The organism is Sphingomonas sp. IC-56 (assembly GCF_021043375.1).
GTDB lineage: Bacteria > Pseudomonadota > Alphaproteobacteria > Sphingomonadales > Sphingomonadaceae > Sphingomonas.
This window is the reverse complement of the sequence record NZ_JAJNDV010000002.1, coordinates 114154-171302: the sequence shown is the minus strand read 5'-3', so window position 1 is coordinate 171302 and position 57149 is coordinate 114154. Positions and strand designations below refer to the sequence as shown.

General features: G+C 66.1%; 50 protein-coding genes (2 of these 50 only partly in view). 23 read left to right on the top strand and 27 right to left on the bottom strand.

All coding sequences use genetic code 11. The annotated features are described in order from the left end of the window. The 4 genes from LQ953_RS03980 to LQ953_RS03965 all read left to right on the top strand — a co-directional run. Positions 1 to 526, top strand: the 3' portion of a protein-coding gene (locus LQ953_RS03980; protein ID WP_231029376.1) for a cytochrome b/b6 domain-containing protein. 191 nt of this gene lie to the left of the window's left edge; 526 of the gene's 717 nt are visible here — the last part of the coding sequence; its start codon lies beyond the left edge, outside the window; it ends in the stop codon at positions 524 to 526. Positions 527 to 564: 38 nt separating this feature from the next. Further along, complete coding sequence (locus tag LQ953_RS03975) at positions 565 to 1254, top strand: molybdopterin-dependent oxidoreductase (protein WP_231029550.1); 690 nt, start codon at positions 565 to 567, stop codon at positions 1252 to 1254. 77 nt (positions 1255 to 1331) lie between these two features. Beyond that, positions 1332 to 2582 (top strand): SAM-dependent methyltransferase, encoded by a 1251-nt coding sequence (locus tag LQ953_RS03970; RefSeq protein WP_231029375.1) that lies wholly within the window; start codon positions 1332 to 1334, stop codon positions 2580 to 2582. Between the two features lie 67 nt (positions 2583 to 2649). Next, positions 2650 to 3867, top strand: coding sequence for an argininosuccinate synthase (locus tag LQ953_RS03965; RefSeq protein WP_231029374.1), 1218 nt, complete (start codon positions 2650 to 2652; stop codon positions 3865 to 3867). Positions 3868 to 3891: 24 nt separating this feature from the next. Here the strand turns inward: LQ953_RS03965 and LQ953_RS03960 are convergent, their stop codons facing one another. Further along, positions 3892 to 5199 carry a glycosyltransferase family 2 protein gene (locus tag LQ953_RS03960; protein ID WP_231029549.1) on the bottom strand — a complete coding sequence of 436 codons (1308 nt, stop codon included), beginning with the start codon at positions 5197 to 5199 and terminating at the stop codon, positions 3892 to 3894. Between the two features lie 46 nt (positions 5200 to 5245). Between LQ953_RS03960 and LQ953_RS03955 the strand changes: the two genes are divergently transcribed. The 3 genes from LQ953_RS03955 to LQ953_RS03945 all read left to right on the top strand — a co-directional run bounded on the left by LQ953_RS03955 (position 5246) and on the right by LQ953_RS03945 (position 9396). Then, a complete protein-coding gene (locus LQ953_RS03955; protein ID WP_231029373.1) occupies positions 5246 to 5836 on the top strand; it encodes a class I SAM-dependent methyltransferase in 591 nt (196 codons plus the stop codon). A 110-nt stretch (positions 5837 to 5946) separates the two neighbouring features. Further along, entirely contained in the window at positions 5947 to 7632 is a 1686-nt protein-coding gene (locus tag LQ953_RS03950; RefSeq protein ID WP_231029372.1) for a hypothetical protein, read from the top strand. A 90-nt stretch (positions 7633 to 7722) separates the two neighbouring features. Beyond that, entirely contained in the window at positions 7723 to 9396 is a 1674-nt protein-coding gene (locus LQ953_RS03945) for a hypothetical protein (protein ID WP_231029371.1), read from the top strand. Here the strand turns inward: LQ953_RS03945 and LQ953_RS03940 are convergent. Continuing rightward, positions 9393 to 10493, bottom strand: a complete 1101-nt coding sequence (locus tag LQ953_RS03940) for a GNAT family N-acetyltransferase (protein ID WP_443026538.1) — start codon at positions 10491 to 10493, stop codon at positions 9393 to 9395. The genes LQ953_RS03945 and LQ953_RS03940 overlap by 4 nt on opposite strands. A 157-nt stretch (positions 10494 to 10650) precedes the next feature. Between LQ953_RS03940 and LQ953_RS03935 the strand changes: the two genes are divergently transcribed. Both LQ953_RS03935 and LQ953_RS03930 read left to right on the top strand, forming a co-directional pair. Next, entirely contained in the window at positions 10651 to 11568 is a 918-nt protein-coding gene (locus LQ953_RS03935) for an ABC transporter ATP-binding protein (protein WP_231029369.1), read from the top strand. Further along, positions 11565 to 13055 carry an ABC transporter permease gene (locus LQ953_RS03930; RefSeq protein ID WP_231029368.1) on the top strand — a complete coding sequence of 497 codons (1491 nt, stop codon included), beginning with the start codon at positions 11565 to 11567 and terminating at the stop codon, positions 13053 to 13055. The genes LQ953_RS03935 and LQ953_RS03930 overlap by 4 nt, the downstream gene beginning before the upstream one ends. A 107-nt stretch (positions 13056 to 13162) precedes the next feature. On the opposite strand, the gene LQ953_RS03925 is transcribed toward LQ953_RS03930, so the two are convergent. The 3 genes from LQ953_RS03925 to LQ953_RS03915 are packed head-to-tail and all read right to left on the bottom strand — an operon-like array spanning position 13163 to position 16466. Further along, the gene (locus LQ953_RS03925) at positions 13163 to 14449 is read right to left on the bottom strand and encodes a mechanosensitive ion channel family protein (protein WP_231029367.1); all 1287 of its coding nucleotides are present in this window, start codon (positions 14447 to 14449) and stop codon (positions 13163 to 13165) included. Next, positions 14449 to 15627, bottom strand: coding sequence for a cystathionine beta-lyase (gene metC, locus LQ953_RS03920; protein ID WP_231029366.1), 1179 nt, complete (start codon positions 15625 to 15627; stop codon positions 14449 to 14451). Before metC ends, LQ953_RS03925 begins: the two co-directional genes overlap by 1 nt. Continuing rightward, positions 15624 to 16466 (bottom strand): sulfurtransferase, encoded by an 843-nt coding sequence (locus LQ953_RS03915; RefSeq protein WP_231029365.1) that lies wholly within the window; start codon positions 16464 to 16466, stop codon positions 15624 to 15626. Before LQ953_RS03915 ends, metC begins: the two co-directional genes overlap by 4 nt. Positions 16467 to 16519: 53 nt before the next feature. Between LQ953_RS03915 and queF the strand changes: the two genes are divergently transcribed. The 5 genes from queF to LQ953_RS03890 all read left to right on the top strand — a co-directional run bounded on the left by queF (position 16520) and on the right by LQ953_RS03890 (position 21938). Beyond that, positions 16520 to 16966 (top strand): preQ(1) synthase, encoded by a 447-nt coding sequence (gene queF / locus LQ953_RS03910; RefSeq protein WP_231029548.1) that lies wholly within the window; start codon positions 16520 to 16522, stop codon positions 16964 to 16966. 112 nt (positions 16967 to 17078) lie between these two features. After that, entirely contained in the window at positions 17079 to 19352 is a 2274-nt protein-coding gene (locus tag LQ953_RS03905; RefSeq protein ID WP_231029364.1) for a glycosyltransferase family 4 protein, read from the top strand. Between the two features lie 39 nt (positions 19353 to 19391). Further along, entirely contained in the window at positions 19392 to 20678 is a 1287-nt protein-coding gene (locus tag LQ953_RS03900; RefSeq protein WP_231029363.1) for a glycoside hydrolase family 130 protein, read from the top strand. A gap of 577 nt (positions 20679 to 21255) precedes the next feature. Continuing rightward, on the top strand, positions 21256 to 21429 hold the full coding sequence (locus LQ953_RS03895; protein ID WP_231029362.1) for a DUF465 domain-containing protein: 174 nt from the start codon (positions 21256 to 21258) through the stop codon (positions 21427 to 21429). A gap of 74 nt (positions 21430 to 21503) precedes the next feature. Further along, complete coding sequence (locus LQ953_RS03890; RefSeq protein ID WP_231029361.1) at positions 21504 to 21938, top strand: hypothetical protein; 435 nt, start codon at positions 21504 to 21506, stop codon at positions 21936 to 21938. Between the two features lie 49 nt (positions 21939 to 21987). On the opposite strand, the gene LQ953_RS03885 is transcribed toward LQ953_RS03890, so the two are convergent. From LQ953_RS03885 to hflK, 5 genes are all read right to left on the bottom strand, one after another. After that, positions 21988 to 23940 (bottom strand): OPT family oligopeptide transporter, encoded by a 1953-nt coding sequence (locus LQ953_RS03885; RefSeq protein WP_231029360.1) that lies wholly within the window; start codon positions 23938 to 23940, stop codon positions 21988 to 21990. A gap of 44 nt (positions 23941 to 23984) precedes the next feature. After that, positions 23985 to 25583: a helicase HerA-like domain-containing protein gene (locus tag LQ953_RS03880; protein WP_231029359.1), complete on the bottom strand. Its 1599-nt coding sequence runs from the start codon at positions 25581 to 25583 to the stop codon at positions 23985 to 23987. Positions 25584 to 25657: 74 nt separating this feature from the next. Further along, the gene (locus tag LQ953_RS03875) at positions 25658 to 27178 is read right to left on the bottom strand and encodes a Do family serine endopeptidase (RefSeq protein ID WP_231029358.1); all 1521 of its coding nucleotides are present in this window, start codon (positions 27176 to 27178) and stop codon (positions 25658 to 25660) included. A gap of 94 nt (positions 27179 to 27272) precedes the next feature. Next, complete coding sequence (hflC, locus tag LQ953_RS03870) at positions 27273 to 28115, bottom strand: protease modulator HflC (protein WP_269141306.1); 843 nt, start codon at positions 28113 to 28115, stop codon at positions 27273 to 27275. Positions 28116 to 28126: 11 nt separating this feature from the next. Next, entirely contained in the window at positions 28127 to 29248 is a 1122-nt protein-coding gene (gene hflK, locus LQ953_RS03865) for a protease modulator HflK (protein ID WP_231029356.1), read from the bottom strand. Positions 29249 to 29318: 70 nt separating this feature from the next. On the opposite strand from hflK, the gene LQ953_RS03860 reads away from it, so the two are divergent. Together LQ953_RS03860 and LQ953_RS03855 are read left to right on the top strand one after the other, a co-directional pair. Then, the gene (locus tag LQ953_RS03860; protein ID WP_231029355.1) at positions 29319 to 30275 is read left to right on the top strand and encodes an Mrp/NBP35 family ATP-binding protein; all 957 of its coding nucleotides are present in this window, start codon (positions 29319 to 29321) and stop codon (positions 30273 to 30275) included. A gap of 12 nt (positions 30276 to 30287) precedes the next feature. Further along, positions 30288 to 30719 (top strand): CoA-binding protein, encoded by a 432-nt coding sequence (locus tag LQ953_RS03855; RefSeq protein ID WP_231029354.1) that lies wholly within the window; start codon positions 30288 to 30290, stop codon positions 30717 to 30719. 108 nt (positions 30720 to 30827) lie between these two features. Here LQ953_RS03855 and LQ953_RS03850 read toward each other — a convergent pair whose 3' ends face one another. The 4 genes from LQ953_RS03850 to LQ953_RS03835 all read right to left on the bottom strand — a co-directional run bounded on the left by LQ953_RS03850 (position 30828) and on the right by LQ953_RS03835 (position 34342). Next, a complete protein-coding gene (locus tag LQ953_RS03850; protein WP_231029353.1) occupies positions 30828 to 31943 on the bottom strand; it encodes an aminotransferase class V-fold PLP-dependent enzyme in 1116 nt (371 codons plus the stop codon). Beyond that, positions 31940 to 32704, bottom strand: coding sequence for a tryptophan 2,3-dioxygenase (locus LQ953_RS03845; RefSeq protein ID WP_231029352.1), 765 nt, complete (start codon positions 32702 to 32704; stop codon positions 31940 to 31942). Before LQ953_RS03845 ends, LQ953_RS03850 begins: the two co-directional genes overlap by 4 nt. 166 nt (positions 32705 to 32870) lie before the next feature. Next, positions 32871 to 33677 (bottom strand): 2,3,4,5-tetrahydropyridine-2,6-dicarboxylate N-succinyltransferase, encoded by an 807-nt coding sequence (gene dapD, locus LQ953_RS03840; protein ID WP_231029351.1) that lies wholly within the window; start codon positions 33675 to 33677, stop codon positions 32871 to 32873. Beyond that, positions 33674 to 34342 (bottom strand): pyrimidine 5'-nucleotidase, encoded by a 669-nt coding sequence (locus LQ953_RS03835; RefSeq protein ID WP_231029350.1) that lies wholly within the window; start codon positions 34340 to 34342, stop codon positions 33674 to 33676. The genes dapD and LQ953_RS03835 overlap by 4 nt, the downstream gene beginning before the upstream one ends. 140 nt (positions 34343 to 34482) lie before the next feature. Between LQ953_RS03835 and LQ953_RS03830 the strand changes: the two genes are divergently transcribed. Continuing rightward, positions 34483 to 35469: an LLM class flavin-dependent oxidoreductase gene (locus LQ953_RS03830; protein WP_231029349.1), complete on the top strand. Its 987-nt coding sequence runs from the start codon at positions 34483 to 34485 to the stop codon at positions 35467 to 35469. Here LQ953_RS03830 and LQ953_RS03825 read toward each other — a convergent pair. The 3 genes from LQ953_RS03825 to LQ953_RS03815 all read right to left on the bottom strand — a co-directional run bounded on the left by LQ953_RS03825 (position 35466) and on the right by LQ953_RS03815 (position 37933). Further along, positions 35466 to 36776 (bottom strand): sensor histidine kinase, encoded by a 1311-nt coding sequence (locus LQ953_RS03825; RefSeq protein ID WP_231029547.1) that lies wholly within the window; start codon positions 36774 to 36776, stop codon positions 35466 to 35468. The two genes, LQ953_RS03830 and LQ953_RS03825, sit on opposite strands and share 4 nt — an antisense overlap. 118 nt (positions 36777 to 36894) lie before the next feature. After that, positions 36895 to 37557 carry a response regulator transcription factor gene (locus LQ953_RS03820; RefSeq protein WP_231029348.1) on the bottom strand — a complete coding sequence of 221 codons (663 nt, stop codon included), beginning with the start codon at positions 37555 to 37557 and terminating at the stop codon, positions 36895 to 36897. Positions 37558 to 37588: 31 nt separating this feature from the next. Next, on the bottom strand, positions 37589 to 37933 hold the full coding sequence (locus tag LQ953_RS03815; RefSeq protein WP_231029347.1) for a PepSY domain-containing protein: 345 nt from the start codon (positions 37931 to 37933) through the stop codon (positions 37589 to 37591). A 168-nt stretch (positions 37934 to 38101) separates the two neighbouring features. Here LQ953_RS03815 and LQ953_RS03810 point away from each other — a divergent pair, with 168 nt between their 5' ends. Both LQ953_RS03810 and LQ953_RS03805 read left to right on the top strand, forming a co-directional pair. Then, positions 38102 to 38605, top strand: a complete 504-nt coding sequence (locus LQ953_RS03810; RefSeq protein WP_231029346.1) for a cupin domain-containing protein — start codon at positions 38102 to 38104, stop codon at positions 38603 to 38605. Positions 38606 to 38793: 188 nt separating this feature from the next. Next, positions 38794 to 40572, top strand: a complete 1779-nt coding sequence (locus tag LQ953_RS03805; RefSeq protein ID WP_231029345.1) for an ABC-F family ATP-binding cassette domain-containing protein — start codon at positions 38794 to 38796, stop codon at positions 40570 to 40572. A gap of 110 nt (positions 40573 to 40682) precedes the next feature. Here LQ953_RS03805 and LQ953_RS03800 read toward each other — a convergent pair whose 3' ends face one another. From LQ953_RS03800 to LQ953_RS03775, 6 genes are all read right to left on the bottom strand, one after another. Then, positions 40683 to 41636, bottom strand: coding sequence for a sensor histidine kinase (locus tag LQ953_RS03800; protein ID WP_231029344.1), 954 nt, complete (start codon positions 41634 to 41636; stop codon positions 40683 to 40685). A gap of 93 nt (positions 41637 to 41729) precedes the next feature. After that, on the bottom strand, positions 41730 to 42545 hold the full coding sequence (locus LQ953_RS03795; protein ID WP_231029343.1) for an ATP-binding protein: 816 nt from the start codon (positions 42543 to 42545) through the stop codon (positions 41730 to 41732). 43 nt (positions 42546 to 42588) lie between these two features. Beyond that, positions 42589 to 44625: a tetratricopeptide repeat protein gene (locus LQ953_RS03790; RefSeq protein WP_231029342.1), complete on the bottom strand. Its 2037-nt coding sequence runs from the start codon at positions 44623 to 44625 to the stop codon at positions 42589 to 42591. A gap of 25 nt (positions 44626 to 44650) precedes the next feature. Then, the gene (gene prsR / locus LQ953_RS03785) at positions 44651 to 46000 is read right to left on the bottom strand and encodes a PEP-CTERM-box response regulator transcription factor (RefSeq protein ID WP_231029341.1); all 1350 of its coding nucleotides are present in this window, start codon (positions 45998 to 46000) and stop codon (positions 44651 to 44653) included. Beyond that, positions 45997 to 48036 carry an XrtA/PEP-CTERM system histidine kinase PrsK gene (prsK, locus tag LQ953_RS03780; RefSeq protein ID WP_231029340.1) on the bottom strand — a complete coding sequence of 680 codons (2040 nt, stop codon included), beginning with the start codon at positions 48034 to 48036 and terminating at the stop codon, positions 45997 to 45999. Before prsK ends, prsR begins: the two co-directional genes overlap by 4 nt. A gap of 11 nt (positions 48037 to 48047) precedes the next feature. Continuing rightward, complete coding sequence (locus LQ953_RS03775) at positions 48048 to 49436, bottom strand: TIGR03013 family XrtA/PEP-CTERM system glycosyltransferase (protein ID WP_231029339.1); 1389 nt, start codon at positions 49434 to 49436, stop codon at positions 48048 to 48050. A 163-nt stretch (positions 49437 to 49599) separates the two neighbouring features. Between LQ953_RS03775 and LQ953_RS03770 the strand changes: the two genes are divergently transcribed. After that, complete coding sequence (locus LQ953_RS03770) at positions 49600 to 50655, top strand: mannose-1-phosphate guanylyltransferase/mannose-6-phosphate isomerase (protein WP_269141284.1); 1056 nt, start codon at positions 49600 to 49602, stop codon at positions 50653 to 50655. After that, entirely contained in the window at positions 50655 to 50993 is a 339-nt protein-coding gene (locus tag LQ953_RS03765; RefSeq protein WP_231029338.1) for an HNH endonuclease, read from the top strand. Before LQ953_RS03770 ends, LQ953_RS03765 begins: the two co-directional genes overlap by 1 nt. 67 nt (positions 50994 to 51060) lie before the next feature. Here LQ953_RS03765 and groL read toward each other — a convergent pair whose 3' ends face one another. Both groL and groES read right to left on the bottom strand, forming a co-directional pair. Further along, on the bottom strand, positions 51061 to 52698 hold the full coding sequence (groL, locus tag LQ953_RS03760; RefSeq protein ID WP_231029337.1) for a chaperonin GroEL: 1638 nt from the start codon (positions 52696 to 52698) through the stop codon (positions 51061 to 51063). A 61-nt stretch (positions 52699 to 52759) separates the two neighbouring features. Beyond that, complete coding sequence (groES, locus tag LQ953_RS03755) at positions 52760 to 53047, bottom strand: co-chaperone GroES (protein ID WP_231029336.1); 288 nt, start codon at positions 53045 to 53047, stop codon at positions 52760 to 52762. Between the two features lie 207 nt (positions 53048 to 53254). Between groES and sppA the strand changes: the two genes are divergently transcribed. Next, positions 53255 to 55144, top strand: coding sequence for a signal peptide peptidase SppA (gene sppA, locus LQ953_RS03750; protein WP_231029335.1), 1890 nt, complete (start codon positions 53255 to 53257; stop codon positions 55142 to 55144). Then, a complete protein-coding gene (locus LQ953_RS03745) occupies positions 55141 to 55701 on the top strand; it encodes a GNAT family N-acetyltransferase (protein ID WP_231029334.1) in 561 nt (186 codons plus the stop codon). The genes sppA and LQ953_RS03745 overlap by 4 nt, the downstream gene beginning before the upstream one ends. A 155-nt stretch (positions 55702 to 55856) precedes the next feature. On the opposite strand, the gene LQ953_RS03740 is transcribed toward LQ953_RS03745, so the two are convergent. Both LQ953_RS03740 and LQ953_RS03735 read right to left on the bottom strand, forming a co-directional pair. Beyond that, the gene (locus LQ953_RS03740) at positions 55857 to 56858 is read right to left on the bottom strand and encodes a sigma factor-like helix-turn-helix DNA-binding protein (protein WP_231029333.1); all 1002 of its coding nucleotides are present in this window, start codon (positions 56856 to 56858) and stop codon (positions 55857 to 55859) included. Positions 56859 to 57017: 159 nt separating this feature from the next. Further along, on the bottom strand, positions 57018 to 57149 hold the final stretch of the coding sequence (locus LQ953_RS03735) for a trimeric intracellular cation channel family protein (RefSeq protein WP_231029332.1). It continues 501 nt past the right edge of the window; 132 of the gene's 633 nt are visible here — the last part of the coding sequence; the start codon falls outside the window, past its right edge — the gene reads right to left on this strand; it ends in the stop codon at positions 57018 to 57020.

The window sequence follows — 57149 nt, the reverse complement described above, 5'->3', positions numbered from 1 at the left end:
GCCGCGCTGGCCGGGCTGGGTGACGCTGCCGTCGCGCTATAGCCTGTCGGGCGCCCGGCACTGGCATCTGTTCTTCGCGCTCGTGCTCGCGTTTGGCCTGCTGCTCTACATGGTGTGGAGCCTGGTCAACCGGCACATCCAGCGCGATCTGCGCATCCGGTCGCGTGACCTGACGGCCCGCGCCTTGTGCACCGACCTGAAGGCGCACTGGGCGCTGCGCTTCCATGATCCGCACGATCCACGCGCGTACAACGTCTTTCAGAAGCTCTCCTATGTCGGCGTCATTTTCGTGCTGATGCCGCTGCTGGTGCTGAGTGGGCTCGCACTGGCGCCGGGCATGTGGGCATGGCTGCCCGACCTGTTCGGCGGGCGGCAATCGGCGCGCTCGGTGCACTTCATCGCGATGGGCGCGATGACGCTGTTCGTCATCGTCCACCTGACGCTGGTGATCCTGGCCGGGGCAGCGAATGAAGTGCGCTCGATGATCACCGGCTGGTGGCGCGCGCCCGAGGAGGACCATTCGTGATCACGCGGCGCAACTTGCTCGTCAGCACCGGGGCAGTGATGCTCGCCGGGTGCGACCGGTGGAGCGACCACCCCGCGCTGCTGAGCGCCGAGGATGCACACCGCTTCCTGCAACGCTCAGTCACCGGGCGGGCGGCGTTGGCGCGCGAATACCGCACCGATCAGATGAGCCCGGTGTTCCGCACCAACGGCACCCGCAGCCCGGGCACGCCTGAGTATAACGCGCTGGCGGCTAACCGCTTCGCCGACTGGCGGCTTCCGGTGACCGGCCTGGTGCGGCGGCCGCTCAACGTGAGCCTCGCCCAGCTGCAATCGCTGCCGCAGCGCGCGCAGATCACCCGGCACGACTGTGTCGAAGGGTGGAGTGCGATCGGCAAGTGGCAGGGCCCGCGGCTGGAAACGGTGCTGCGACTCGCCGGCATCCGCGACGATGCACGCTATGTGGTGTTCCATTGCGCCGATCGTTTTGGCGGAGACGCCTTTTACGAATCGATCGACCTGATCGACGCCTTTCACCCACAGACGCTGCTCGCCTGGGCGATGAACGACCGGTATCTCGATGTCGGCCATGGCGCGCCGGTGCGGCTGCGCGTCGAGCGGCAACTCGGCTACAAGCAGGCCAAGTACATCATGGGCGTGGAGGTGGTTGCCTCGCTCGCGGGAATCGGCGGCGGCAAGGGCGGCTATTGGGAGGATTCGAACGGCTATGAATGGTACGCCGGCATCTGATTGGACGCGAGTTGTTGCGCCGCGGAAGATCGTTGCGGATAAAGCCAGGACATAAAAACCTGCTTCGGGTCCGTGCCATGGCTTTGATCGACCGCTTTTTCGCCCGTGCCGTCAAGCGCGGCCAGCTCACTGTCCTCCGGGACGGCGGCTCCCGCACCTTCGGTACGCCGGATCCCGATCTCAAGCCGGTGGCGATCCGCTTCGGCCCCGGTGCCGAGCGGCAAATCCTGCGCGACCCCAGCCTGGGCGCGGCCGAAGCGTTCATGGACGGCAAGCTCATCATGGAAGAGGGCGATATCCTCGACCTGCTGATGCTGATGACTGAGAATAACCGCTGGGAGGAGAGTCGGACCGTACTCGACCCAAAGCCGATGCAGCGGCTGGTCGGCAAGGCGGCGCACTGGCTTGGGCGGCGCAACATGGCGCGCTCTGCCAAGCGCAACGTGGCGCATCACTATGATCTCTCGGCGACGCTGTACGATCTGTTCCTCGACAAGGACCGGCAATATAGCTGCGCCTACTTCACCGATCCGTCGAACGGATTGGAACAAGCCCAGGCCGATAAGAAGGCGCATATCGTCGCCAAGCTGGCGATCGAACCCGGCATGCGCGTGCTCGACATTGGCTGTGGCTGGGGCGGGATGGCGCTCTATATCCACCAGAAGACCGGTGCCGAGGTGCTGGGCATCACCTTGTCCGAAGAACAGCTCAAGGTCGCTCGTGAGCGCGCCGAAGCGGCGGGGGTCGCGGACAAGGTCAAGTTCGAGCTGATCGACTATCGCGCGCTTACCGGTCAGTTTGACCGCATCGTGTCGGTCGGCATGTTCGAGCATGTCGGCACGCCGCAATACCGTACCTTCTTCGCCAAGGTACGCGAGCTGCTGACGCCTGAAGGCGTGATGCTGCTTCACACGATTGGGCGCGCGGGCGGGCCGGGCTATACCGACGCGTTCACGCTCAAATACATCTTCCCCGGCGGCTATATCCCCGCCCTGTCGGAGATCGCGCAGGGCTATGAGGGCCTCAAGATGTTCGTGACCGACATCGAGGTGCTGCGGCTGCATTACGCTTATACGCTCAAGGCCTGGTACGAGCGGACGGTGGCCGCGCGGGACGAGATCGTCGCGTTGTACGACGAGCGCTTCTATCGCATGTGGACCTTCTATCTCGCCGGTTGCTTCGTCAGTTTCTGGAATGGCGGGCTGGTCAATTATCAGCTGCAATTCTCGCGCTCGCGCCATACGCTGCCGATTACCCGCGACTATATGGCTCAGGCTGAGCTGGCGCTGCGCGAGGAGGTCGACGCCGCGCCACCGCTCCGCGCCTGATGGTTGCATGCAGGGGCACGGGACCCTAGAGCGCGCCGATTCATAATCACCCCGGAGTCGCTGCCCCATGTCCGACAAGATCAACCGCGTTGTCCTCGCCTATTCGGGCGGGCTGGACACCAGCGTGATCCTGAAATGGCTGCAGCAGGAATATCAATGCGAGGTGGTGACCTTCACCGCCGATCTCGGCCAGGGCGAGGAGCTGGAGCCCGCGCGCAAGAAGGCGGAGATGGCCGGCGTGAAGCCCGAGCACATCTTCATCGACGATCTGCGCGAGGAGTTCGTCCGCGATTTCGTGTTCCCGATGATGCGCGCCAATGCGCTGTATGAGGGCACCTATCTGCTCGGCACGTCGATCGCGCGGCCGCTGATCGCCAAGCGCCAGATCGAGATCGCGCGCATGGTCAATGCCGACGCGGTCAGCCACGGCGCGACCGGCAAGGGCAACGACCAGGTCCGCTTTGAGCTCGGCTATTACGCGCTCAACCCCGACATCAAGGTGATCGCGCCGTGGCGCGAGTGGGACCTGACCAGCCGCACCCGCCTCATCGAGTTCGCTGAGGCGCACCAGATCCCGGTCGCCAAGGACAAGCGCGGCGAATCGCCCTTTTCCACCGACGCGAACCTCCTGCACACCTCGTCCGAGGGCAAGGTGCTCGAGGACCCGTGGCAGGAAGTGCCCGATTACGTCTATTCGCGCACGGTGAACCCCGAGGACGCGCCTGACGCGCCGGAGACGATCACCATCGATTTCGAGCGCGGCGACGGCGTTTCGCTGAACGGCGAGGCGATGAGCCCGGCTACCCTGCTGACCGCACTCAACGAACTCGGCCGCAAGCACGGCATCGGCCGTCTCGACCTGGTCGAGAACCGCTTCGTCGGCATGAAGAGCCGCGGCATGTACGAGACGCCCGGCGGCACGATCTATTCGATCGCGCATCGCGGCATCGAGCAGATCACGCTGGATCGCGGCGCCGCGCACCTGAAGGACGAGCTTGCCCCGCGCTATGCCGAGCTGATCTACAACGGCTTCTGGTTCGCGCCCGAGCGCGAAATGCTCCAGGCCGCGATCGACCACAGCCAGGAAAAGGTGACCGGCACCGTGCGGCTGAAGCTCTACAAGGGCCAGGCAACCGTCACCGGCCGCAAGTCGCCCTACAGCCTGTATTCGGAAAAGGTCGTGACCTTTGAAGACGACCAGGGCGCCTATGACCAGCGCGACGCGGCTGGGTTCATCAAGCTGAACGCGCTGCGCCTGCGATTGCTGGGGCGGCGCGAGAGCTGAGCGGAGGCAAGCCGCGCGACGTGTTCAGCGTCCGCGCGGCTGGTCCAGCAAGCCGATGAAGAAGGCGGTTACCACCATCTGAAGCCCGATGCAGCCGAGCAGCATCGATGGAATGGTGAGGCGCATGAGTTCGGAAGGGTCAAGCCCTCCAAAGCCGGTCGACGCCCAGATCGAGGTGGCGGTTACGGCGCCGCCAATTCCCAAGGCAAGCATCACTCCGCCTGCGACACAGGCGCGCTCGACGGTGAACGCGCTGCGAACGTGCCGCATCAACCCGCTTTCGGGCCACATGCCGGCAATTGCGCCATAGCGCCGGGCCATGATGCTCAAGCCGATCAACTGAGATCCCATCAGCACCGCCATCGCGGCGAAGATCATGGTGTGGACGCCGAACTCGACAGCGCCCACTCGGATGTCACCCTGAGCGAGACCGAGCACGCCGACCATCCCAATAAGGGCCAGCGCCAAGCCGGGGTAGAGGAACAGGAAGCGCGGTGCGTAGATCAGCAGGAACCGCAAGTGCCGCCAGCCGTCGCGCCAGGTCCGCAGATGGGGGGCACGGCTGCGTCCGTCGGGAGCGAGCGTGGTCGGCACCTCGCGTATGTCGAGCTTCCCGATCGCCGCTCGGACGACCATTTCGCTGGCGAATTCCATGCCTGACGTCTTCAGTTCGAGTGCCTGGATGCTTTCGCGGCGAAAGGCCCGCAACCCGCAATGAAAGTCGCCGACGGAGATGCGGAAAAACGCCCTGCCCAGGAAGCTGAGCACTGGATTGCCGAGCCAGCGGTGCAAGGGGGGCATGGCCCCAGGCTGAATCCCGCCCCTGAACCGATTACCCATCACCAGATCCGCACCATTGCGCAGTTCGCTGATGAACGGGGCAAGGCTGCCGAAATCATAAGAATTATCTGCATCGCCGATGGCGACAAACCGTCCGCGTGCTGCTTCGATACCGCCTATCAGCGCAGCGCCATAGCCACGCGCCGGCACGTGCACGATTCGCGCGCCCAATGCATTTGCGATTTGCTGTGATCCGTCGGTCGATCCGTTGTCGGCGACGACGACTTCACCAGAGATGCTCTGCTCGGCAAGAAAAGCGTTCGCCTTCTTGATGCAAATGGCGAGCGTCTCCGCCTCGTTGAGGCATGGCATGACAATCGAGAGTTCCACTTCGCGTGCAGGTGCACGCGGCGGCAACTTCGGTGGGTGCTTCAGCAGTGCGGCGACGGACATTGCATCTCCTGGGTCCATGCCTTTTTGGGGGAGCGAGTAGAATTTTTGGTTAACGCTGAGGCGGGGCGGTGACTGAGGTGCCGCCGTTAACCATTTCACACGGATCAACTGCTACCGCTTCCCCGTCGAAGCCGGGGAGAGAGCGATGCTAGGGTCTGTTCACAACAAGCTGGTTTTCGGCCGCCGTGTGCGGACGCTAGCGGCTGCCATTGCCGGGCGGTTGCCTTGGGGCGCGCGAGTCTTGGATGTTGGCTGCGGAAGCGGCGACCTCGCGGTGCTGATCATGCAGTTGCGCCCCGATGTTTCCATCGAGGGAATCGATGTTCTCGTCCGGCCCAATACGGCCATACCTGTGCATGCGTATGACGGCGCGCATATCCCCTTTCCAGACAACGCGTTCGATGCAGCCATGGTCGTCGATGTGCTTCACCACACGGATGATCCCGAGGCGGTGCTGGCTGAGATCGCGAGGATAGCGCCCTTGATCGTGATCAAAGACCATCTTCGGGACGGCTTTGCCGCGGGCGCAACGCTGCGCTTCATGGACTGGGTCGGCAACGCCGCGCATGGCGTACGGCTGCCGTACAACTACCTGTCCCGGCGCGAATGGAATGCGATATGGTCGCGGCTCCATCTTAGGACCAGCAGCTTCGCGGCGAGACTGGCCATCTATCCTAGACCGTTTTCGTGGATTTTCGATCGCGGCTTACATTTCGTGACCGTCCTCACGCGCTGAGTTTAGGTCTCGTGCTGACATTGAGGCATGGTTCAGACGCGGTCGGCGGGCGACGTCAGGATCTGATCGTCGCAGCACTGCTCGCGTCCATACTTTCCCTCTGCTGGGCAGTGACCGACTGGCAACGTGTCGGGCATCTTCTGCTTCCGGATCCCGATGACATCATGCGGCTTGCGCAGGTGCGCGACTGGATCGGGGGTCAAGGGCTCAACGATTGGACGCAGCATCGCATGGGTCCGCCGACAGGCGCTGCGATGCATTGGTCGCGCATAAACGACGTCGGAGTTGCAGCAATCATCCTAGCGGTGACTCCTATATTGGGGCGTTTCCATGCCGAGCTCGCGGCGGTCCTTTTGTATCCGGCCCTGTTGTTCGCCTGCGCCATCTACCTATCCGCCCGCATTGGCCGACTGCTATGGGGCGGGGAGGCAGGGCTCGTGGCGGCGGTGCTGACCGCGCTGGCGTACCCCGGTACTACCGTCTTCATTCCCGGCCGGATCGACCATCACGCGCTTCAGGTGGTGCTGATTCAAATCGCGGTATTCTCGTCGATGCGACCGGCTCGAGGTAGTACAGGCGCTATTATCGGGCTGGCCGCGGCCCTCAGCCTGATTGTTGGCCTTGAAACCACGCCGCAGGTGGCAGCGCTGGTCGCGTTTCTCGCGCTCGCCTGGGTGATCCGCGGGGAGGAAGAGCGTCTACGCCTCTTCGGCTTCGGTGTGGCGCTCGGTGGGACAACCCTGTTTTTCCTGCTGTTCTTGCGCCCGGAATATTGGAGCGCAGCGCTGTGCGACGCATTTACGCCAGCATCCTCCACCGGCACGTTGGCAGTTGCGGCGTGTCTCATGACGCTGGCCCTGTTGACGCGACACCTCCACGGCTGGCGCGCGCGGCTTATGGTCGGCGCGGTGCTGGGCGGCTGCGCGTTGATTGGGACGTTGCTGGTGTACCCAGCGTGTGTCGCTGGACCCTATGGGTCAGTTGATCCGTTTCTCCGTGAGAATTTTCTGCCGAACATCGACGAAGCGGCAGGCATCTTTCGGCAAAGGCCGGTGAGGATTGTCGCCTTTGGCGGTTTGATGGCCACCGCTTGTCTCGTGTCGATTTGGATCATGGTGGCGAAGCACCGTCGCTGGATGGTGATCGCGCCTTTGGCGGCGGTCATCATCCTCTCAGGGCTGACAATGCTGGCGCAGGTGCGGGGCGTGTATATCGGTGCGCCGCTGGCTGCCCCTATGCTCGCCACGTTGATTCTGGGCGCGCGTCGCGGCACCGGCGGGCGGTCCCTTCTCACGATGTTAGCCTGGTTGTCGGGCGCCGGAATGGCCTATGCGGCCGGGGCCGAGCAAGTTGAAGCAATTCTGACTTCCCGAACGGCCGCAGGAACTCCCGGACACAGCAGGGTTCTTCCGCCGCAGGTGCTCTGTTCGCGAGGTGAAGCTTGGAGGCAGGTAGATAAGCTTCCGCCGAGCAAAATCATGGCAGGAACCGCCGTTGCCGCTTTTGTGGTGGGCGCAACGCACCACTCGACCGTCGGTGCCGGGTACCACCGTAACGATGCGGGCAACATGGCGGTCTACCGGTTCTTCCTCGGTTCGAACGGTCAGGCGCGCCGGATCGCGTCTGACTGGCGAACAGAGTATGTCTTGTACTGTCCAGGCGACTTCGGAGAGTTGAACCCCGATCAAAGGTATCCACAGAGCGTGGTCGCGGCGCTTCGGGCCGGGCGCACGCCCGATTGGTTGGAGCCGATACCCCTGCACGGCACGCCCATGCGCCTATACCGTGTGCGCTAATGGGCTAAGGCGGAGATCGATCTTCAGCCGATTTCCGTCCCCCGCCGAGTCCGCTTGAAAGGTTCGCCCCTGCTCCCCTAAAGCGGCGCGATGGACAGGGGCGACAAGTTGCATTGGTGGCAGACACGGTGGTTCGTGGCGCTGTGCACGCTGATGGCGGTCGTGCCGCTGCTATGGCCGCAGATTCCACCACTGGTCGACCTGCCTGGCCATATGGGGCGCTATCGCGTCCAACTCGATTACGACACCGTGCCGTGGCTGCGCGAATGGTATGATTTCCAGTGGAGCCTGATGGGCAATCTGGGGGTCGACCTGCTCATCATCCCGCTGAACAAGCTCTTCGGGCTCGAACTGGCGGTCAAGCTTGTCATCATCACCATTCCGGCGATGACGGTGGCCGGGCTGCTGATGATCGCGCGCGAGGTGCATGGCCGCATTCCGGCCACGGCGCTGTTCGCGCTGCCTTTGGCCTATTCCTTCCCGTTCCACTTCGGCTTCGTCAATTTCGCGTTGTCGATGGCGTTTGCGCTGATCGCGTTCGGCTGGTGGCTGCGCCTTGCGAGGCTGGGACGCCTGAAGCTTCGTGCGGTGCTGTTCGTGCCGATCTCGGCGCTGATCTGGGTTTGCCACACCTATGGCTGGGGTCTGTTGGGACTGCTCGCCTTCTCGGCCGAGCTGGTGCGCCAGCATGACATGGCAAAGGATCAGGGCTTTGCCCGGCGCTGGGTGCATCCCTGGTTCTGGGCGGGGCTGCACTGCCTGGTGCTGGCCCCGCCGGCGCTGCTGATGGTCTTGTGGCGCAGCGGCGGCCATGTGACGGGCCAGACCGGTAATTGGTTCAATTGGCGCGCCAAGACTCTGTGGGTGGTCCAGGTGTTCCGCGACCGCTGGCAGCTGTTCGACCTCGCGTCGCTCGGCGTGCTGTTCCTATTGATGTTCAAGGCGATCCGCGACCCGAACATCCAATATTCGCGCAATCTGACGCTGTCGGCGCTGTTCCTGCTGGCGGTTTACCTGCTGCTGCCGCGGATCGTGTTCGGGTCGGCCTATGCCGATATGCGGCTGGTGCCGTTCATGCTCGCCATCGCGATCATCGGCATCCGGCCCAAGCCAGGCCTGTCGATGCGCGGCGCTGCGGTGGTGGCGGCGCTCGGCATGGCGTTCTTCACGGCGCGTATCGGCGCCACGGCGTACAGCTTCTACCTGTACGACAAGAGCTATGACCGCGAGTTGAAGGCGCTGGACCATCTGCCGCGCGGCGCCCGGCTGGTCACGTTCGTGGGCGAGACCTGTTACAACGAATGGCGGATGACGCGGCTTCAGCACGTCCCCGGCCTCGCGCTGGAGCGCAAGCTTGCCTATGCCAACGACCAGTGGTCGATGGCCGGCGGCCAGCTGCTGACGGTACGCTATGCTGCGGCCGAGCGCTTCGCGCACGACCCCTCCGAACTGGTGACCGACGTGCAGTGCCCGCGCGAGTGGTGGCGGCCGATCCCCTGGGCGCTGTCCCGCTTTCCGCGCGATGCATTCGATTATGTATGGCTGATCCGTCCGCCTGCCTATGACCCGCGCTTCGAGCAGGGGCTGGTGCCGGTATGGCGCGACGGCAGCAGCGCGCTGTTCCGGGTCGACCACAGCGTGCCTGCCCCGGTAGTGCGCGCGGGCGAACTGCCGGTGCCGCGCTGGGAGCGTGACATCATCCTGAGCGACGGGCGCGCGCACGGCAGCGGCATCCCGGCACCCAAGCCAAGCTCGAACCCCTAACCGCCTCGGCGGAAGGGCGTCAGCTCGCCAAGATATTCCTGCTCGTCCGCGATCGCCAGCTTCTCGCGTTCCAGATACCCGGCCACGGCCCGCCGGAACGAGGGGTCAGGGATGTAGTGCGCCGACCAAGTGGTGACCGGGACATAACCGCGCGCCAGCTTGTGCTCGCCCTGGGCCCCAGCCTCTACCCGCGCCAGCCCGCGTGCGATGGCGGCGTCGATCGCCTGGTAGTAGCACAGCTCGAAATGCAGGAACGGCACCTGCTCGACCGCGCCCCAATAGCGGCCATACAGCGCATCGCTGCCGATCAGGTTTAGCGCCCCAGCGATAGGAACGCCGTCCCGCTCGGCCAGCACCAGCAGCACCTTGTCCCCCATCGCCTCGCCCAGCATGGAGAAAAAGGCGCGGGTGAGGTATGGCCTGCCCCATTTGCGCGAGCCGGTGTCTTGGTAGAACGCCCAGAACGCATCCCAGTGCGCTTCGGTGATTTCCGCTCCCACCAGATGGCGGATGGTTAGCCCTTCCACCGCCTGTGCGCGTTCCTTGCGGATCGCCTTGCGCTTGCGGCTGGCCAGCGCGGCGAGAAAGTCGTCGAAGCTCCCATAGCCGTCATTCTGCCAATGGAACTGCGTTCCCGCGCGCAGCAGCCAACCGGCCCGCTCGAACTGCGCTAGCTGGTCCTCGGCGATGAAGGTGACGTGGGCGGACGACAGCTTGTTCTGGTCGGTCACTGCCTCGATCGCGGCAATCAGCGCGGGCGCGAGGGTATGGTCGCGCAGCAGCAGCCGCGGCCCCGGCACCGGCGTGAACGGCACCGCAACCTGCAGCTTGGGATAATATTCTCCACCCGCCCGCTCCCAGGCGTCGGCCCAGCCATGGTCGAAGACATACTCTCCCTGGCTGTGCGCCTTCACATAGGCTGGGGCGATCGCCGCGGGCACGCCGCCGGCATCGTCGATCACGATCGGCAGCGGCTGCCACCCCGCGCGCGCAGTTGCCGAGCCCGACCGCTCCAGCGCCGACAGGAAGGCATGCGACACGAACGGGTTGTCCGCGCCCGCGCAGGCGTCCCACTGCGCTTGCAAGAAGGACTGCACGCCAGGAGCGATGCGGGCGGTGATCGGCTGCGAATTCACTGCGCCACAGATAGGGGCGGGAGGCGCACACCGCGAGGGGCAATCCGCCGAACCCGGTGCGAACTGCTGTTGTAGTTCGATGCGACACTTGGCACAGTTCGGCGAGGGGGAGACTCGCATGGACGCGTTGCGGCTGGACGCAGTGGAGAAGCGCTTTGGCGACTTCACGGCGGTGGAGGATCTGAGTTTCACCGTCGCAGCGGGCGAGGTGTTCGGCTTTCTGGGCGGCAATGGCGCGGGCAAAACCACTTCGCTGCGCATGGTGCTCGACATCCTGCGCCCCGACACCGGCAGCATTGCGGTGCTGGGCCGGGCGCCCGGGCGCGGAAACAGCGCACAGCTGGGCTTCCTTCCCGAAGAGCGCGGGCTGTATCGCCAGATGACGGCGATCGACACCATCGTGTATTTCGGCCGGCTGAAGGGCATGTCCGCTTCTGACGCCCGACGCGAAGGGCTGGAATTGCTCGCGCGCTTCGGCCTTCCCGAATTCGCCCGCACCACCGTGGACAAGCTGTCCAAGGGCATGGCGCAGAAGGTGCAGCTGGCGACCGCAGTGGTGAATCGTCCTGCGCTGCTGATACTCGACGAGCCTTTCTCCGGCCTCGATCCGCTCAACCAGGGACTCTTGGAGGACGAAATCGTCCGCGCCGCCAGGAACGGCGCGGCGGTGGTCTTCTCCACCCACGTCATGCAGCATGCGGAGCGGCTGTGCGACCGCTTGTTGCTGCTCGCCAAGGGCCGCAAACTGTTCGAAGGAACTCAGGATCAGGCCCGCGCCACCTTGCCGGCTCGACTGAACCTGGTCTCACGCAAAGCGCCGATGTCGCTGGATGGTGTGTCGGAAGCGCATGAAGCCGGCGCGCTCGGCGATGGCTGGAGCAGCTGGGACGTGCGGCTGGAGCCTGGACGCGATCCCGGCGACCTGCTGGAGCGCTGCACCGCGCAAGGCTTCGCGCTACGCCAGTTCGAGCAGCGGCGCCCCAGCCTGCACGACGTCTTCCTTCACATCGTCGGCGGCGCGGAGGGCCGGTCATGATCCAGAACATCCTGCTGGTCGCGGCGCGCGAGTTCCGCCAGATCGCCATGACGCGCAGCTTCTGGCTGACGCTGCTGATCCTGCCGTTGGCCTTTGCCGTCGGCCCGATCGCCTCGCGCTTCATGGACAAGTCTGACACACAGACAGTGATGCTGGTCGACAAGGCGGGCGGCCGCACCGCAGCGGCCATTCGCCAGCGAATCGAGCTCGATCAACAGCGGGCGACACTGGACAAGCTCGCCCGCTATGTGCGGCGGCACGACCTGCAGCGTGCGGCCCCCGCCGCGCTGTGGGCGCAAAAGGAGCGCTGGTACAGCGATGCCGATGTTGCCGGCTTCATGCGCGATGGCGGGCTGAACGCAGCGCTCGCGAAGATCCGCGCCGTCTCCGCAAAGGACGCTGAAGCGTTCGAAACGCCGCCGATCGACTATCGCGTCATCCCGACTCCGGCGAACGTCGCCACCGCCGCGCCCGGTGCCATCGAGAAGGCGCTGGAGCCGCATCTGCGCCCTGGGGAGGGCGCAAAAGCCAAGCCGGTCGACTATGTCGTGCTGATCCCTGCAGCGTTCGGTGCCACCCCGAACGTGCGCATCTGGACCAATGGGCGGCCGCGTCCGGAATTCGTCCAGACGTTGCAGGGGGTGCTGACGCAGGAGCTGCGCATGCGCTTCCTTCAGGTGAACGGCGTGGCGCCGGCCACTGCTGCCGCGGCCGGTGTGATCGCGCCGGCGATCCAGGTGACTGCGCCGCCAACAGGTGACGGGCGCGAGCGGGTGATGATCCGCTCCATCCTGCCGCTGGCCTGTGTGTACCTGCTGCTGATGTCCTTGCTGCTGTCGGGCAGCTGGCTGTTGCAAAGCACGGTGGAGGAGCGGAGCAACAAGCTGCTGGAAACGGTGATCGCCTGTGTCAGCCCCAACGAGCTCATGTACGGCAAGCTGCTCGGCACCGTGGCGGTGGGTCTGTCGATGGTCGCGACCTGGATTGCGTGTGCGCTGTTCGCCGCCTTCTTCACCCAGGGCACGATCGCGGAGATCATCCGGCCGGCACTGGAGCCTGTCTCTTCAATCGGCAGCATCGCCACGATCCTGTTCTTCTTCATCGCCGGCTATCTGGTGGTCTCGATGCTGTTCCTGGTGATCGGCGTGATGAGCGACTCCATGCGCGAGGCGCAGGGCTATCTCACGCCGGTGCTGCTGGTGATCATGATGCCGCTCACCGTGCTGATGCCGGAGGTGCTGCGCGGCGGATCGGGTATCGGCGTACAGGTAATGACCTGGATCCCGCTCTACACGCCCTTCGCAGTCCTCGCCCGGCTGGGCAGCGGGATTCCATCCTGGGAAGTGATCGGCGCCGGCCTTATGCTGGTGCTGTTCATGGTTGCCGAGTTGCTCCTGCTCGGCCGAGTGTTCCGCGCGAGCCTTTTGAACGGCGGGCGCCGTCCGGGACTGGGCGAGATCGTGCGGCTGATGGGCAAACCGGGCTGAATGGGAGAGGGGTCACGATCGACCACTCCCGTCATCCCGGCCTTGAGCCGGGATCCCGCTTTTTTCTTCTGCGCCTAGATCAGGCGTAGTGAACAGCGGGCCGCAACCTAAGCCTGGCCCGGCGAGGCCACCGCACCTGGCCATTCCTTCACCCGCACATCCCGTACCGGATACGGAATCTCGATCCCATGGTCCTTGAACAGCACCCATAGCCGATTGAGCACGTCGCTGCGCACATTGCCCACGCCGCTCTGGGGATCGCTGATCCAGCACAATATCTCATGCTCTACGCCCTTGTCGCCGAACGCCATCAGCCAGACATTGGTGCGCGGCGTGTCGAGCACGCGCGGGCTTTCCTTGGCCGCGCGGAGCATCAGCTCCTGCGCCAGCTTCAAGTCGCAGGTGTAGGAAACCGTCACGGGGATGCGCACGCGGACGTTCCGGTCGGTATAGGACCAGTTCTCCACTTCCTGCGTCATCAGGTTTTCGTTGGGGATCAGGTGCTCCTTGCCGTCGCGGGTGATGACGCTGACCGCGCGCACGCCGATCTTGTTCACCCAGCCAAAGCTGTCGCCGACCACGATCACGTCGCCCGGCTTGATCGACCGGTCCATCAGCAGGATGATGCCGGCGATCAGGTTGCCGATCGTCTTCTGCATGCCGAAACCGACCGCGAGGCCGAAGGCACCGGAAAAGACCGTGAAGGCGGTCAGGTCGATCTGGAGCAGGTCGACGCCGACGAAGAAGGCGGCGACCACCACGGCGATGGCAGCCAGCTTCTGGAATAGCAGCTTCTGCGTCGCATCGAACCCGCGCGCCTGCGCGATCGAATGCGTCAGCACCCGGTTCACCAGCCGCACCGCCGCGAACAGCAGCAGCACGGTGATTCCAAAGGTCAGCACCGAAAGCAGCGTGATACGGCGCCGCCCGACCTGCACGCCGACGCGGTCGAAGGTGGTCTCGATCATCGCCAGCCCGCCGATCGCGTGCGACAGGATCGCCAGGAAGGCGAGCGCGGCAAGGCTCCACGCCGCCCAGCGCGGCAGGTTCAGGCCGCGCAACACCCCAACTGCCAGCATCGCTACGGCTGTCGCCTGCGCAAGGCCGACCACCAGCGCGGCCAGAGGCGACCATGGCCATGACGCGGCAATCAGCGACAGGACAATGGATGCAGTGCCCCAGCGGGCAATTTCGCACACGCGCAGTTGGAGCGTCTCCACCGGCTGATGGAGCCGCTCGGCCCAACCATGCGCGATCTGCGGACCCACTCGCCGCCCGGCGAGCCAGCCGATCACTAGCCCGAGCGCTGCAAGTCCGGCGGCGATCAGCGCCTCGGTCAGCGCGGCTGTGTCCGGCAGGTCATGGCCAGCCAGCCAGGCGCCTAGCTGATCCATCAACCGCGCACGGTCGCGAAGCGGGCGAGGCCGGCGTCCAAATCGGCGATCAGATCATCTGGATCTTCCAACCCGATCTGGAGCCGGACCAGCGGTCCCTCTGCCTGCCAGCGTGTCGCCGTGCGGTGGCGCTGCGGATCAACCGGGATCGCCAGGCTCTCAAACCCGCCCCAGCTATAGCCGATGCCGAAATGCTCCAGCCCGTCGATCAGCGCGCTTCGCGCTGCATCACTGCCGCCGTTCAGCACGAACGAGAACAGCCCCGAGGCACCCTTGAAGTCGCGCGCGAAGATTTCGTGGCCGGGGCAATCTGGCAGGGCGGGATGCAGCACGCGGGCGACCTCGCTGCGGGTCTTGAGCCACTGCGCGATCTGCAGCGCCGCGCGGCCATGCTGGTCCAGCCGCACCGCCATGGTGCGCAATCCGCGTGCTCCAAGCCACGCATCGTCGGGGCTCGCGGTCTGGCCCAGTTCATAGGTCGCGGCGCGCAGCCGCTGATACTGGCCCGGTGCAGCGGTGACCGATCCCAGCATCACGTCGGAATGGCCGACGACATACTTGGTGCAGGCCAGGATGGTGTAGTCGACGCCCAGCCCGATCACCGGGAACAGCAGCGGCGTCGCCCAGGTGTTGTCAATCAGCGTGGTGATCCCGCGCGCCTTGGCAACGGCGACGATCGCCGGCACGTCCTGCACCTCAAAGGTCAGGCTGCCGGGGCTTTCCATCAGGATCGCCTTGGTGCGATCGGTGCAGAGTTCGGCGATGCCGGCGCCGATCAGCGGGTCGTAGAAAATCGTCTCCACGCCGATGCGCCGCAGCATGCCCGTCGCGAAGTTGCGCGTGGGGTCATAGGCGCTGTCGGGCATCAGCAACTCGTCGCCGGGCTCCAGCACCGCCAGCAGCGCGGTGGTCAGCGCGGCGACGCCCGAGGGGTAGAGCAGGGTGGCTTCGGCACCGGGTTCGAGCTCGGTGAGTGCATCGGCGAGCGACCATTGGGTCGGCGTACCGCGGCGCCCGTAGAACAGCTTGTGGTGCGTGTCGGCGGCACCCCGGTCGCGCAGCTCTGCGACCGAGTCATAGAGGATCGTGGAGGCGCGCCACACCGGCGGGTTGACGATGCCTTGCGTCCATTCGGACTTGCGGCCGCCCGCGACGACGCGGGTCTTGTCCTTCTTCATGCGGGGCCCAGTGCCTTGGGGGTGGAGGGATCGGCGCCCCATTCCGACCAGCTGCCGTCATACAGCGCCGCGTCGTGGCCGAGCAGGTGGGCGGCGAAGACGATCACTGCGGCGGTGATGCCGGAGCCGCAGGTCGCGACGAGCGGGCGGGCGGGATCGATGCCGGCGTCTGCGAAGACCTGGGCGATGGCCGGGCGGGACTTCCAGGTGCCGTCGGGCTGAAAGAAGCTGCCATAAGGGATGTTCTTCGATCCCGGGATGTGGCCCGAGGCGCTGTTGGGGCGGGGGTCGGGTTCTTCGCCGGTGAAGCGTGCTTTGGAGCGGGCGTCGGCGACTTGGTGGGTAGTGTTGGCCAGCATCTGGTCGACGCGGAAAACGACTGCTTTGGGTGTGGCCGGGTGGAAGTTGCCAGGCGTGGCCGAGGTGGCAACTTCCGCTGCTTCGAGGGGGCGGCCCTCGCGCTTCCACTTGGCGAGCGCGCCATCGAGCAGTGCGGCGTCCAAGCCGGCGCTACGCAGCACCCACCAGGCGCGGCAGGCGGTGTGGTGCGGGCCGTCTTCGTAGAGGACGATGCGAGTGTCCGCGTTCACGCCGAGCGCGCGCAGCCGCTCAGCGACCTGTTCGGCGGGCGGCAGCATGGAGGGGAGCGGGTTGCTCTGATCGACCAGGCTGTCGAGGTCGAGGAAGCGGGCGCCGGGGATGTGCGCCGCAGCAAAGTTCGCCTGTGGATCGCTGGGCGGCGCGCCGGGAATCTTGGAGGTATAGCTCGCATCGAGCACGAGAAGGTCGGGATCGCCCAGTCTTTCGGCGAGCCAATCGGTCGTTACCAGCGCATCCATGCATGCCGGTCTAGGAGGATGCAAAGCGCGCGGCAAACCCCTACATGGCCGCGATGGACGCAAAGCATCTCGGCAAGACCTCGACCCTCCCCGATTCGCCCGAAGCGGCGGAGCTCGATTACGTGCCCAATCCCCGCCCCGGCAGCCGCTACATGATCCGCTTCGCCGCGCCGGAATTCACCTCGCTGTGCCCGATTACCGGCCAGCCCGACTTCGCGCACCTGGTGATCGACTATGTGCCGGGCGACACAATCGTCGAATCCAAGTCCTTGAAGCTGTTCCTGGGCAGCTTCCGCAACCATGGCGCCTTTCACGAGGATTGCACGGTGGGCATCGGCGAGCGGCTGTTCGCCGAGATGAAGCCGATCTGGCTGCGCATCGGCGGTTACTGGTACCCGCGCGGCGGCATTCCGATCGACGTTTTTTGGCAGTCGGGCGATGCGCCGGAAGGCGTGTGGATCCCGGGGCAGGACGTACCGGGCTATCGCGGCCGCGGTTAACCTGAGTCATGTTGCACCGCACCATCTTTGCAACCATATTGCTCATGCAGAGTTGAGAAGGTTGTAACGGGCGCAGAACGCTCGGTGTGTTTGCAACAGCGAAGGAACGGGGATGTTGCCGTCGATGAACGGGCCGCAAATCAAGCATCTTGCGCTGATCGGAAACTTTCTGCCGCGCAAGTGCGGGCTGGCCACCTATACGACGGACACCTACCACGCGCTGAAGCAGCGGTTTCCGCAGCTTGCCGTCGACGTCTATGCGATGGACGACCATCCCGGGCGCTATGACTATCCGTCCGCGGTGACGCGCGCGATCCCGCAGCACGACCGCGCCGCCTATGTCGATGCCGCCCGCGCGATCGAGGCGAGCGGCGCGCAGGCGCTGTGGATCCAGCACGAATATGGCATCTATGGCGGCGCGGCGGGCGAGTTCCTGCTGGCGCTGACCGACCGGCTGTCGATTCCCGTGATCACCACGCTGCACACCGTGCTCGAGCGCCCGAGCGCCGACGAGCGCCGGGTGATGGAAGCGCTGCTGCGCCGTTCAGAGCGCGTGATCGTCATGGCCGAGAAGGGCCGAGACATCCTGAAGCGCGTGCACGGGACCGATGACAAGAAGATCGTCATGATTCCGCACGGTGTGCCCGATCGCGCCTTTGCCGATCCCGACGCGCTCAAGCCCAGCTTTGGCTGGGAGGGCCGCGAAGTCATCCTGACCTTTGGCCTGCTGGCGCCGAACAAGGGGCTGGAGACAGTGATCTCCGCGCTGCCGGAGGTGGTCGCGAACCATCCGCGCGCGCTGTATGTGATCTTGGGCGCGACGCATCCCAATCTGTTGGCGCATGAGGGCGAGGCCTATCGCGACCGGCTGAAGGCGCTCGCCGAGGAAAAGGGCGTGGCCGAGCATGTCCAGTTCATCGACGCCTTCGTCGAGCATGACGAGCTGATCGACTATCTTCAGACCGCCGATCTCTACGTCACACCCTATACCAATCCCGCGCAGATCACGTCGGGCACGCTGTCCTACGCCGTGGGCGTCGGCAAGCCGGTGATCTCCACCCCCTATGTCCACGCGACCGAGATCCTGGACCAGGATCACGGCGTGCTGGTCGACTTCGGCGACAGCGCCGCCTTCGCGCGCGAGATCGGTCGGCTGCTCACCGACAACCAGGCCCGCCACGACCTCGCCGCACGCGCCTATGCCCGCGGCCGCACGATGATCTGGCCGCGGCTGGCCGAGACCGCGCTGGGGGAGTTGAACGCCATGTTAGGAAAGGCCCCGCGCCAGCTTGGCCGCGCAACGACGGAGCTGGCGCCGCTCAAGCCTGACCTCGCCGCCGTCGAGCGGATGAGCGATTCGACCGGCATGCTCCAGCATTCGATCTATTCGGTGCCCGATCGGCGCCACGGCTATTGCATCGACGACAATGCCCGCGCGCTGATCCTGATGTCGAAGATCGACGACGTGGACGAGTCGGTGCGCGACAAGTGGACCAGCATCTACGCGTCGTTCGTGCAATATGCCTGGAATCCGGACGCGCGCCGTTTCCGCAACTTCATGAATTTCGACCGTACCTGGTGCGAGGATGTGGGGTCGGAGGATTCCAATGGCCGCGCGATCTGGGCGCTGGGCGTCACTGCCCGCGATGCGCGTGCGCAGAAGCACCGCGACTGGGCGTCGATGCTGTTCGACACCACCGCTGCGATCGCGCTGGAATTGCAGGCGCCGCGTGCGCACGCATTTGCCATGCTGGGCGCCGCGGCGATGATGGAGGCCCACCCCGGCCATTCGCTGTCGCGCGACATCCTCACCCGTTATGGCGAGGAGCTGATCGCACTGCTCGACCAGGCTCGGCGCCCCGAGTGGAAGTGGTTCGAGATCGTGCTGGCCTATGACAATGCGCGGCTTCCCGAGGCATTGCTGCGCGCGGGCAAGGTGCTGGGGCGCCAGGACTTCATCAATGTCGGCCTGGAAACGCTCGATTGGATCGTCGGCCGCCAGACCTCGCCCGAGGGCCGCTTCCGCGCTGTCGGCAGCGAGAGCTTTGGCCGGCCCTATGCCGAGCCGCTCCAGTTCGACCAGCAGCCGCTGGAAGCGCAGGCGACGGTGGACGCATGCGTCGCCGCGCATGAGGCGAGTGGCGACGAGCGCTGGATGGCAGAGGCGATGAAGGCCTATCGCTGGTATCTGGGCGCCAACGACCTGGAGCTGCCGCTGGCGACGGCGCAGGATGGCGGCTGTTTCGACGGGCTGATGCCCACCGGGCTTAACCGCAATCAGGGTGCGGAATCGATCCTGGCGCTTCAGCTGGCCAATTGCGCGATTTCTGCCCTTGGAAAACAAGCGGAAAACGTGCCAACAACCCGGCGGACTGCCGTCGCGTAATCCCGCGGCGTCGGTTGCGTACTAGTCCCCGGGGGGTCAATGTTGGATTTGTTCAACCACTCGCTGCGTCTGCGTGCCGATCCGTCGCGCGTGGTGGTCCGCCCGTTTCACATCGCCTGGCAGTCGAGCAATGGCGCGCCTAGCCGCACCGAGCGGCTGGTGCGCGAAGTGCTGGCCATGTCGCCGGGGGAAGCGCGCGCGCAGCTTGAGCTGGTGCTGAAGGATTTCGAGGCGCGGCATTGGCAGACGCGGCGCGTGTTCATGACGCGCTACGACCAGATCGAGGCGCTGTTGAAGCTTGATGGCAGCCAGATCAGCGATGAGAAGCGTCAGCTGATCGGCGCCTATTTCTGCCACGAATACAGCTATGCCGCCGCCGCGCTGATGAACCCCAGCGCGGTGCCGCATTACGACCAGTCGGGCATGCCCGCTGGCAGCATGCGCATCCTGATGTCGCTGCGCTCGGTAGGGGAGGGGCACATCTCCTCCGTCGCCTTCCGCGAAGGCATCATCACCGAAGACAATGAGATGATGCTCGCGCCCGAGCCGCCCTTTGCCACGGCAGCCGACGCGCAGGGCGAGGACGAGATGCGCGTGCCCGAAGGTCCGGTCACCGTCTATCGCCACCGCGATTCCACGCTGTCGGGCACGGTGATCTTCCCGATCACCCGGGCCCAGTCCAAGGGGCTGGAGGATCTGCGCATCTGCCACTTCCACCATGAGGATGGCAGCGAGGAGTGGATCGGCACCTACACCGCCTATAACGGGTCGGAGATCCAGTCCGAACTGATGCGCACCCGCGACTTCCGCGCCTTCGACCTGGTGCCGATGACCGGCAGCGCCGCGCGCAACAAGGGCATGGCGCTGTTCCCGCGCAAGGTGAACGGCCGCTACATGATGATCGGGCGGCAGGACGGCGAGAACATCTTCCTCCATGCCTCCGACGACCTCACCCATTGGGAGGGCGGCGAGCTGTTGATGACGCCCCAATACCCCTGGGAGCTGGTGCAGATGGGCAATTGCGGCCCGCCCATCGAGCTGGACGAGGGCTGGCTGATGCTGACCCACGGCGTCGGCGCGATGCGCAAATATTCGATCGCCGCTGCGCTGCTCGACAAGAACGATCCGTCGAGGGTGCTGGCACGCTCGCGCGAGCCGCTGCTCGCCGCCGCCGATCAGGACCGCGAGGGTTATGTGCCTAACGTGGTCTATACCTGCGGCGCGATCCGCCATGGCGACAAGCTGTTCATCCCGTACGGCGTGGCCGACAGCTCGGTCGCGTTCGCGTTTGTGGGTATCCGCTCGCTGCTGGAGAACATGGCCTGAGGGTGGGCGGCACCGAGGGAGCAACCTAGGCATACCTCCCTGGTCACCCCGGCCTTGAGCCGGGGTCCCGCTTCTGCTGGCGGGCAGAAGAAGAAGCGGGATCCCGGCTCAAGGCCGGGATGACGCAAAAGTTAGCACCGAACGCCGTTTCCTGTAGCCGAACCGGCACCCGCGGCTGTTCCCCGGCGAAGGCCGGGGCCCAGCTGCCATGCCGTGGCGACGGCGGGCTGCCGTCTCAAGCTTCATTGCAGCTGGGCCCCGGCCTTCGCCGGGGAACACGTGATGCTACCACTGCTCCGGCCGGAGACCGCGTTTCGTTCGCTTCAGCGCGCACCCTCCCTTGCAATGATGCTACCATCGTTCCGCCCTTAACCGCGTTTCGCTCGCCCCGGCGCTCGCCCGCACTTGCAATCGCGGGCCGCTCCCCATAGCTTGTTGGTGCGGGCCGGGCCCCTCTGGCGCTCGTCTTTGGACGAACGTGATGTCGGACCGCATCGGGTTAGCTCGATGCAGGCCTATGCTTTGCCAGTGTCTTCATCGCTGACCCGATCGATTCAATTTCGATTGGAGAGAGGCAGTGAACCCTTTTACCTACAACCTGATCCGCCTGCACGGGCAGCTCGACGAGCAGATTCGCCGCGAGCTGAAGCAGCGTATGCCCGATGGCTTCAAGCTGCTGCGGCTCAAGAAGCTGCGGCTGCGCATCAAGGACCGGCTGCACGCACGCATGCCGCAGATCCAGCCGGCATAACCCCCATCTTTTGACACAACGCTCCCGGCGCGGCCGCACGCCGTGACACGGGAGCCATGTCCGCAGGAACTATCATGACAGCAATTGCAACTTTGGCGCTGGGCCTGGGCCTGTTCGCCGCCGAGCCCGTCGCCCCCGCCACGCATTCCGTGGTTATCGACCACCCCTCGGGCCGCGTCGATGCGCGCTATGGCGGCTCGATCGTCGTCGAGCACAAGCAGGTCGGCGCGGTGGCGCCGCCGGGACGTGCCGGCACGCTGCGCTGCGCCTGGACCGCCCGCCTCTCGGTGGACCGAGTCGCGACGACGGCTTCGGCGGGTTCGGCTTCGCGCAGCTTCGTCACCAAGCCGGTGCTGAACGGCAGCCGGCCGGGCTGGTGCAACCGCACCGCCATTGATCAGGAGGTCGCCGCGCGCCTGCCCGACACCGGCGTGCATCTGGCCGATGCGGCGCGTGCGGACCAGCCGGTGCTGCGCGCCGAGGTCGACCGGCTCCACGGGCCGGCATGATCCGCGGATCGCCGCGCCCAGCTTCTTAAGGCTGGGCGGGGCGGAATGCTTACCGCGCCTTGCGGCGGGTATAGGCGTAGAGCAGCGCGGTGATGGCGAGGAAGGCCAGCGTGCCGCCTGCCAGCGCGTAGGACGCAAAGTCCGGGCCGGCCACCGCCAGCGGCGCGTCGCTGCCCGTCTGGTACACGATGGCTGCGTAGAGGACGCCGAACAGGCTGTCGCCGACGATCATGCCGGTCGCCATCAGCACGCCCATGCGCTTGACGAATTCGGGATCGCGCGCGCGGTCGGCGGCGCGGTCGTAGAACCAGCCGATGACCGATCCCAGCACCACCGTCAGCGTGATGCCCATCGGCAGGTAGATGCCCAGGCCCACGGCGAGCGGGGGCAGGCGGAAGCGCGTGCCGCTGCGCGCCAGCACTTCGTCGACCAGGATCACGCCCACGCCGATCAGCGCGCCGATGCCGATCATGTCCCAGCGCAGATCGCCGCCCAGCACGCCCTTGGCCAGGCTGGAGATCAGCGCCGCCTGTGGCGCGGGAAGCGCGTCGGCGCTGGCACCCGCGACGCCGGCAAAGCCGAACGAGGCGTTGAGCACGCTCAAGACCGGCGGGATCACCAGGCTGCCGAACACCACGCCCAGCACCAGCGCGACCTGCTGCTTCCACGGCGTCGCGCCGATCAGCTGGCCGGTCTTGAGGTCCTGGAGGTTGTCGTTGGAAATGGTGGCGACGCCGAACACGATGCCGGTGACGATCAGCGCATAGGCGATCAGCGCCTGGGTGGTGCCCGGATCGATGTCGCGCCCGAACATGGCGACCAGCAGCAGCGAGGATGCGACGATCGACAGGATGCCGATTCCCGAAACCGGGCTGTTCGACGCGCCGATCAGGCCGGCCATGTATCCGCACACCGATGCGATCACGAGGCCGAACACCAGCACGAACAGCAGCGATCCCGCGATCAGCGGCACCGCCGACCCGGCGAGCGGTCCCCCGGCAAGCACGTCCCAGAGCAGCCAGGCGATCGGCACCAGCACGGCGACGCTCACCAGCGCGATCAAGCCGATCGGCAGGTCGCGCTCGGTGACTGCGACCGCTGCGCCGCCGCGCGCGGCACGCGACGCGGCGAGCGAGGAGCGGATGCCGCCGATCACCGGGCCGATGATCTTGAGCAGCGTCCAGATCGCGGCGACGCCGATCGTGCCTGCGCCCAGGAAGCGCACGTCGCTGCGGAATACCGCATTGGCGACTTCCTCGGGCGTGCCGGGCATGCCTGCGCTGAGAAGCGGCAGCGCGATCCACCAGCCGATCACCACGCCCGCCAGGATGGCGAGGCCGACGGTCAGGCCGATCAGGTGACCCGCACCGATCAGCGCGAACTGAAGCCCACCGATGATCCCGGTGGCGCCGGTCCCCGCCTTGAAGAAGGCCGCCCCTTCTTCGGCGGCCAGGCGCATGCGGGTGAGCACGCCGAAGCCGGCGGCGGCGAGCGCGTTGACCAGGATGACCTTGAGCCCCTTGGCGCTTTCCTCGCCACCCTCGCGACTGGCGGCACCGACCTTGAGCACTTCGGCGGCGGCGCGGCCTTCGGGATAGGGGAGTTCGGGCGAGTCCATGATCAGCGCGCGGCGCAGCGGCACCGAGAACATCACGCCCAATATGCCGCCGGTCATGGTGATCGCGGCAGTGGTCACATAGGGGAAGCCGGTCCACCAGCCGATCATCACGAGGCCCGGCAACACGAAGATGATCGCTGCCAGTGTCCCCGCCGCGCTCGCCACGGTCTGGACGATGTTGTTCTCGTAGATGGTGGAATTGGGGAAGAAGCGCAGGATCGCCATCGAGATCACCGCGGCGGGGATCGACGTGGCGAAGGTCAGCCCGATCTTGAGGCCAAGATACACATTGGCGGCCGTGAACAGCAGCGTGATCGCCCCGCCCAGCAGCACGCCGCGCAGCGTGAGTTCAAGCGGCGCACGCGCCCCGGATACCGTCGCCAAATCTCATGCTCCCCGCCAAATCAAGTGCGGTTATGCCCCGCTTCTCAGCCCCTGAACAGCCCGCCCAGCACCCCGCGTACCAGCCGGGCGCCGAGCGATTGCGAACGCCGCCCGCGTCCGCCCAGCACCTCGCGGCCAAGCTCGTTGGCGACCTGGCGCCCCAGCGACGACGCGGCGGCACGCCCGGACGAATTCGCCATCTGCCCCCAGGGCGAAGTCGCCTGCGCGCGCTGCGTGGCGATGCGGGTGCGCTCGGTCTCCTTGGCGATGCGCGCATTCTCCTTGTCGATGCGCGCCTGAGTCTTGAGCGTCTCTTCGTGCGTCTCCGCTTCGCGCGCGGCGGCGGCCGCTTCGTCGGCCTTGGCCTTCAGCACCTCCTCGGCAGACTCGCGGTCGATCGCCACGTCGTACCGGTCGCCCACGGCGTCGGTGTCGATCAGCACGCGGCGTTCCTCGGGCGTGACCGGCCCGACCCGAGAGCCGGGCACGCGCACCAGCGTACGCTCCACGGGTGCCGGCGACCCATCGGCCTGGAGCAGCGACACCAAAGCTTCGCCGACTTTCAGCTCGGTGATCGCCGCGGCGACATCGAGGTTCGGGTTGGGGCGAAACGTCTCCGCCGCGGCGCGCACCGCCTTTGCGTCCTTGGGCGTGAAGGCGCGCAGCGCGTGCTGGATGCGGTTGCCCAGCTGTCCGGCCACGTCCTCGGGAATGTCGAGCGGGTTCTGCGTCACGAAATACACGCCGACGCCCTTCGATCGGATCAGCCGCACGACCTGTTCGATCTTGTCGAGCAGCGCCTTGGGCGCGTCGTCGAACAGCAGGTGCGCTTCGTCGAAGAAGAACACCAGGCTCGGCTTCTCGGGATCGCCGATCTCCGGCAGCGTCTCGAAAAGCTCGGACAGCAGCCATAGCAGGAAGCTGGCATACAGCCGCGGCGACGCCATCAGCTTGTCGGCGGCGAGGATGTTGACCACCCCGCGGCCATCCGCATCGGTGCGCAGCAGCTCGGATATGTCGAGCGCGGGCTCGCCGAAGAACTTGTCGCCGCCCTGGGTGCGCAATTGCAGCAGCTGGCGCTGGATCGCGCCAACGCTCGCCTTGCCGACATTGCCGAACTGCGTGCTCAACTCGCCCGAGCGTTCGGCGCAGTGCGCCAGCATCGCCTGAAGATCGTCGAGGTCGAGGAGCAGCAGCCCCTCCTGGTCGGCGACATGGAAGGCGACGGTGAGCACGCCTTCCTGCGTCTCGTTCAGCCCCATCAGCCGCGGGAGCAACAGCGGCCCCATCTCCGACACGGTGGTGCGCACCGGATGGCCCTGTTCGCCGAACAGGTCCCAATATTGCACTGGCACGGCGCCATAGCGCCACGCGGTGTCGCCGATCGCCTGCGCGCGCTGCGCAAAGACGGTGTGGGACTTGGCAGTGGGGGAGCCGGACATGCCGAGCCCAGCAAGGTCGCCCTTCACGTCCGAGACGAACACCGGAACGCCCGCGGCGGAGAAGCCCTCGGCCAGGCTTTGCAGCGTCACCGTTTTGCCGGTGCCGGTCGCGCCCGCGATCAGGCCGTGGCGGTTGGCGCGGTGGAGAAGAAGCGATTGGCGCGCACCCTGGGTGCTCGCGCCGATAAAGATGTCGGTCATTGCCACCCTCTAGCAGGATGACGGAGGAATAGCGCAGGCGGCGGCCGGGTTACCAGCCGCCGCCGCGCAATGGATCAGCGGCGCGGGTCGATATTGACCCCGACGAACGCCGAATTGCCGCGCACATTGACGTAGAGCAGCACCTGGCTGCGGCCTGCGCTGCGTGCAGCCTGCACCGCGCGCGTGATGTCGGCGGCCGATGCCACCGGCGTGGAATTCACGCGGGTGATCACGGTGCCACGACGCAGCCCCTTGGTGGCCGCGTCGCTGTTGGGATCGACACCCAGCACCACGACACCGCGGGTGCCCTGATCGACGCCCAGCGACCGCGCGATCTGCGGCGTCAGCGGCTGGACTGCGAGGCCCAGCGGCGCGGCGGCGGAGTCAGGGGCGGTCGGCGCACCTTCCTCCGCGTCCGGATCGAAGCCGCGGCCGGAAATGGCGGCCATTTCCTCGTCCGACGGACGCGTCCCGACCGTTGCGGTCAGCTGCTGGCGCCGGCCATCGCGCAGGACGTCCAGCGTAACGCGCGTGCCGGGCTTCTGCCGAGCGATGATATAGGTCAGCGTCTGCTCGGGCGTGATCTCCTGCCCGTTAATCGCGGTGACGATGTCGCCCGGGCGCAGGCCTGCGCGCTCACCGGGCTGGCCCGGCTCGACGCGGCCGACGATCTCGCCCTTGCCCTTGTTGGTGCCCAGCGCGCCGGCGATGTCGTCGGTCACCGGCTGGATCTGGATGCCCAAATAGCCGCGCGTGACGGTTTCGCCGCGCATCAGCGTATCGACGATCGGCTTTGCCTGCTCAGCAGGGATCGCGAAGCCGATGCCGACATTGCCGCCGGTGGGCGACAGGATCTGCGAGTTGATGCCGATCACATTGCCCTGAAGGTCGAACATCGGGCCGCCCGAATTGCCCCGGTTGATCGAGGCATCGGTCTGAATGAAGCGGTCATAGGGGCCCTGGCCGACGCGGTTCACCGCCGAGACGATGCCGGCCGACACGGTGCCCGAAAGGCCGAACGGATTGCCGATCGCGACCACCCAGTCACCCACGCGCGTCTGGCGCGAGTCACCGAAGTGCACGAACGGGAAGGTCGCGCCCTGGATCTTCAGCACCGCGAGATCCGAAGCCGGATCGCGGCCCACCAGCTTGGCGGTGAATTCGCGGCGGTCGGCCAGCGTCACCGTGATCGATTCGACCGTGGCGCCCTGGGTACCGGCCGAGACGACGTGGTTGTTGGTGACGATGTAGCCATCGGCGGAGATCAGGAAGCCTGAACCCAGCGACTGTGCTTCCTGGGTGCGCGCGCCCCCACCGCTGCGCGGGCTGCCGAAGAACTGCTCGAACGGCGTGCCCTGGAACGGGTTCTGCTGCTGCACGGTGATGCGTTGCGTGGTCGAGATGTTGACCACTGCCGGCTGAAGCCGCGCGACCATGTCGGCAAAGCTCATCGGTGCGCCACCGCGCGGCGCGGAAGCCTGGATTGCCCCGGGCTCGTTCTGCGCCGTTTGCGCGCCGGCTGGGTGCTCGAGAGTCAGGACGGCGGCGGCGCCGCTCAGCGCAAGGGCAGTGGTAATAGCGTATGCGTAACGCACGTGCGGTAATCCTCTCAAAGGATGAAAAAGCGTTCCGGACAGACTCTCGCGCCGCAATGCTGAACGGCGTTTGAATGTGAACGAACGGACAGGCTCATCGTTGCCCCATGAACTCACGTAGGTAGCTGTTCTGCGGGGACAAGATGATCTGGGTGTCACCCTTGCCCTCGCCCTGCGCCAGGAACGTATTCCGATAGGACTGCATGGCGCGGTAGAAGTCGTAGAAGGCAGGGTCCTTGTTGAACGCCTGGGCATAGACTTGCGCGGCCTGGGCCCCGGCGGTGGCGCGGATGATCTGCGCTTCCTTCAGGCCCTGTGCCTTGATCGTCGCGGCTTCCTGCCGGCGCGAGGTTGCCATGCGTTCCAGTGCGCTGTTGAGCGGCGAGCCGTCGGGCAACTCGGTCTGCTTGATGCGCACGTCGACGATCTGGACGCCATACTGGCTGGCCAGGCGCTGTAGCGAGGCCTGGATATTGTCCATGACTTCGCCGCGCTCCGGGCTGAGCAGCGTTTCCGAACGGCGCGTGCCCAGTTCGTTGCGCAGCGACGAGCGCAGCAGCGGCTGAAGCTGTTCGCGCACGCGGTCCTCGTTGCCCACCGTCACGACCATGCGCAGCGGGTCGACGACGCGGAAGCGGGCATAGGCGTCGATTTCAAGCCGCAGCTGATCGGTCGAGAGCACCGGTTCGTTGGGCAGCTCCACGTCGAGCACGCGCTTGTCGACCCACACCACCCGGTCCACGAACGGGATGCGGAAGAACGGCCCGGCCTGGGTGCGGCCATATTGCTCGCCGCTCTTGTACGCGTTGATGGTGCGCAGCGGCTGTTCCAGGCGCAGCACGACGACCTGCTTGGTTTCCGGCACGATCGCGACCGTGCTCAGCACCAGGAACAAGACGGCGAGCGCCAGGATCGCCAGCGCGATCGGATTGCGCATCCAGGCCCGGTTCACTTGGCGGCTCCCGTCTGCGGTTCGGCCTGGGGCGCGACCTGCTGGGCGCTGCCGCCACCGCCGCGCATGGTGGGCAGCGGCAGGTACGGCGTCACGCCGGGCGCTTCCACGATCGTCTTGTTGGTACGGGCCAGAACCTGCTCCATGGTCTCATAATACATGCGCCGGCGCGTCACTTCGGGCGCCAGCTTATATTGTTCATAGATCTTGTCGAACTCGGCCGCTTCGCCCTGTGCCGCTGCGATGATCTGCTGGGCATAGGCGTTGGCGTTGTTCTTGTTGGTCTGCGCTTCCTGCTGCGCGGCGGTGACTTGCTTGAAGTCCTCGTCCACGGCCTGCGGAGCGGCAGCCTTCTGGATCGCCACGCCCTGGATGCGGATACCCGAATTATATTCGTCCAGGATCTGCTGGATCATCACCTGCACCTGACCTTCGATCCGCGCACGGCCTTCGCCGATCGCGTCATTGAGGCTGGTGGTGGCAATCACCGCGCGCATCGCGCTTTCCGCCGTCGCGCGCACCGTGTCGGTCGGCTTGGCGATCTGGAACACGTAATCCGACGCGCTGCGAATGTCCCAGCGCACTGAATAGGCCAGGTCGACGATGTTCTGATCACCGGTCAGCATCAGGTTTTCGCCGCTGGTCGGGAAATTCTCGGTCCGGATGTTGGCCACGTCGACGGTCTCGACCATCTGCAACGGCGCCGGCAGCGTCAGCCGTACGCCAGGGGTCAGCGTGCCGGCATAGCTGCCGAGCGACGTCACCACGCCGCGCTCACGCGGTCCGATCGGATGGATGCTGGTGTACAGTACCCAGATGGCCAGCAGCGCGCCGATCACCATCAGCCACAACCGGCTTCCGGTCGGCATGCCGGGCAGATTCCTGCCGCCGCCGCCGCGCGCACGCTTGAGCAAATCCTCCAGCGAGTTGCCGCCGGGCTTGGGCCGGCGTCCCTCGGGCGGGACGGACCAGGGATTGCGCGGGCCGTTGCCGCCACCGTTGCCGCTGCCATTTCCGGAGCCGCCATTGCCGCTGCCGCCGCCATTGCCCCAGGGGCCGCGGGGAGCCTCGTTCTTCCAAATGGCGGGAAGCGCGCGCCAGCGCAGTAAGTTCACCATGCAACCTTTATAAGGACCCGACCGCGGATTTACAGTGGCGCCGCGCGAATGTGCGCTTATGTCGCCGCCCATGACCACCGCAGCAGAAATCCAGGCGCTGCTCGCGCCGCTGGCCGCCGGCCGCGCCACCGCGCGCTTCGACAATGGCCGTGCCGACATCGTCCTCGACGTGACCGGCCTCGCGCCAGCGACGCGCGATGCGCTGGAAGCCGATGTCCGCGCCGCTGCGGCGTCGGTGTCGGGCGTCACCGAGGTGCGCGTGCTCCAGACAAGCGAACGCCGCGTGCGCCGGCTGATCGCGGTGGCGAGCGGCAAGGGCGGGGTGGGCAAGTCCACCGTCGCCGCCAACCTTGCCATCGCGCTGGCGAAGCGCGGCCGCCGCGTCGGCCTAGTCGATGCCGACATCTACGGCCCGTCGCAGCCCAAATTGCTCTCGGTGGAGGGTATCCGCCCCGAAGCGCGCGACAAGACGATGATCCCGATCCCCACGCGCTTCGGCGTGCCGATGCTCTCGATGGGCGGGCTGGTGGCCGAGGGGCAGGCGGTTGCCTGGCGCGGGCCGATGGCGGGCAGCGCGCTTACCCAGATGGTCGACGCCGACTGGGGCGATGCCGAGGTCCTGATCCTCGATCTGCCGCCCGGCACCGGCGACGTGCAGCTGACCATGATCCAGAAGCACAAGCCCGCAGGCGCAGTCATCGTCTCCACGCCGCAGGACCTGGCGCTGATCGACGCCACCCGCGCGATCGACTTGTTCACCAAGGTGGGCGTGCCGGTGATCGGCCTGATCGAGAACATGTCGGGCTATGCCTGCCCGCAGTGCGGCGAAGTCTCGCATCCCTTCGGCGAGGGCGGGGCGGAGCGTGCGGCGGAAAAGATGCGCCTGCCGTTCCTGGGCCGCGTTCCGCTGGAAATGGCGATCCGCCAAGCCTCCGACGCGGGGGAACCCCCTGCCGCAGGGAACGGGCCACAGGCGGAGACGTTCGCCGCTCTGGCAGCCAGGCTGGACGAATGGCTCGCCGCATAAGGAGCTGAGCCCATGCCGTTGACCCGCGATGAAGATATCCGCCAATTGCTGGAGGAAACCCGCACCATCGCGATGATCGGCGCGTCCGACCGGCCAGATCGGCCGAGCTATGGCGTGATGGCCTATCTCCAGAGCCGCGGCTACCGCGTGATCCCGGTCAACCCGCAGATCACTGGCGAGCACATCCACGGCGAATTCGTCTTCCGCGAGCTGTCGCAGATCGGCGAACCCATCGACATGGTCGACATCTTCCGCCGCCCCCAGGCCGCCGGCGAAGCGGTAGACGAAGCCATCGCCGCGGGCGCCAAGTCGGTCTGGCTCCAGATCGGCGTGATCAACGAAGAAGCCGCCGCCCGCGCCGAGGCCGCCGGGCTGAAGGTGGTGATGGACCGCTGCCCCAAGATCGACATTCCGCGCCTGGGCGTGGCGAAGGTCGAACCCTAATCCCTTCGTCACCCCGGGCTCGACCGGGGTGACGCTTCTTCTTCTTCGAAGCTCGGGCGGGAAAGAAGGAAGAAGCGGGACCCCGGCTCAAGGCCGGGGTGACGGGTGTTAGGAGAGAGCGTCGAGGGCCTCCATCAGACACTCAACATCGCGCGCATCCTGGTACAGCCCGAACCCGATCCGCAGCACGTCGCCGCGCACATCCACGATCACGTCCTGCGCATCCAGGGCCGCCTTCCACGCCGCCGCCTGCGGCGAGCGCAAGGCGATAAACCGTGCTGGCGACTCCGGGTTCAACAGCTCCGCCTCCATCGGCAGCCCCGTCAGCACCCGCGCGCGCAAGTCGTCGCAATGCGCGCTGATCGCCGCCGTCGTCAGCCCCTCATGCGCCAGCATGTCGCGCACCGCCACGAACCGGTAGATGCCCGATGGATCGAACGTCGCGCCCATGAACCGCCGCGCATCGGGCGCATAGCCGACTTGTCCGGGCGGCAGCGACAGGTCGTCGAACTCGGCATACCAGCCGGTGATCTCGGGTCGCGCGCCGAAGCCGGGTGGCGCGTGCATAAACGCGCAGCCCTCACCCGCCATCGCGTATTTGTACCCACCGGCCATGTAGAACACGCGGTCGGCCACGCCTGACAGGTCGGTCGGCACGGCCATGAAGCCGTGATAGCCGTCGATCACCACCCACGGCCCCTCCGGCCGCGCCATCGCCGCAAGCGCCGCGATATCCTCGAACACCCGGCCGGTGCCGAATTGGACATGGCTGACGAAGATCAGGTCGTGCTTGCCTTTGGCTGCGCGCTCGACCAGCTGGTCCATCGGCACCCGCTCGACCTTGGCCGCGCCGCTTTCCTCCCAGCGCTCGCTCTGCCGGCGAAAGCTGTGAAACTCGCCATCGCTCGCCAGGATTTGCAGCGGTCGGCGCGGCAGGGCGGAGGCGATGCGCAGCAGCAACTCATGCGTGTTCGGCGCGAAGACCACCGTGTCCGGCGAGGGCAGGTTCAGCTCGGCCGCGACATGGTCCTGCGCGCCGGGCCAAATCTCCTCCATCACTCGGCCCCATTTGCGGTCGGCGAGGCGCGCGGCGTCTTCCCAGGCGGCAAGCTGTCCTAGGTACGATGCGTCGGGCCAGAGATGATGGCTGTGCGCGGCGAAGTGCGTGCGGTCCGGCGCGGCGGCGACCGCGCGCTGGAACAGATGCTTGTAGCTGGTGCTCACAGGGCGGTCCGCAGCGACCAGAGTTCGGGAAAGGCGCGCTTGGTCAGCGTCGACTTTAGGTACGAAACACCGGCAGTGCCGCCGGTGCCCATCTTCATGCCGATCACCCGGCTGACCGTCAGCACATGCTTGTGCCGCCACGTCGCCATCGCGTCGTCGATGTCGACCAGCTTCTCGGCCAACTGGTACAGGTCCCAATGGGTGGTGGTATCGCGATAGACCTGGGTCCACGCAGCCTGCACGCCGTCGTTCGGTTGGTAAGGCTGGGTCCAGTCGCGCGAGAGCGCCACCTCGGGCAGCCCAAATCCGGCAGCCGCAAGCGCCGCATTGGCATCGTCCCAAAGGCTTGGCCGTTGCGCATACTGGCTGCTCAGCGGCCCCGGCACCCCGCCGCCGCGCAGGCCCAGCAGCACCTCCACCGCGCGGAACTGGTCCGACTGAAAGCCCGAGCTCGGCCCCAGCACTTCGCGGAAGCGGGTATAATCACTCGGCGTCATCGTCGCGAGCACGTCCCAGCTCAGCGTCATCACCGCCTGGATGCGGCTGACCCGCGCCAGGCCCTTATACGCCTCGATCAGCCTGCCGGTGCGCACCAGATCCTTGGCCAGCAGCAGCTCGGCGATGATCTGCTTGAGCCACAGCTCCTTGGTCTGGTGGATGATGATGAACAGCAGCTCGTCATGCCGGTCCGACAGCGGATGCTGCGCGTCGAGCAACTGGTCGAGGGCGAGATAGCGCCCATAGGTCATGGGTTCGGTCATGGCGAGCTTGTAGCCCTTCCCCTCCCTGAAAGGGAGGGGGTTGGGGGTGGGTGAGTTCAAGAGGACTCATCGCCTAGCTCCCAAGCATCGAACCGGGCATAGAGCCCGGCCCGACGCTGAACCCACCCCTAGCCCCTCCCTGCTAGGGAGGGGAAGAGTTGGCCCCTCAGTCGCGCAGCAGCTCGTTGATGCCGGTCTTGGACCGCGTCTGCGCGTCCACGGTCTTGACGATCACCGCGCAGTAGAGCGAGGGCCCGCCTTCGGCACCCGGCATCGATCCCGGCACCACCACTGCATAGGGGGGCACTTCGCCGCGATGGATCTGGCCGGTCGCGCGGTCGACGATCTTGGTCGACGCGCCCAGATACACGCCCATCGATAGCACTGCGCCCTCGCCGACGCGCACGCCCTCTGCGACTTCGGAACGCGCGCCGATGAACGCCCCGTCGCCGATGATCACCGGATCGGCCTGAAGCGGCTCGAGCACGCCGCCGATGCCGGCGCCGCCGGAGATATGGACGTTCTTGCCGATCTGCGCGCAGCTGCCGACCGTCGCCCAGGTGTCGACCATGGTGCCTTCACCGACATAGGCGCCGATGTTGACGAAGCTGGGCATCAGCACCGCGCCCTTGCCGATGAACGATCCGCGGCGCACCACGCTGCCCGGCACCGCGCGGAAGCCCGCTGCACGGAATGCCGCGTCATCCCAGTCGCCGAACTTCAGCGGCACCTTGTCGAACCAGCCGCCTTGCATCGGCGTGTTGTCGTTGAGGCGGAAGGAGAGCAGCACCGCTTTCTTCAGCCACTGATTGACCTGCCAGCCGCCGTCCACGGGCTCGGCCACGCGCGCTTCGCCGCTGTCGAGCAGGCCCAGCGCGGTGTTCACCGCGTCGCGGACTTCGCCCTGCGTGGTCAGGCCCAGCTCGGCCCGGTTCTCCCAGGCGGCGTCGATGGTGGTCTGCAGGTCGTTCAACGTTGGTCCTCCAATATGGTGTGCAGCCAGGACCCAAGGTCGCTGACGGTGTAATCGATGAAGCTGCGGTCCTGGTCCGGCGTCTGTTCCGAGCCGTTGTTGATCCAAACGGTGACCATGCCGATGTCCTTGGCCGGCTTCAGGTTGCGCGCCATGTCCTCGACGAACAGCGATTCCCTGGGGTCGATGCCATAGGCTTGGCACATGCCGGCATAGGCGTCGGGATGCGGCTTGGGCTTGTAGTCGGTGGCGTGGACGTCGTGCACCGCTTCAAAGGTGCGGCCAAGACCCAGCCGGTCCAGCACCTTTTCGGCATAGGGCGCGTCGCCATTGGTGAAGACCAGCTTGCGACCGGGCAGCCGCGCCAGCGCCTGGATCAGCGCCTCGTTCTGCTCCAGCACGCTCATGTCCACGTCGTGGACGAAATCCAGATAATGATACGGGTCGACGCCATGTTCGGCCATCAGCCCGGACAGGGTGGTGCCGTGCGCGTGGAAATAGCCCTTCTGCACCCGGTGCGCCTCTTCGGGCGAACAGTTGAGCAGCGTGCGGACATATTCCCCGATCCGCGCATCGATCATCGCGAACAGGTTCGCGCTGACCGGGTACAGCGTGTTGTCGAGGTCGAAAATCCAGTTGCGGACATGGTGTAGCGCCGGGATCATGGCGGCGGGTTAGGCGCGCAGGGGCGGGCTATCAAGCACGTCTTTGCCAGGCGCGCGTGCCGGGCGGGCACGAGTTTCGCTTGGTGCGCGGCGACCAGAACTATCTAGCGTAGCGGCGGCACGCTTCCCATCTCCTGCCCATGACCGCTTATTCTCTGCTCGACCTCGTCCCCATCGTCCAGGGCGGGACCGCCGCTCAGGCCTTCGCCAACGCCGCCGACCTTGCCAAACATGCCGAGGATCTCGGCTTCACGCGCTATTGGGTGGCCGAGCATCACGGCATGGAGGGCATCGCCAGCGCCGCTACCGCGGTGGTGATCGGGCATGTCGGCCAGGCGACCAGCCGTATTCGCGTTGGTGCAGGCGGGATCATGCTGCCCAACCACTCGCCGCTCCAGGTCGCCGAGCAGTTCGGCACGCTCGACGCGCTGTTCCCCGGCCGCATCGACCTAGGCCTCGGCCGTGCACCGGGTTCGGACCAGCGAGTCAGCCGCGCGATCCGGCGTGGCATGGGCGGCAATGGCGAGGAGTTCCCGCAGGACGTGCTGGAGCTTCAGGGCTATTTCGCCGACGATCCCAAGCTTGGCATCCGCGCGACGCCCGGGGCTGGTGCCGACGTGAAGATCTGGATCCTGGGCTCCAGCCTGTTCGGCGCGCAACTCGCAGCGATGCTGGGGCTGCCCTATGCCTTCGCCTCGCACTTCGCGCCGGGGCTGATGATGGAGGCGTCGGACGCCTATCGCCGCAACTTCCGGCCTTCTTCGGTGCTCGACAAGCCGCACCTGATGCTCGGCTTCAACGTGTTTGCCGCCGACACGGACGAAGAGGCGGAATATCTTGCCAGCTCGCAGCAACAGGCGTTCGTTGCGATCCGCACCGGGCAGGCGATCCAGCTGCCCCCGCCGGTCCGCGGCTATCGCGAAGGGCTGGGCGCGCACGGCCAGGCGGCGCTCGACCAGTTCCTCTCGGCCTCGGCAACCGGCAGCCCCGAAAAGGTCCGCCGCGAACTCGCAGCGTTCATTGAGCGCACCGGGGCCGACGAACTGATGCTCACCAGCGCGATGTTCGACCACCAGGCCCGCCGCCGCAGCATCCAGATCGCGGCGGAGGCGATGCAGGGGCTCTAGGACGCCGCCGGCAGCCGCAACCGCACGAGCAGCCCGCCCAGGTCCTCGCTCTCCTCAAGCGCGACGGTGCCGCCATAGATCTCGGCCACGTCGCGCACGATCGCCAGGCCCAGGCCGGTGCCCGGCTTGCCCGTGTCCAGCCGCACGCCGCGGTCGAAGGTGCGGATGCGGTCTGCTTCGGGGATGCCCATCCCGTCATCCTCGACCAGGATCTCGACGAACCCCGCCTGCGCGCGCACCGTCACGAACACGCTGCCGCCGCCATATTTGGCCGCGTTCTCGACTAGGTTGCCGAGCAGGTCGTCCAGGTCCTGCCGCTCGATATGGGCGACTAGATCCTTCTGCCCGTCCACGTCGATGCGGACATTGGGATAGAGCCGCGCAACCGCCCGCTCCACTGCCTCGACCGAGGGCCAGACCTGCGCGCGGCTATGCGCACTGCCGCGCCGCCCGACCGCGCGTGCGCGCGCTAGGTGATGGTCGATCTGCCGCCGCATCGTGCGGGCTTCGCGAATGACGGTGGGCGCCAGGTCGTCCTGGCCCGCCGCGGCGGCGTTCATGATGACGCTGAGCGGCGTCTTGAGCGCATGCGCCAGGTTGCCGGCATGCCGCCGCGCTTCCTCCGCCTGGCGGTCGTTATGCTCGACCAGCGCGTTCAGCTCCTCCACCATCGGCGCGACCTCGGCGGGCATGGCGCCTTGAATCCGCCGCGACTTGCCCGCGCGCAGCCGGGCGATCTCGGTCCGCAATTTGCGCAGCGGCAGCAGCCCGTACCAGGTCTGCAGCGCCACCATCGCCACCAGCCCCAGCCCCAGCAACAGGAAGCTGCGGATCAGCGTGCGCCGCAGCACCGCGATCTGCGCGTTCAGCGGATCGCGCGACTGCGCCACCTGGAACTTCCACCGCACCGGCGATCCCGGCAGCTTCAGGTCGCGCTCGGCGATCCGCAGCGTCGTTTCGGGAAACTCGTCGCTCTCGTAGATGTGCAGGTCGCGGTCGTCATGGATCTCGGCATTGACCTTGAGCTTGCGGTCCCACAGCGAGCGCGACGGGAAAGGCTCGAACCCCTTGCCGCTGATCTGCCAATAGGCGCCCGAATTGGGCTCCAGGAAGCGCTGGTCGGCCAGATCGCGGTTGAACATCACTTCGCCATTGGGCCCGATCTCGGCGGACACGATCATCGAGGTCAGCAGGAAGTCGAGCTGATCGTCGACATTCTGCGTCACCGCCCCGGTCAGCACCCGGTCGAGCGCGATGCCCCCTCCCACCAGCAACAGCATGATCCAAGCGACCGCCACCAGGATCATGCGCCGGCTCACCGATCCGGTGGTGCGCACATATCCGCGCGAGGAAGCGGGGTCCTGCACGTCGTCCTCGGCGGGAGCCTCCTCCCGCCCCGTGCCGAACCACCGGTTCAGCATGCGCTTATGCCGGCTCTTCCAGGCTGTAGCCCAGGCCACGGATGGTGGTGATCACGTCGGGGCCCAGCTTCTTGCGGATCCGCGTCACGAACACTTCGATGGTGTTCGAGTCCCGATCGAAATCCTGGTCATAGATATGCTCGATCAGCTCGGTGCGGCTCACCACCTTGCCCTTGTGATGGAGCAGGTAGCTCAGCAGCTTGTATTCCTGCGCGGTCAGCTTGACCGGCTCGCCGGCCTTGGTGACCTTGCCCGAGCGCGTGTCCAAACGGATGTCGCCTGCGATCAGCTCGGCCGAGGCGTTGCCCGATGCGCGGCGGATCAGCGCGCGCAACCGGGCGATCAGTTCCTCGGTCTGGAACGGCTTGGCGACATAATCGTCCGCGCCCGCGTCCAGGCCCGCCACCTTGTCCGACCAGCTGTCGCGCGCGGTCAGCACCAGCACGGGCATGGTCTTGCCTTCCTTGCGCCAGCGGTCGAGCACGGTCAGCCCGTCGATCTCGGGCAGGCCCAGGTCGAGGATGATCGCGTCATATTCCTCGGTCGAGCCCAGGAAATGCCCTTCCTCGCCATCGGTCGCCAAGTCGACGGCATAGCCGGCGCCTTCCAGCGCGTTCTTCAGCTGCTGACCCAGATTGGGTTCGTCCTCGACGATCAGAAGTCGCATATAGTCTCCAACACCCTCGTGGATTCCCGGTTCAATTGCCCGCCGTTCGCAGGATGCGGCCGCTGCGGCCGTCCACGTCCACCCAGATCACCGATCCATTGCGCAGGAACTTGAGCGTGTAAATCTCCGTTCCGGGATCATAATCAAATCCGAGATACTGTGCGCCCGGCATGCGGGGAATGACGCGCCGCTCGATCTCGCGCGCGGGCAGGTTCTGCCCCATCTGCCGCCGCTGGCTCGCCGCGCTCTGGCCATGATCCTGCCCGCCGACGACGCGCGCCATGGCCACCGCGCCGGAAAGCGAGGCAGCTGCCAGGCACGCGCACAGGACGGGGTTGACCAGCATTCGCATCGGCATCGCATGGGGGTGGGCCATTGAATAGCCCCTGAACGACATTCGGAAGCGGGCGTAACCTGCGGGCAACACTGGCGGTTCCCGCACAAATCCGGACGGGTGTATGGAGCGCCGGCTGGCGGGGAAAGCCTGTGGCGCTCCGGCCCGAACTCGTACACCATGCCGCAAACAGGTTTGGAAGAGGGTAGGATGAAGATCGACGCCAGCGCCATCGGGATCACCGCGGCCATCCTGCTTGCCGGCGTGCCGGTGGCAAGCGCCCAGACCACCAGCGCCGCTCCCGCCCAGCCAACCGAGTTCGCCAGCGCCGACGATGTAAAGGCGCAGGTGCGCGCCATGCTCGCCGAAATGAAGCCCGATCAGGGTTTCATGTGGCGCCCGCTGCTGCGCGACGGCGCGAACGTGGCGGCGGTGGAAATCTGGAAGAAGCCGGGCCTTCCCGCGGTGCATCCCGCGGATGCGGAATATGCCATTGTGCTGGAAGGCAGCGGGACGCTGGTCTCAGGCGGCACCTTGCGCGATCCCAAGGCGCGCAGGGCCGATCTCGTGGAGGGAAGCCGGATCGAGGGCGGCAAGACGCGGCAGCTTCGCGCGGGGGACGTGCTGCTGATCGGCGCGGGCGTGCCGCACTGGTTCGGGATCACGGGCGAACGGCTGGTGCTGCTGGGGATCAAGCTGCCCGGAGCCAAATAAGCGCAGCCGCGCCAGGGCAGACGCGCCGCCATCGGCCGGCGGTAAGGCCTCGAAACCGCCATGACCATTGTGGTTGCGGCAACGGGCCCCTAGGTGTCGCCTGCGCCCCATGCGCGCACCGGTTGAACCGCGGCCCGAGCTTCGTCGCACGGGCGCCGCCGGTTTCCCAGCATCGAACCAAGGTCCTCATGGCTGCTCCCGTTCTCGCCTTCGAAAATCTCGGCCTCAACCAGGGCGTCCGCTGGCTCTTCCGCGGCCTCAACCTCGCGGTGGGCGAGCGCGACCGCCTCGCGCTGATCGGCCGCAATGGCGCGGGCAAGACCACGCTGCTCAAGCTCATCGCCGGATCGATCGAGGGCGATGAAGGCCGCCGCACCATTCAGCCGGGCACGCATGTCGTGCTGCTGGAACAGGAGCCGCGCATGGCCGGCTGCACCACGCTGCTGGATTATGTGATGTCGGGCGACGACGCGCCCCAGCAATATGAGGCGGAAGCGATTGCCGACCAGCTCGGCATCGACCTGGCCCGCGAAGCCGCGACTGCCAGCGGCGGTGAGCGCCGCCGTGCGGCCATCGCCCGCGCGCTTGCCCAAAATCCGGACGTGCTGTTGCTCGACGAGCCGACCAACCATCTCGATCTCGCCGCGATCGAATGGCTGGAGGATTGGCTGAAGCGCTTCAACGGCGCGTTCATCGTCATCAGCCACGACCGAACCTTCCTCACCCGCCTGACCCGTGCCACCCTGTGGCTCGACCGGGGCGCGATCCGCCGCGCCGATGTTGGCTTTGGCGGGTTCGAAGCTTGGACCGAGCAGGTCTATGCCGAGGAAGAGCGCAACGCCGCCCGGCTCGACGCCAAGCTCAAGCTGGAGGAGCATTGGCTCCAGCGCGGCGTCACCGGCCGCCGCCGCCGCAACCAGGGGCGTCTGGAAAAGCTCAAGGAAATGCGCGCCACCCGCGCTGCGATGGTCGGGCCGCAGGGCGCGGCCAAGCTGGTCACGGCGGCCGACGACACCAACACCAAAGTGGTGATCGACGCCAAGAACGTTTCCAAGCGTTACGGCGAGCGCACCATTATCAAGGACTTTACCTTCCGCGTGACCAAGGGCGACCGCATCGGCCTGGTCGGGTCGAACGGCGCGGGCAAGTCGACCTTGCTCAAGCTGCTGACCGGCGAGGTTGAGCCCGACGAAGGCAGCGTGCGCCTGTCCAAGACGCTCGATGCCGTCATCATCGACCAGCAGCGCAGCCTCATGTCGCCGGAGAAGACGGTGCGCGACGTGCTCGCCGATGGCGGCGACTGGATCGACGTGCTGGGCGCACGCAAGCACATCCACGGCTATCTCAAGGAGTTCCTGTTCGATCCCGGCCTAGCCGAGGCAAAGGTCGGCACCCTCTCGGGCGGCGAACGTTCGCGGCTATTGCTGGCGCGCGAATTCGCCCGCCACTCCAACCTGCTGGTGCTTGACGAACCGACCAACGATCTCGACCTGGAAACGCTCGACCTGCTCCAGGAAGTGATCTCCGACTACGAGGGCACCGTGCTGATCGTCAGCCACGACCGTGACTTCCTCGACCGCACCGTCACTGTCACGCTCGGGCTGGACGGCTCGGGCATGGTCGACGTGGTGGTCGGCGGCTATGCCGATTGGGAAGCCAAGCGCCGCCCCCGCACCGAAGGCCGCAAGGCGCCCAGAACCGCGCCGGTGCAGGCCGAGGCGCCGAAAAAGGCCGTCAAGCTCAGCTACAAGGACCAGCGCGACTACGATCTGCTGCCCAAGCGTATCGAAGAGATCGAAGCCCAGATCGCCCGCGACGAAGCCGCCATGGCCGACCCCAACCTCTACACCCGCGATTTCGCCAAGTTCACCAAGCTAGGCGAAGGCATTGCCAAGCTCCGCGAGGAAAAGGACGCGGCCGAGATGCGCTGGCTGGAACTGGCCGAACAGGTAGAATCGCTGGGCTGAACGCAACAAGCGTTTAACACCTCCGTCATCCCGGCTTTAAGCCGGGATCCCGCTTCTTCTTCTAATCGCGCAAGGCCGGGTGACGAAGAAAGCGCGGAAGCGCGGGAAAGCTACCGCGCCAACTCTACCGTGATCCGCGTCCCCTCAGGCCCGCTTTCCGCTCGCAATTCGCCCCCTGCCTGCCGCGCGAAGCTTTCGGTGAGCCGCTGCCCCAGGCCGCCCTCGCGCCCCTTGGCGAGCAGTTCGGGCGAAGTGCCACGGCCATTGTCGATCACGCTCAGCGCCCAGCCGCGCGCGGTGGCCCGGAACTCGACCGAAATGCGTCCGCTTTCGCGGTCGGTGAAGGCGTGCTTGGCGGCGTTGGTGACCAGTTCGTTGACGATGAGGCCGATCGACACCGCACGGTCGCGGGGCAGGGTGACCTGGTCGGACGTGCAGTCGAGCACGATGGCGCCGTGGAGGAACAGCGCTTCCGACAGCGCGGTGCACAGCTCGTCCAGGTAGCTTCCCATGTCCACTTCGCCCGGCGCGGTGCTGCCTCGGTAGAGGTGCCGGTGCGCGCGGGCGATGCTTTGGACGCGCGAAAGCGCGGTGCCCAGCGCCTCCGCGGTTTCCGCGTTGGTGGTGCGCCGCCGCTGCAGGTCGAGCAGCGCGGCGACCACGGCGAAGTTGTTCTTCACCCGATGATCGAATTCTTCCAGAAACAGGTCGCGCTCCGCAATTTGCCGGTCGCGCTCGGCCGCCGCCCGCCGCACCGCGCGGCGGAACAGGTCGGCGATCAGGATCATGATCAGATAGGCGATGATCAGCACGATCAGCCGGGGCGTGTCTTCGGGACGCTTGAGCGTCCAGCTGTGCACGGGCGGCAGCATGAAGAACCAACTGTGCGCCAACGACATCAGGCCGCAGAGCAGCCCTGCAGGCCAGCGCGCGAACAAGGTGGCGAACAGCACCGCGGGGTAGCCAAGGGCAAACGGGCTCGCCCCCGGCGCGAACAGGTCCACGCTTATGCGCAGCAGCAACGCCGCCGCCATGCACAGCAGCGCGAATGCAAGTTGCGTCACCCAGGCCGGCGCGTACGGCGCCAGCCTATCGGGCAGATCGAGTTCCCCTATTCGCCCCATTTCCCAAGTAGAAGCAGGCGCTTCACTGCGGCTTTAGTCAAGCGGCTTCCCGCTTCGTCCGGCAACTTCGACAACATATTGCCACGCAACGCGTCCCGAACGGCTCCCCCGCCGGGTCGCCCACTCCACTGCCTCCTGGCGATCGACCGAAAGACCATGCGCCGCCGCGTAACTTTCGACAACTTCCAGATACAACGCCTGATCCATCGCATGAAACCCAAGACTCAGCCCAAACCGATCCGCCAGTGCCAGACTGTCGTCCACCGCATCGCGTGGGTTGATGGCACTCGCCTGCTCCGCCAGATCGCGCGGCATCAGGTGCCGCCGATTGGAAGTGACGATCAGCCGGCAATTGCCCGGCCGCGCCTCCGCCCCGCCATCCAGCAGCGAGCGTAGCACGCGCGCCTCGCCCGCATTCTCGAAGCCCAAGTCGTCGAGAAACACGGCGAACGCGCGTTTCACCTTTTCCAATCGCGCGAACAACGCGGGCAGCGTGTCGATGCTGGTGCCCGCCACTTCCACCAGCGCGAGATCTCGCCCGTCTGCCTGAATGGCTGCCACCAAGCTCTTCACCAGCGCGGACTTGCCCGTTCCGCGTGCGCCCCAGAGCAGCACGTCGTGCGAGGCGGCACCGGTGCTCAGCCGCTCCAAGGTGCTGCGCAATGCGTGTTGCTGCCGCTCCACCCCGCGCAGCATGTTGAGGGATAGGGGCCGGAAGGCACGGGCTACATTCAGCACGCCGCCGCGCCACACATAGGCGGGGTGCGCATGGGGATCGGCGTCGGCCTGCGGAACGGGGGCCAAGCGTTCCAGTGCGTCGGCAATGCGGATCAAGGGATCTGAACTCATGGCCTCACGCGTACCGCAGCGTTTGCCGCACCGGAATGCCCCATCAGCGCAAGCGCGGGAGCAGCGCGGCGGCCTCAGCCCGGCGGGTGAAGCGGCGGTCGGTAAGCAGGGCCTGGATCAGGGCCGAAGCCTGGCTCTTGTCTCCCGCGTCCGCATAGATCTGGGCCAGCTGCCAGCGCAGATCGGGAGCATCGGGGGCCAGGCGGAGGGCCTTGCGCGTCAGTTCTGCCGCATGCGCAAGATCGCCGGCCTGGTACAAGACCCATCCGAACGCTTCCACGACCAACGGATTGGCCGGGGCGAGCGCATAGGCGGCTTCGCCTAGTTCCTGCGCTTCGTTCGTTGCTCCTGCGCCAGCATAAGCGAGGGCAAGTTCTGCATTGAGCACTGCGTCGCCGTCGCCGATCTGCGAACGCACTTGCTCCAGGGTGTTCATCGCCGCTGCATATTCGCCGGCCCGCAGCTGCGAGCGCGCGGACAGGCGCAGCGCCGTCAGGTTCATCGGGTTTTGCGAAAGGAAGAGGCCGAGCACATTGACCGCCTCCTGGTTCTTTCCGGCAGCGCCTAGCGCTTCGACCAGCCGCGACATGGTGGGCGCGTCGAAGCGGAGCCCCGCGGCGCGCCGGTAGGTGGTGAGCGCGTCGTTCGGGCGGCCGGCCAGCATCAACGCGTCGCCGAGCAGCAGTTGGGCCGATGGGACGCTCTGGTTCGCCGCGGCAATACGCTGCGCGTTTGCCAGAGCGTGCGCATTGTCTCCTGCGGTGTAGAGCCCGCGAAGAAGCGCCACCTGCGCAGCCGGATCACCCGGCCGTTGATCGGCCTGAGCGCTTAGCGTTTCGAGACTGTCGTCGACCGTGAAGGCTCGAGTGCCGGGAGCGGTGGGGGCAAGGCTACGATCGATCAGGCTGGCGGCCCCGTCGCGGTCGCCACTGCGCTCCAACCCGCGCGCGGCGAGAAGCAGTGCGTAGCTGTCGGCGCCAGACAGAGCAGTCACAGGCCGTAAAAGGCTGGTGGCGGCTTCAGCGGAGCCCCGCCGCAGCATCGCGGCCGCCAGCAGCTTGTGCGCGGGCATGTTCAAGGGCTGCTGGTCCAGCAGTGCCTTAAGCTTGGTGATCGCCTGTTCGTATTCGCCCGATTGCAGGTCCAACGCGCCCTTCAGGAGCAGCGTGCCGGGGAGGGTGTCGATCGCGGTACCGGTCTTTGCCAGCAAGGCCTGTGCGAGGGCCGGATTGCCGGCGCGTGCGGCGATGACGGACTGGAGATACAGCGCCTGTGGGCTGTTGGGCTGCACGGCCAGTACCCTGCGCGTCGCCGCGAGGGCATCCACGGTGCGGCCAGCTTCGCCCAGGGTTGCGGCATATTCCACAAGCGCGACGAGACTGCGGGAATCGCGCTTCAACGCGGCTTCAAACCAGGGCAGTGCCGCAACCAAGCCATATTGGCTGCGGACAAGCTCGGCGCGCAGGACGAGGCCGTCGAGATGGTTCGGGTCCAACTGGAGGACGCGTTGCGCGGCCTCGTTTGCGCCTAGCATATCCCCTGTCGCCAGTCGGAAACGGCCGCGGTCCGACCAGATGTCGGGATCGCCGGGCGCAAGTTTCACAGCCTCATCGAATGCATTGTCGGCAGCCTGCCAGTTGCCGCCAGCGGCCAGGGCGCGGCCGCGGATGCGAAGCGCATAGGCGCGGAAGGGGGAAGAGGCCTTGCCGGCTTCATCGACGGCCTTTTGCGCCTGTCCCTGCAGCAGCAACGCATGCGCGCGCAGATGGGGCAGCAGCTTCGGGTCGGCACCGGAGTCGAGGGCACGCTGGATTTCCGCCTCCGCGCCGACTCCGTCCCCAAGCGCGAGCATGGCCCTAGCAAGTGCCAGGTGGGCGGTGGCAAGCGAGGGCTCCTCACGTACCGCCGCAGCCGCAAAGTCGCGCGCGCTGGTGGCGTCGTGTGCTTTCAAAGCCGCAGCGCTGCGAGCCATCGCAGTCCTGGCGTCCAGTTGGGACGCGCCGGAGCCCAGATGGAACCAGGCTACGACCGCGCCGCCAAAGGCGGCGAGCGCCAGGAGGATGACGATCAATCGACGCACGGAGCTCCCTCGGATGGTGCTGCGTCTATGGCTGGAGGTCATAGGCCTTCATCAGATCATAGAGGGTGGGGCGGCTTACCCCCAAAAGGCGGGCGGTCCCGGATATGTTGCCTTCCGCACGCGCCAGGGCATGACGGATCGCCTTCCGATCGGCGAGTTCCCGTGCCGCCTTGAGGTTGATGGGCAAGCCGTCGTCCGGAGCGCTGAGGTCGAGATCCGCCGCGGTGATCAGCTTGCCGTCGGCCATGATGACTGCGCGCTTGAGGCGGTTTTCGAGTTCGCGGACATTCCCCGGCCACCGCCAGGCGTCAATCGCCGCGAGTGCGTCCGGAGCAAAGCCGCGAACCGCCGGGTTCATGGCCGCAGCGTACTTCTTGAGGAAATGCGTGGCGAGCAAACCGGCGTCGCCTGGCCGTTCGCTCAATGCCGGGATGCGGACCACGATCTCGGCCAGGCGATAGTACAGGTCCTCCCGAAAGCGCCCCTCGGCGATCATGCTCTCAAGGTTCTGGTGGGTGGCACAGACGATCCGCGTGTCCACCGGGATCGGCTTGCGGCCGCCAAGGCGTTCGATCACGCGCTCTTGCAGGAAGCGGAGGAGTTTGACTTGAAGTGGAAGCGGGATGTCGCCGATTTCATCCAGGAACAGCGTCCCGCCATTGGCCAGCTCGATCTTGCCGGGGGTCGTTTTCAATGCGCCGGTGAACGCGCCCTTTTCATGGCCGAACAGCTCCGATTCGAGCAGCGTTTCCGGGATCGCGGCGCAGTTGATGGCGATAAAATCGCCCTTGCGCCGGCTGGTGTCGTGCAGCCCGCGGGCCAGCAACTCCTTGCCGGTCCCGCTGGCACCCAGCAGCATCACCGAAACGTCGGCCGTGGCGACTCGCTCCACCGTGCGGGTCACCTTCAGCATCTCGGGCGCACTGGTCACGATGCCGCCGAGCACCGCGTCACTGCCGAGCTGCTCGGCAAGCCGCCGGTTTTCCTGCTCAAGCGCGTGGACGTGGAACGCGCGGGCAACGATCAGGCCAAGCGCATCGATGTCGATCGGCTTTTGGTAAAAGTCCCAGGCGCCCAGGGCTATCGCCTTCAGCATGGATTCGTGCGCGCCGTGCCCGGACGCGACGATTACCTTGGTATCGGGACGCAGTTGCAGGATCGCCTCCAACGTGGCGAAGCCCTCTTGCGTGCCGTCGGGATCTGGCGGCAATCCCAGGTCCAGCGTGACGACCTGCGGTTCCGCTGAGCGGATGAACGCGATTGCCTCCTCGCGCGTAGCCGCGCAGCTGATGTCATAGCCTTCATAGGCCCAGCGCAGCTGGCGTTGCAGGCCGAGATCATCCTCGACGATCAGCAGCTTCTTCGATGGGCTCATGCGGCTTGCTCCACGAGCGGCACTGTAAAATCTGTCGTCTTGAGCCCGATGCGGAAGCGCGTGCCGGCCCCCTCGCGCGAGGTCACGTCCAGGCTTGCCCCCATGGCAGCGGCAAGCTGGCGCGTCTCAAAGGCGCCGATGCCGAACCCACCGGATTTCGACGAGACGAATGGCTTGAACAGGCGGTCGCGGACGAACGCGGCCGACATGCCGCAACCTGTGTCGATCACGTCGATGGTCACTTCCTGACCGGTACTGGCCACCGCCAGAGTCACGGGTTCATGGGGAGGGCTGGCATCGATTGCATTTTGCACCAGGTGCGACAGCATCTGGTCCAGGCTTGCGGCGTCGGCGAATGCGAAAGCCGCGGGTTCCCCGGTCACGATCACCGGGTGGTGGGCATGGCGGCGGGTTGCGATCTGCTTAACCAGCGGCACGATGTCGATCGTCCGAGGCGCCGCGATGCGGCCGCGATGATGCTGCGAAAGGCGTGCAAGCAAAGCATTCATGCGCTCCGAGGAGTCTTGCAGCGTGGCGATCATGTCCGCGCGGAACTCCGGCTTGTCGGCGTGGCGTTCGGCATTGCGCGCGGTCAGGGTAAGCTGGCTGACCAGGTTTTTGATATCGTGCAGGATGAAGGCGAAGCGCCGATTGAACTCCTCGAAGCGCTGCGCCTCGGCGAGTGCTTCCTGCGCGCGTGCCTCCGCCAGGTAGCTCGCGACCTGCCGGCCGGTAACCTTCAGGAGATCCAGGTCCTCCCAATCGAGCGCCTGTGCAGCGGGCGGACGGGTAAGCAGGATAGCGCCGACAAGATGCCCGAGATGCGGCAAAGGAACGAGTACCCAGGCTTCTTCTATGTCGAGCATCCATTGCGGGACGATCGCGCCATCGCCAGACTGGTCCGTCCCCGAGCGGAGTGCATCCAGATCAAGGATGCGGCCACTGGTCCGCAGGTACTCGGCAAGCGCCGCGTCACCGCTGCCCGTCGGCAGGTCGCAATCCCAGTTCCAGCTGGCCCCAGCACCCAGCGACGGTCCGTCGGGCACGAGCAGCAGCCCGCCCGGGGAGGACGTGAGGTCCGCCACGGCCTTGACGATGCGTTCCTCTAGTGGCGCGGATGCAGACCCACCGATCGTATCGGTGAAGCGCATCCATTCGGTTCGATAATCATAGCGATGTTGGAACAGGTGCTTGGCCAGCTTCACCTTTGTCCAGGCGCGAAGCCAGCTGTTGGAAACCAGCGTCAGGATGGCGACCGTCGACCCCAGCACGAAAGCGGTTTGGAGCGCGCGGGCATAGCTCCCGCCAACCGCCGCAATGGCGCTCGTCGCGAGCGCCAGGAAAAGCAGGTAGACGCCGATCGCCACCAAGGAGAGGGACTGGTAGGCGACGGTTCGCGAGACCTGCACGCTCCACTCACCCTTGCGTTGCAGGCCGATCGCCATGGTAACTGCCACTGCCAGCATCGCGGCGCCACGCATGGCGGCGGGCTGTATCCGCCAGCTATCGGTAAGATACGCGGTACCGAACAAGATGATGTCGGCCACCCAGATGCCGCCTATGGCGAGCACGATCAGACGTTTGCCTGCACGCGGCCGAAGCGCGGCATAGAGGGCGTTGAGCAGCACCAGTGCGGCCAACGCCGTAAGCAGCCGCAATAGGATGATCGTGATCTCGGCCTGCGATCGAAGTTGGGGACCTGCGATCTCAGCAATCACGCGCGCGGCGAGACTTGCCAGAACGACCAAGGCGACCACAGCATACACCGTGCCCAGCGCCAATGGCGGACGCCCATTGCCGTTGCGGCGGTGTATGATCAGCATGGTGGCCAACCAGGCAAGGTTCCGCGCCGACTCTACCAGGGTGGTGACAAATGCCTTGCCGCCGATCCCGGCAACGGCGAGCGCCCAAAGCGCGGTAAGGGCCAACGCAGCCACAAGGGCCCGGTGCGGCAGGCCGCTTTCCTGTGAACGGATGGTCCAAAGCGCGAGGCCACCGAACAGAAGCGCAGCGAGTGCGTGGGCCCAGACAATCATGGTTAGCGCCATCAGCGCGCGCCCGCTGGAAAGAGGACCACACGTATGGTCTGGAGCAGGATCAGGATGTCGAGGAAGGGCGAGTAGTTCTTGGCGTAGAACAGGTCATATTCCAGCTTCTGGCGGGCGTCGTCGATGGACGCCCCATACGGATAGTTGATCTGTGCCCAGCCGGTGATCCCGGGCTTCACCATGTGACGCTCGGCGTAGAATGGCAGGTGCTGTTCAAGGTCGTCGACGAACTGCGGCCGCTCAGGGCGGGGACCGACGAAGCTCATCTCGCCCTTCAGCACGCTCCAGCACTGCGGAAGCTCGTCGATGCGAAGCTTGCGGATGATCCTGCCGATGCGAGTGATGCGGGGGTCGTCCTGCTCCGCCCATACGGCGACACCTGGCAGCTCGGCGTCCTGGCGCATCGAGCGGAGCTTCACGACGTCGTAGCTCTGACCGTAGAGCCCCACGCGTCGTTGCCGATAGAAGGCGGGGCCGCGGCTTTCTAGCTTAATCAGAATGGCGGTAAGCAGGACCAGCGGCAGCGTAAGTAACAGTAGGATCAGGCTCGCGGTGATGTCGAAGATGCGCTTGAACACGCTCGACACCATGCGCCCGGATGAGAAGCCGTCCGAGAAGATCAGCCAGCTTGGATTGACGCTGTCCAGGTCGACGCGTCCGGTTTCGCGTTCGAGGAACGTCGAGATTTCGTTGACATGGACGCCCGTCGTCTTGACGCGCAGCAGATCCTTGAGCGGCAAGGCGTTCCGCCGCTCCTCCAGCGCGAGCACCACTTCGCTCGCGTTCAGGAGCACGACATGGTCGGCCAGGTTATAGATGGCGTCGCGCGCGATGGCCTCAGGGATCACGCGATTGCCCTCGTTCATCGACACATAGCCGACCACTGCGAAGCCGGCGCCGGGCAGTTTGGAAAGAGCCTTTAAGCGGGCCGCGCGAGGGCCGGCGCCGAGTACCACGATTCGGCGCTTGAACACCTGTCCGCCCAGTGCCTTGCCGAGCAGAAGCCGGACCAGCAGCAGCAATATGACCGCCGCGACCATGGCGTACAGGAGGTTGGAGCGCCAGAAGCTCAGTTGAGGCAGCACGAAGTAGATCGCGCTCAGGCCGATGACCCCCAGCGACACCGCCACCAAGAGGCGGGCCGTCGCGTGGCGGATCGATTGCAGCGCTTCGGCACCGTAGACGCCGATCGCAATCATCGCGAGTTCGAGGAACGTCGCGAATGCCAGCAACTGCGGCAGCCGCTCCGTCACTTGGCCGGGTAACATGCCGATCTGCTGCGCGCGCACGAGCCACCCGATCTCGCCCGCGGCCAGAAGCAAGATGATGTCCATCAAGCCGAGCAGCAGCACGGCATTCGGCACGTAATGCTTGAACAAGCGGATCATGACCAGGCCACCGTTAGCGGCGAAGTGTAAACAAACCCGACATGCTTCTGCTCTCGCTTTTCACCTGCAGGTGCCAAAAGCGAGCAACCGTTTCGCCTTCGCACTGTTTGATGCGCGGGGGAAACTCGCCTAGCGAGTGAACGAAGAGGGAGCGCCTGCAATCATGTCCGAACCTAAGCCTATCATTCCCGTCATCCTGTCGGGAGGATCGGGTACGCGGCTGTGGCCGATGTCGCGCCCTGAGAAGCCGAAGCAGTTGCTGTCGCTTACAGCCGAACAGACCATGTTGCAGCTGACCGCGCAGCGTGCTCTGGGTGCGCGTTTCGCCAATCCGATCGTGGTCGCAAACGCGTTTCATGCCGATCTGGTGGAGGAGCAACTTGCCGGGGTGGAGGCTGGTGCACAGGCACTGATCCTGGAGCCGACGGGGCGCAACACCGCGCCTGCAATTGCCCTTGCGGCGATCGCCGCGGGTTCCGGCAGCGAGCCGATGCTGGTCATGCCTTCCGATCACGTCATCGCCGATGTGGATAGCTTTCACGCTGCCATTTCCGCGGCGCTGCCGCTGGTGAACGAGGGGTGGTTGATCACCTTCGGCATTGCGCCGGATGCGCCGGAAACCGGCTATGGCTGGATCAAGGTCGGCGAAAAGCTGGGCGAGGGCGTGCACCGTGTCGCACGTTTTGTTGAGAAGCCCCCGCGCGACAAGGCCGAGGCGATGCTTGCTTCTGGCGATCATGCCTGGAACGGCGGTATCTTCCTGTTTCGCGCCGACATGTATCTGGGAGCGCTCAGCGTTTATGCGCCGGAGATGCTGGTCGCTGCGCAGCAGTCGATGGATGGTGCCAAGCGTGAGGGCATTCGTATCTGGCCGGACGCGCAAGCCTTTGCTGCCTGTCCCTCCGACTCCATCGATTATGCCGTTATGGAAAAGGCACCGCGGGTGGCAGTGGTCCCCGTCTCAATGGGGTGGAGCGACGTTGGCAGCTGGGACGCGCTCCATGCGATCAGCGACCCTGACGAGGGCGGCAATGTCGTGCGCGGCGATGTGGTGGTGATCGACGCGACCAACTGCTTGGTCCAGAGCGAGCCCGGCAAGCGCGTGGCGCTGGTTGGGGTGAAGGACTTGATCGTTGTCGCCTCAGGTGCCGACGTGCTGGTGCTGCCGCGGGGGCGTAGCCAGGAAGTGAAGAAGATCATCGAGGCGATGAAGGACTGATGCGCGGGCGGGTGCGGCGCAAGGCCGCACTTGCGGCACTGGAGGGTGTCGTAGAGGCTGCGAGCGAGGCGCGATGCGCGCTGTGCGAGCGGCCGTTGGGGCGCCGGGTGGAGTGGCACCATGTCGTGCCGAAGAGCGAGGGTGGGCGAAAGACCCTTCCCGTACATCCCATTTGTCATCGGACCATCCATGCGACGGTCACGAACGCGGACCTGGCGCGCCTCTATCCGACCATGGAGGCGCTGCGGGAGCGTGAGGACATCCAGCGGTTCCTGCGGTGGATCGCGGACAAGCCGCCTGACTTTCACGCCCCGACGCGCAAGTCGCTAGAACGTTGAGGTCAAACAAGAAAAGGGCCGGAGTTTCCTCCGGCCCTTTCTTTTTTCAGCGTCGAACGGGAAGGACTTAGAAGTCCATGCCGCCCATGCCGCCGCCCGGCATTGCCGGCATTGCGGGCTTGTCGTCGGGCAGCTCTGCCACGGTGGCTTCCGTGGTGATGAGCAGGCCGGCGACTGAAGCTGCGTTCTGGAGTGCGGTGCGGACGACCTTGGTCGGGTCGATCACGCCGGCGGTCACCAGGTTCTCGTAGGTGTCGGTCGCAGCGTTGAAGCCGAACGACGTGTCGCTCTGGTCAAGCAGCTTGCCCGAGACGACGGCGCCGTCATGGCCGGCGTTCTGCGCGATCTGGCGAACCAGCGCGGTCAGCGAACGACGGACGATGTCGATGCCGCGGGTCTGGTCTTCGTTGGCGCCCTTGGTGCCTTCGAGAGCCTTGGTTGCGTACAGCAGCGCCGTACCACCACCGGGGACGATGCCTTCTTCGACAGCTGCGCGGGTTGCGTGCAGGGCGTCGTCGACGCGGTCCTTGCGCTCCTTGACTTCGACTTCCGAAGCACCGCCGACCTTGATCACGGCAACACCGCCAGCGAGCTTGGCGAGACGCTCCTGGAGCTTCTCACGGTCGTAATCGCTGGTGGTGATTTCGATCTGCTGGCGGATCGCGTCGGTGCGGCCCTTGATCGCGTCGGCTTCACCGGCACCGTCGACGATGATGGTGTTGTCCTTGTCGATCGTGACGCGCTTGGCGGTGCCGAGCATGCCGAGCGTGACGGACTCGAGCTTGATGCCCAGGTCTTCCGAGATCACTTCGCCCTTGGTCAGGACAGCGATGTCCTCGAGCATCGCCTTGCGGCGATCGCCGAAGCCGGGTGCCTTGACCGCTGCGACCTTCAGGCCGCCGCGCAGCTTGTTGACGACGAGCGTGGCCAGAGCCTCACCCTCGATGTCCTCTGCGATGATCAGGAGCGGACGGCCCGACTGCACAACCGCCTCAAGGATCGGCAGCATCGCCTGGAGCGACGACAGCTTCTTCTCGTGGATCAGGATGTACGGATCGGCGAGCTCGACCTGCATCTTTTCCGGGTTGGTGATGAAGTAGGGCGACAGGTAGCCACGGTCGAACTGCATGCCTTCGACGACGTCGAGCTCGAATTCGAGACCCTTTGCCTCTTCGACGGTGATCACGCCTTCCTTGCCGACCTTCTCCATCGCTTCGGCGATCTTCTCGCCCACTTCACGGTCGCCGTTTGCCGAGATGATGCCGACCTGCGCGACTTCCTGGCTGCCCGAAACGGGCTTGGAGCGCGACTTGATGTCCTCGACAACCGTGGTCACGGCGAGATCGATGCCGCGCTTGAGGTCCATCGGGTTCATGCCGGCGGCAACCGACTTCATGCCTTCGCGCACGATCGCCTGGGCGAGCACGGTCGCGGTGGTGGTGCCGTCACCGGCGATGTCGTTGGTCTTCGAGGCCACTTCGCGCACCATCTGGGCGCCCATGTTCTCGTACTTGTCCTTGAGCTCGATTTCCTTGGCGACCGACACACCGTCCTTGGTGATGCGGGGCGCGCCGAAGCTCTTTTCGATGACCACGTTGCGGCCCTTCGGCCCCAGGGTCACCTTGACGGTGTCGGCGAGGATGTCGACGCCGCGCAGGATGCGCTCACGCGCGTCGCGGCCGAATTTTACGTCCTTGGCTGCCATTTGACTGCCCTTTCAGTTTGGAAGTTTAGAAAAGTTTAGGCCAGAAGCGATCCGGGTGGCGTTAGCCAACGATCCCGAGGATATCGCTTTCCTTCATGATCAGCAGGTCTTCGCCGTTCAGCTTGACCTCGGTGCCCGACCACTTGCCGAACAGGATCTTGTCGCCCGCCTTGACGTCGAGCGGGGTCACCTTGCCGGTGTCGTCCTTCGAGCCGGCGCCGACGGCGACGACTTCGCCTTCCTGCGGCTTTTCCTGGGCGGTGTCGGGGATGATGATGCCGCCGGCGGTCTTTGCCTCGGCTTCGACGCGGCGAACGAGCACGCGGTCATGCAACGGACGGAAGGTCATTGCGCTGCGATCCTTTGTTAGGGTCAGATTGGGTTTTAGCACTCAAGTTGCCCGAGTGCTAACGATGCTGGAGATGCTGCCGCACGCCGGCTTCGTCAAGAGGTACGTCGCCAAAAGTTTGGGCCGTGTTGGCGACTTAATACAGCCGTTTACTCCGGGGCGGTCCTCCGGTAGCACGGTGGCAATAGCAAGGTGGAGCACGGCCAAGTGAAGCTCGTTCGAGGTGCGTGGAAGATCCTGGTCGGGATCAAGGACTTCCTGGTTCTGGTTCTCCTGCTGCTGTTCTTCACTGGGCTGTTCGCGGCGCTGTCGCACCGCCCGAACAAGGCGAGCATCCGCGACGGCGCGCTGCTGATCGCCTTCAACGGCACGCTAAGCGAGCAGCCCGAGGACAGCGATCCGCTGGCGGCGGTGACCGGACGCGCTGCGCTGGGACAACTGCGCCAGCGCGACGTGCTGCGTGCACTAGACACGGCTCGGGACGATGCGCGGGTAAAGGCGGTCGTGCTCGATCTGGACAGCTTCATGGGCGGGTATCCCGCGGCGGTGGCCGAAGTGGGCGAAGCGGTGCGGCGGGTGCGCGCCAGCGGCAAGCCGGTGCTCGCCTATGCCACGGCCTATACCGATGCCGGCTATCTGATCGCCGCCAATGCCAGCGAAGTTTGGGTCAACCCGATGGGCGGCACGCTGTTCTCGGGGCCGGGCGGTCGCCAAATCTACTACAAGGGGCTGCTCGACAAGCTTGGCGTCAACGCGCACGTCTACAAGGTCGGGAAGTTCAAGTCCGCGGTGGAGCCCTATATCCGCGCCGACATGTCGCCCGAGGCGCGCGAGGCCAATCAGGCGCTATATGGCGGCATCCTGGGGCAGTGGCAGCAGAACATCGCGACGGCGCGGCCCAAGGCGCAGATAGCCGATTTCCTGGCCAAGCCCGACCAGGTGGTGGCGAGCGCCGGCGGCGACATCGCACGGGCGAACCTGAACTATGGCCTGGTCGACAAGCTGGGCGACCGGCTGGCGTTCGGCAAGCGCGTGGCGCAGATCGCGGGCAAGCCGTCGTCGAAGCCAGCGGGCAATTTCAACGAGATCAAGCTGAGCAACTGGCTGGCGGCGAACCCGCTGTCGACCAGCGGCGATGCGATCGGCGTGATCACGGTCGCGGGCGAGATCGTGGATGGCGAAGCCGCGCCGGGGACCGCGGGCGGCGACACGGTGAGTTCGCTGCTGCTCAAGGGGCTAGCCGAGAAGAAGCTGAAGGCGCTGGTGGTGCGCATCGATTCGCCAGGCGGATCGGCGCTGGCGTCCGAGCAGATCCGCCTGGCGGTGCTGCAGGCCAAGGCGCAGGGGCTGCCGGTGGTGGTATCGATGGGCAGCCTGGCCGCGAGCGGCGGCTATTGGATCGCCACGGCGGGCGACGTGATTTTCGCCGAGCCGAACACCATCACCGGATCGATCGGCATCTTCGGGATCATTCCGACCTTTGAGAACACGCTGGCCAAGATCGGCGTGACCACCGACGGGGTGCAGACCACACCGCTGACCGGGCAGCCAGACGTTTTCGGCGGCACCAACGAGGTGACTGACCGCGTGCTGCAATCGACGATCGAGAACGGCTATGCGCGCTTCATCCAGCGCGTGTCCGAAGCGCGCAAGCTGCCGCCGCAGCGGGTGGACGAGATCGGCCAGGGGCGCGTGTGGCTGGGCGGTGTCGCGCACCAGTTGAAGCTGGTCGACCGGTTCGGCGGGGTGCAGGCGGCGATCGGCGAGGCGGCGAAGCGTGCGAAGCTCGATCCCGCCAAGGTGCATGCGGTGTATCTGGAGAAGGAGCCGAATAGCTGGGTCCAGTTCGTCAGTGCGTTTACCAGTGACGAATCGGATGAAGATTGGGCCGAGCAGCCCGCCGGCGCCGACCTGTATGCACGCATGGCGATGGAGCGACAGGGGCTGGTCGCGCGCGCGCTGGGCGATGCGCGGCGGCTGACGCTGGGCGGATCGGTGCAGGCGCGGTGCCTGGAATGCGGCGGCTTTGGCCCGAGCGGCGCACGGGCAAGCGAGCAGAACCTGTTCGCGCTGGTGATGGCGCGCGTGGGACTATGATCGCGATCCGCGCCGCCGCGTCGCAGGACGGGGCGGCGATCGCGGCGATCTATGCCCCGCACGTGCTGACCGGCACGGTCTCGTTCGAGATCGAGCCGCCCGACGCGCGGACAATGCGGGCGCGCATGGCGGCAAGCGACGGGCTCTATCCCTGGCTGGTGGTCACCAATGGCGATCCGGAAAGCGGCGTGATCGGCTATGCCTATGCCACGCGCTTTCTCGACCGGCAGGCCTATCGCTACGTGGTCGAGACATCGATCTACATGAGCGATGCGTCGCGCGGGCAGGGCGCGGGGCGGCTGTTGTACGAGGCGCTGATCGACACGCTGCGTGCACAGGGGTTCGTGCAGGCGATCGGCGCGATTGCCTTGCCCAACGACCACTCGATCCGGCTGCACGAGGCGGTGGGGTTCCGCCGCGCAGGGGTCTACCGCGAGGTCGGGTACAAGCACGGCCAGTGGATCGATGTCGGCTTCTGGCAATGCGGGCTGAACCCGCCGCGCGTGCCGCCGGCGGAGCCGAAGCGGTTTGCCGATGTGGGGGTGGTGCGGGGGTGAGGTCAGTCCTCCCCCGGAGGGGGAGGGGACCAGCGCAGCCGGTGGAGGGTTAGTCTCCACGAGCACTGGTCCCATGAGGCGAATACCCCTCCACCACCCGCCTGCGCCTTTGGCTTCGGCGGGCGGTCCTCTCCCCCTCCCGGGGGAGGATCTGGTTAGTTGAGGGTCAGGCTGGCCTGCACGGTGATCGTGCGGGGCAGGGCTGCCTGGGCTGCTTCGACGGCGCGCACGGTGGCGAAGCGGTTGTGGGGAAGGTCAGCTTTGGGGAGCAGCGTGGCGGCGGGCGTCGCGACCGGGCAGCGCTTGGCTGCCGGACGGTCATGCTCGGCCATCACGGCAAAGCGGGGGTCGGCAGCGGCGATGTCGGCGATGGTCTTGGCGGCGCGCTTGGTGATCTGACGGACGCGTTCCTTGGTCACGCCGGTTTCCAGCGACAGATCGTCAAGAGTGGAGGCCTGGAACACGCGGCGGGCGACGATCTCGCGGTCGCGCTCGAGCTTGGCTTCGAGCTTTTCGAGTTCGGCGGGATCGATGCCATGGGTTGCAGTCTTGAAGCGGGGGCCTTCGCGGCGAAGGGCGGCTTCCTGGCGCTTCGGGCGGGGACGGCGGGCGAGTGCCTCGATGCCAACTGTCCGGAGATGATCGACATAGGCGTCGATCAGCGAGGAGATGGCGCCGTCTGCCAGGTAATCGGAAGCGGCTGATTCGGTGCGCTCCAGCGCGTCCTCGTCGACGATCATCGCCTCGGGAGAGATTTCCTCGCCGTCAGGGCCGGTTGCCAGGGCCGAGAGCGATACGGTGGTGGCTTCGACCTTCTTGGCCGAGGCGCGCTGGTCAGTCATCAGGCGGAAGCGGAGGCTCTGGAGCTCGCCGCGGATCTGCCAGTTCACGAAGGTGGTGAACTGCGCCTTGGTGGGGTCGTATGCTTCGATCGCGCGGTGCACGGCGATGGCGCAGCACTGCTCGGCGTCCTCGAAATGGGCGACCAGGCCGTACTGGCGGACGAAGTGGCGGATGCGCGGGGCGATCAGCTTGAGGATCTGCGCGAAGGCACGGTCGACAGTGACGCGCTGGCGGTTGGTCTGGGCTGCGTCCTTGGGCGTGTTTTCCAGAACAACGGCAACGGCGGCTTCAAGCGCGATCGTGGTCTTCGACATGATTGTGATCCCCTGCAATCCTTGCGGCCGTGCCGCCCTGTTGAGGGGGATATGAACGGGGGCGGGGCCGCGGCCTATTCGCGCAAAATCCTTACGGGGACTCTCCCTACGGGGGATTCCCGGGGTGGGCCGGGCAAGGAATTGGTAACGCTTCGCCGCTCAGCGATGCCCGCGATAGGCCGGCAGGCCCAGCTTCCAGACAATGGCCGCGGCTCGCAGCGCAAAGCCCGCCACGGCGGCGATCAGCCCCGCGGCAAAGGGGGGCAGGCCGGCCAAGCTCATGGTTATATA

Excerpts from the sequence above, each read along its gene's own strand:
- LQ953_RS03825 (WP_231029547.1), bottom strand. The coding sequence starts at position 36,776 with ATGATCCTGGTGGCGGTCGCTTGGATCATGCTGTTGCTGGTGGGAGGG.
- LQ953_RS03745 (WP_231029334.1), top strand. The coding sequence starts at position 55,141 with ATGATCGCGATCCGCGCCGCCGCGTCGCAGGACGGGGCGGCGATCGCG.
- LQ953_RS03930 (WP_231029368.1), top strand. The coding sequence starts at position 11,565 with ATGATCCAGAACATCCTGCTGGTCGCGGCGCGCGAGTTCCGCCAGATC.
- LQ953_RS03955 (WP_231029373.1), top strand. The coding sequence starts at position 5,246 with ATGCTAGGGTCTGTTCACAACAAGCTGGTTTTCGGCCGCCGTGTGCGG.
- LQ953_RS03820 (WP_231029348.1), bottom strand. The coding sequence starts at position 37,557 with ATGCGACTTCTGATCGTCGAGGACGAACCCAATCTGGGTCAGCAGCTG.
- LQ953_RS03765 (WP_231029338.1), top strand. The coding sequence starts at position 50,655 with ATGCGCGGGCGGGTGCGGCGCAAGGCCGCACTTGCGGCACTGGAGGGT.
- LQ953_RS03880 (WP_231029359.1), bottom strand. The coding sequence starts at position 25,583 with ATGACCGACATCTTTATCGGCGCGAGCACCCAGGGTGCGCGCCAATCG.
- LQ953_RS03905 (WP_231029364.1), top strand. The coding sequence starts at position 17,079 with ATGTTGCCGTCGATGAACGGGCCGCAAATCAAGCATCTTGCGCTGATC.
- LQ953_RS03830 (WP_231029349.1), top strand. The coding sequence starts at position 34,483 with ATGACCGCTTATTCTCTGCTCGACCTCGTCCCCATCGTCCAGGGCGGG.
- metC (WP_231029366.1), bottom strand. The coding sequence starts at position 15,627 with ATGAAGAAGGACAAGACCCGCGTCGTCGCGGGCGGCCGCAAGTCCGAA.
- LQ953_RS03915 (WP_231029365.1), bottom strand. The coding sequence starts at position 16,466 with ATGGATGCGCTGGTAACGACCGATTGGCTCGCCGAAAGACTGGGCGAT.
- LQ953_RS03775 (WP_231029339.1), bottom strand. The coding sequence starts at position 49,436 with ATGATCCGCTTGTTCAAGCATTACGTGCCGAATGCCGTGCTGCTGCTC.
- LQ953_RS03935 (WP_231029369.1), top strand. The coding sequence starts at position 10,651 with ATGGACGCGTTGCGGCTGGACGCAGTGGAGAAGCGCTTTGGCGACTTC.
- hflK (WP_231029356.1), bottom strand. The coding sequence starts at position 29,248 with ATGGTGAACTTACTGCGCTGGCGCGCGCTTCCCGCCATTTGGAAGAAC.
- LQ953_RS03810 (WP_231029346.1), top strand. The coding sequence starts at position 38,102 with ATGAAGATCGACGCCAGCGCCATCGGGATCACCGCGGCCATCCTGCTT.
- LQ953_RS03770 (WP_269141284.1), top strand. The coding sequence starts at position 49,600 with ATGTCCGAACCTAAGCCTATCATTCCCGTCATCCTGTCGGGAGGATCG.
- groL (WP_231029337.1), bottom strand. The coding sequence starts at position 52,698 with ATGGCAGCCAAGGACGTAAAATTCGGCCGCGACGCGCGTGAGCGCATC.
- LQ953_RS03740 (WP_231029333.1), bottom strand. The coding sequence starts at position 56,858 with ATGTCGAAGACCACGATCGCGCTTGAAGCCGCCGTTGCCGTTGTTCTG.
- hflC (WP_269141306.1), bottom strand. The coding sequence starts at position 28,115 with ATGCGCAATCCGATCGCGCTGGCGATCCTGGCGCTCGCCGTCTTGTTC.
- LQ953_RS03855 (WP_231029354.1), top strand. The coding sequence starts at position 30,288 with ATGCCGTTGACCCGCGATGAAGATATCCGCCAATTGCTGGAGGAAACC.
- LQ953_RS03835 (WP_231029350.1), bottom strand. The coding sequence starts at position 34,342 with ATGATCCCGGCGCTACACCATGTCCGCAACTGGATTTTCGACCTCGAC.
- LQ953_RS03970 (WP_231029375.1), top strand. The coding sequence starts at position 1,332 with ATGGCTTTGATCGACCGCTTTTTCGCCCGTGCCGTCAAGCGCGGCCAG.
- LQ953_RS03860 (WP_231029355.1), top strand. The coding sequence starts at position 29,319 with ATGACCACCGCAGCAGAAATCCAGGCGCTGCTCGCGCCGCTGGCCGCC.
- LQ953_RS03945 (WP_231029371.1), top strand. The coding sequence starts at position 7,723 with ATGGACAGGGGCGACAAGTTGCATTGGTGGCAGACACGGTGGTTCGTG.
- LQ953_RS03925 (WP_231029367.1), bottom strand. The coding sequence starts at position 14,449 with ATGGATCAGCTAGGCGCCTGGCTGGCTGGCCATGACCTGCCGGACACA.
- LQ953_RS03975 (WP_231029550.1), top strand. The coding sequence starts at position 565 with ATGCTCGCCGGGTGCGACCGGTGGAGCGACCACCCCGCGCTGCTGAGC.
- LQ953_RS03900 (WP_231029363.1), top strand. The coding sequence starts at position 19,392 with ATGTTGGATTTGTTCAACCACTCGCTGCGTCTGCGTGCCGATCCGTCG.
- prsK (WP_231029340.1), bottom strand. The coding sequence starts at position 48,036 with ATGATTGTCTGGGCCCACGCACTCGCTGCGCTTCTGTTCGGTGGCCTC.
- prsR (WP_231029341.1), bottom strand. The coding sequence starts at position 46,000 with ATGAGCCCATCGAAGAAGCTGCTGATCGTCGAGGATGATCTCGGCCTG.
- queF (WP_231029548.1), top strand. The coding sequence starts at position 16,520 with ATGGACGCAAAGCATCTCGGCAAGACCTCGACCCTCCCCGATTCGCCC.
- LQ953_RS03845 (WP_231029352.1), bottom strand. The coding sequence starts at position 32,704 with ATGACCGAACCCATGACCTATGGGCGCTATCTCGCCCTCGACCAGTTG.
- LQ953_RS03965 (WP_231029374.1), top strand. The coding sequence starts at position 2,650 with ATGTCCGACAAGATCAACCGCGTTGTCCTCGCCTATTCGGGCGGGCTG.
- LQ953_RS03890 (WP_231029361.1), top strand. The coding sequence starts at position 21,504 with ATGACAGCAATTGCAACTTTGGCGCTGGGCCTGGGCCTGTTCGCCGCC.
- LQ953_RS03805 (WP_231029345.1), top strand. The coding sequence starts at position 38,794 with ATGGCTGCTCCCGTTCTCGCCTTCGAAAATCTCGGCCTCAACCAGGGC.
- groES (WP_231029336.1), bottom strand. The coding sequence starts at position 53,047 with ATGACCTTCCGTCCGTTGCATGACCGCGTGCTCGTTCGCCGCGTCGAA.
- LQ953_RS03795 (WP_231029343.1), bottom strand. The coding sequence starts at position 42,545 with ATGAGTTCAGATCCCTTGATCCGCATTGCCGACGCACTGGAACGCTTG.
- LQ953_RS03815 (WP_231029347.1), bottom strand. The coding sequence starts at position 37,933 with ATGGCCCACCCCCATGCGATGCCGATGCGAATGCTGGTCAACCCCGTC.